44 protein-coding genes, 2 pseudogenes and 2 riboswitches (1 of these 48 running past the window's edge) are annotated in these 57,671 nt (G+C 70.4%); of the genes and pseudogenes, 24 read left to right on the forward strand and 22 right to left on the reverse strand.

Features of this window, described 5'->3' with window-relative positions; translation table 11 throughout:
* Positions 1 to 83: 83 nt before the first annotated feature.
* Positions 84 to 1,472: a PLP-dependent aminotransferase family protein gene (locus tag ACQEUX_RS10235; RefSeq protein WP_433044700.1), complete on the reverse strand. Its 1,389-nt coding sequence runs from the start codon at positions 1,470 to 1,472 to the stop codon at positions 84 to 86.
* Between ACQEUX_RS10235 and ACQEUX_RS10240 the strand changes: the two genes are divergently transcribed.
* On the forward strand, positions 1,471 to 2,496 hold the full coding sequence (locus ACQEUX_RS10240; protein WP_433044702.1) for a DMT family transporter: 1,026 nt from the start codon (positions 1,471 to 1,473) through the stop codon (positions 2,494 to 2,496). The two genes, ACQEUX_RS10235 and ACQEUX_RS10240, sit on opposite strands and share 2 nt — an antisense overlap.
* A 30-nt stretch (positions 2,497 to 2,526) precedes the next feature.
* Positions 2,527 to 3,201, forward strand: coding sequence for a hypothetical protein (locus ACQEUX_RS10245; RefSeq protein WP_433044705.1), 675 nt, complete (start codon positions 2,527 to 2,529; stop codon positions 3,199 to 3,201).
* On the opposite strand, the gene ACQEUX_RS10250 is transcribed toward ACQEUX_RS10245, so the two are convergent.
* The gene (locus tag ACQEUX_RS10250) at positions 3,198 to 3,584 is read right to left on the reverse strand and encodes a winged helix-turn-helix transcriptional regulator (protein WP_433049737.1); all 387 of its coding nucleotides are present in this window, start codon (positions 3,582 to 3,584) and stop codon (positions 3,198 to 3,200) included. The genes ACQEUX_RS10245 and ACQEUX_RS10250 overlap by 4 nt on opposite strands.
* A 98-nt stretch (positions 3,585 to 3,682) precedes the next feature.
* On the opposite strand from ACQEUX_RS10250, the gene ACQEUX_RS10255 reads away from it, so the two are divergent.
* Positions 3,683 to 4,540 carry an SDR family oxidoreductase gene (locus ACQEUX_RS10255; RefSeq protein ID WP_433044708.1) on the forward strand — a complete coding sequence of 286 codons (858 nt, stop codon included), beginning with the start codon at positions 3,683 to 3,685 and terminating at the stop codon, positions 4,538 to 4,540.
* A 366-nt stretch (positions 4,541 to 4,906) separates the two neighbouring features.
* A complete protein-coding gene (locus ACQEUX_RS10260; RefSeq protein WP_433044712.1) occupies positions 4,907 to 5,371 on the forward strand; it encodes a GNAT family N-acetyltransferase in 465 nt (154 codons plus the stop codon).
* Positions 5,372 to 5,462: 91 nt separating this feature from the next.
* On the opposite strand, the gene ACQEUX_RS10265 is transcribed toward ACQEUX_RS10260, so the two are convergent.
* Positions 5,463 to 5,822, reverse strand: a complete 360-nt coding sequence (locus ACQEUX_RS10265; RefSeq protein ID WP_433044715.1) for a hypothetical protein — start codon at positions 5,820 to 5,822, stop codon at positions 5,463 to 5,465.
* A 404-nt stretch (positions 5,823 to 6,226) separates the two neighbouring features.
* Here ACQEUX_RS10265 and ACQEUX_RS10270 point away from each other — a divergent pair, with 404 nt between their 5' ends.
* The 4 genes from ACQEUX_RS10270 (at position 6,227) to ACQEUX_RS10285 (ending at position 10,476) form a co-directional block, all read left to right on the forward strand.
* Complete coding sequence (locus ACQEUX_RS10270) at positions 6,227 to 7,171, forward strand: ion transporter (protein ID WP_433044718.1); 945 nt, start codon at positions 6,227 to 6,229, stop codon at positions 7,169 to 7,171.
* Between the two features lie 76 nt (positions 7,172 to 7,247).
* Complete coding sequence (locus tag ACQEUX_RS10275) at positions 7,248 to 8,417, forward strand: acyl-CoA dehydrogenase family protein (RefSeq protein ID WP_433044721.1); 1,170 nt, start codon at positions 7,248 to 7,250, stop codon at positions 8,415 to 8,417.
* On the forward strand, positions 8,417 to 9,262 hold the full coding sequence (locus tag ACQEUX_RS10280; protein ID WP_433044724.1) for a phosphate/phosphite/phosphonate ABC transporter substrate-binding protein: 846 nt from the start codon (positions 8,417 to 8,419) through the stop codon (positions 9,260 to 9,262). The genes ACQEUX_RS10275 and ACQEUX_RS10280 overlap by 1 nt, the downstream gene beginning before the upstream one ends.
* The gene (locus tag ACQEUX_RS10285; RefSeq protein ID WP_433044726.1) at positions 9,259 to 10,476 is read left to right on the forward strand and encodes a ferritin-like domain-containing protein; all 1,218 of its coding nucleotides are present in this window, start codon (positions 9,259 to 9,261) and stop codon (positions 10,474 to 10,476) included. The genes ACQEUX_RS10280 and ACQEUX_RS10285 overlap by 4 nt, the downstream gene beginning before the upstream one ends.
* A 57-nt stretch (positions 10,477 to 10,533) precedes the next feature.
* On the opposite strand, the gene ACQEUX_RS10290 is transcribed toward ACQEUX_RS10285, so the two are convergent.
* The 4 genes from ACQEUX_RS10290 to ACQEUX_RS10305 form a co-directional block, all read right to left on the reverse strand.
* On the reverse strand, positions 10,534 to 11,613 hold the full coding sequence (locus tag ACQEUX_RS10290; protein WP_433044729.1) for a glycoside hydrolase family 19 protein: 1,080 nt from the start codon (positions 11,611 to 11,613) through the stop codon (positions 10,534 to 10,536).
* 87 nt (positions 11,614 to 11,700) lie between these two features.
* Complete coding sequence (locus ACQEUX_RS10295; protein ID WP_433049740.1) at positions 11,701 to 12,696, reverse strand: ribonucleotide-diphosphate reductase subunit beta; 996 nt, start codon at positions 12,694 to 12,696, stop codon at positions 11,701 to 11,703.
* Between the two features lie 53 nt (positions 12,697 to 12,749).
* Entirely contained in the window at positions 12,750 to 15,068 is a 2,319-nt protein-coding gene (locus ACQEUX_RS10300; protein ID WP_433049743.1) for a ribonucleoside-diphosphate reductase subunit alpha, read from the reverse strand.
* 198 nt (positions 15,069 to 15,266) lie between these two features.
* Positions 15,267 to 15,483, reverse strand: a riboswitch (cobalamin riboswitch).
* Between the two features lie 96 nt (positions 15,484 to 15,579).
* Positions 15,580 to 16,806, reverse strand: a complete 1,227-nt coding sequence (locus tag ACQEUX_RS10305) for an MFS transporter (RefSeq protein WP_433044732.1) — start codon at positions 16,804 to 16,806, stop codon at positions 15,580 to 15,582.
* A 41-nt stretch (positions 16,807 to 16,847) separates the two neighbouring features.
* Here ACQEUX_RS10305 and ACQEUX_RS10310 point away from each other — a divergent pair, with 41 nt between their 5' ends.
* A complete protein-coding gene (locus tag ACQEUX_RS10310; protein ID WP_433044735.1) occupies positions 16,848 to 17,942 on the forward strand; it encodes an ROK family protein in 1,095 nt (364 codons plus the stop codon).
* Positions 17,943 to 18,043: 101 nt separating this feature from the next.
* Here the strand turns inward: ACQEUX_RS10310 and ACQEUX_RS10315 are convergent, their stop codons facing one another.
* Positions 18,044 to 21,340, reverse strand: coding sequence for a glycosyl hydrolase family 95 catalytic domain-containing protein (locus ACQEUX_RS10315; protein WP_433044738.1), 3,297 nt, complete (start codon positions 21,338 to 21,340; stop codon positions 18,044 to 18,046).
* A 610-nt stretch (positions 21,341 to 21,950) separates the two neighbouring features.
* Between ACQEUX_RS10315 and ACQEUX_RS10320 the strand changes: the two genes are divergently transcribed.
* Both ACQEUX_RS10320 and ACQEUX_RS10325 read left to right on the forward strand, forming a co-directional pair.
* Positions 21,951 to 23,345 carry an enolase C-terminal domain-like protein gene (locus ACQEUX_RS10320; protein WP_433044742.1) on the forward strand — a complete coding sequence of 465 codons (1,395 nt, stop codon included), beginning with the start codon at positions 21,951 to 21,953 and terminating at the stop codon, positions 23,343 to 23,345.
* Positions 23,346 to 23,353: 8 nt separating this feature from the next.
* Positions 23,354 to 24,076 (forward strand): FadR/GntR family transcriptional regulator, encoded by a 723-nt coding sequence (locus tag ACQEUX_RS10325; protein ID WP_433044745.1) that lies wholly within the window; start codon positions 23,354 to 23,356, stop codon positions 24,074 to 24,076.
* Positions 24,077 to 24,086: 10 nt separating this feature from the next.
* Here the strand turns inward: ACQEUX_RS10325 and ACQEUX_RS10330 are convergent, their stop codons facing one another.
* The 7 genes from ACQEUX_RS10330 to ACQEUX_RS10360 all read right to left on the reverse strand — a co-directional run bounded on the left by ACQEUX_RS10330 (position 24,087) and on the right by ACQEUX_RS10360 (position 31,356).
* Positions 24,087 to 25,088 carry an aldo/keto reductase gene (locus tag ACQEUX_RS10330; RefSeq protein ID WP_433044747.1) on the reverse strand — a complete coding sequence of 334 codons (1,002 nt, stop codon included), beginning with the start codon at positions 25,086 to 25,088 and terminating at the stop codon, positions 24,087 to 24,089.
* Positions 25,085 to 25,846, reverse strand: coding sequence for an SDR family oxidoreductase (locus ACQEUX_RS10335; RefSeq protein WP_433044750.1), 762 nt, complete (start codon positions 25,844 to 25,846; stop codon positions 25,085 to 25,087). Before ACQEUX_RS10335 ends, ACQEUX_RS10330 begins: the two co-directional genes overlap by 4 nt.
* Positions 25,843 to 26,871 (reverse strand): zinc-dependent alcohol dehydrogenase, encoded by a 1,029-nt coding sequence (locus ACQEUX_RS10340; protein ID WP_433044755.1) that lies wholly within the window; start codon positions 26,869 to 26,871, stop codon positions 25,843 to 25,845. Before ACQEUX_RS10340 ends, ACQEUX_RS10335 begins: the two co-directional genes overlap by 4 nt.
* On the reverse strand, positions 26,868 to 27,686 hold the full coding sequence (locus tag ACQEUX_RS10345; protein WP_433044758.1) for an ATP-binding cassette domain-containing protein: 819 nt from the start codon (positions 27,684 to 27,686) through the stop codon (positions 26,868 to 26,870). The genes ACQEUX_RS10340 and ACQEUX_RS10345 overlap by 4 nt, the downstream gene beginning before the upstream one ends.
* Positions 27,686 to 28,735, reverse strand: coding sequence for an ABC transporter substrate-binding protein (locus ACQEUX_RS10350; protein WP_433044761.1), 1,050 nt, complete (start codon positions 28,733 to 28,735; stop codon positions 27,686 to 27,688). Before ACQEUX_RS10350 ends, ACQEUX_RS10345 begins: the two co-directional genes overlap by 1 nt.
* A gap of 40 nt (positions 28,736 to 28,775) precedes the next feature.
* Positions 28,776 to 29,783: an ABC transporter permease gene (locus ACQEUX_RS10355; RefSeq protein WP_433044764.1), complete on the reverse strand. Its 1,008-nt coding sequence runs from the start codon at positions 29,781 to 29,783 to the stop codon at positions 28,776 to 28,778.
* 694 nt (positions 29,784 to 30,477) lie between these two features.
* Positions 30,478 to 31,356, reverse strand: a complete 879-nt coding sequence (locus tag ACQEUX_RS10360) for an amidohydrolase family protein (RefSeq protein WP_433044767.1) — start codon at positions 31,354 to 31,356, stop codon at positions 30,478 to 30,480.
* Positions 31,357 to 31,704: 348 nt separating this feature from the next.
* Positions 31,705 to 31,849, forward strand: a riboswitch (cobalamin riboswitch).
* A gap of 35 nt (positions 31,850 to 31,884) precedes the next feature.
* Here ACQEUX_RS10360 and ACQEUX_RS10365 point away from each other — a divergent pair.
* Genes ACQEUX_RS10365 through ACQEUX_RS10375 form a run of 3 tightly spaced genes read left to right on the forward strand, consistent with a single transcriptional unit; the run spans position 31,885 to position 33,442 of the window.
* Positions 31,885 to 32,088, forward strand: a complete 204-nt coding sequence (locus tag ACQEUX_RS10365; protein ID WP_433044776.1) for a CbtB domain-containing protein — start codon at positions 31,885 to 31,887, stop codon at positions 32,086 to 32,088.
* Complete coding sequence (locus tag ACQEUX_RS10370; protein WP_433044779.1) at positions 32,079 to 32,849, forward strand: CbtA family protein; 771 nt, start codon at positions 32,079 to 32,081, stop codon at positions 32,847 to 32,849. Before ACQEUX_RS10365 ends, ACQEUX_RS10370 begins: the two co-directional genes overlap by 10 nt.
* A complete protein-coding gene (locus ACQEUX_RS10375) occupies positions 32,846 to 33,442 on the forward strand; it encodes a histidine phosphatase family protein (protein WP_433044782.1) in 597 nt (198 codons plus the stop codon). The genes ACQEUX_RS10370 and ACQEUX_RS10375 overlap by 4 nt, the downstream gene beginning before the upstream one ends.
* 105 nt (positions 33,443 to 33,547) lie before the next feature.
* Here the strand turns inward: ACQEUX_RS10375 and ACQEUX_RS10380 are convergent, their stop codons facing one another.
* Positions 33,548 to 39,163, reverse strand: a complete 5,616-nt coding sequence (locus tag ACQEUX_RS10380) for a GH92 family glycosyl hydrolase (protein ID WP_433044785.1) — start codon at positions 39,161 to 39,163, stop codon at positions 33,548 to 33,550.
* Positions 39,164 to 39,760: 597 nt separating this feature from the next.
* Here ACQEUX_RS10380 and ACQEUX_RS10385 point away from each other — a divergent pair.
* From ACQEUX_RS10385 to ACQEUX_RS10395, 3 genes are all read left to right on the forward strand, one after another.
* On the forward strand, positions 39,761 to 40,786 hold the full coding sequence (locus ACQEUX_RS10385; RefSeq protein ID WP_433044788.1) for a polysaccharide deacetylase family protein: 1,026 nt from the start codon (positions 39,761 to 39,763) through the stop codon (positions 40,784 to 40,786).
* A gap of 110 nt (positions 40,787 to 40,896) precedes the next feature.
* Positions 40,897 to 41,835 (forward strand): acetamidase/formamidase family protein, encoded by a 939-nt coding sequence (locus ACQEUX_RS10390; RefSeq protein WP_433044791.1) that lies wholly within the window; start codon positions 40,897 to 40,899, stop codon positions 41,833 to 41,835.
* A gap of 94 nt (positions 41,836 to 41,929) precedes the next feature.
* Complete coding sequence (locus tag ACQEUX_RS10395; protein ID WP_433044794.1) at positions 41,930 to 42,265, forward strand: hypothetical protein; 336 nt, start codon at positions 41,930 to 41,932, stop codon at positions 42,263 to 42,265.
* Between the two features lie 15 nt (positions 42,266 to 42,280).
* On the opposite strand, the gene ACQEUX_RS10400 is transcribed toward ACQEUX_RS10395, so the two are convergent.
* On the reverse strand, positions 42,281 to 43,414 hold the full coding sequence (locus ACQEUX_RS10400; protein ID WP_433044797.1) for a tyrosine/phenylalanine carboxypeptidase domain-containing protein: 1,134 nt from the start codon (positions 43,412 to 43,414) through the stop codon (positions 42,281 to 42,283).
* A gap of 162 nt (positions 43,415 to 43,576) precedes the next feature.
* Here ACQEUX_RS10400 and ACQEUX_RS10405 point away from each other — a divergent pair, with 162 nt between their 5' ends.
* The 3 genes from ACQEUX_RS10405 to ACQEUX_RS10415 all read left to right on the forward strand — a co-directional run bounded on the left by ACQEUX_RS10405 (position 43,577) and on the right by ACQEUX_RS10415 (position 47,238).
* Positions 43,577 to 45,256, forward strand: coding sequence for a hypothetical protein (locus ACQEUX_RS10405; RefSeq protein ID WP_433044800.1), 1,680 nt, complete (start codon positions 43,577 to 43,579; stop codon positions 45,254 to 45,256).
* Positions 45,257 to 45,355: 99 nt separating this feature from the next.
* Complete coding sequence (locus ACQEUX_RS10410) at positions 45,356 to 46,774, forward strand: WGR domain-containing protein (protein ID WP_433044803.1); 1,419 nt, start codon at positions 45,356 to 45,358, stop codon at positions 46,772 to 46,774.
* Between the two features lie 131 nt (positions 46,775 to 46,905).
* Positions 46,906 to 47,238, forward strand: a complete 333-nt coding sequence (locus tag ACQEUX_RS10415; RefSeq protein ID WP_433044806.1) for a putative quinol monooxygenase — start codon at positions 46,906 to 46,908, stop codon at positions 47,236 to 47,238.
* Positions 47,239 to 47,290: 52 nt separating this feature from the next.
* On the opposite strand, the gene pdxY is transcribed toward ACQEUX_RS10415, so the two are convergent.
* Positions 47,291 to 48,142: a pyridoxal kinase PdxY gene (gene pdxY / locus ACQEUX_RS10420; protein WP_433044809.1), complete on the reverse strand. Its 852-nt coding sequence runs from the start codon at positions 48,140 to 48,142 to the stop codon at positions 47,291 to 47,293.
* Positions 48,143 to 48,285: 143 nt separating this feature from the next.
* Positions 48,286 to 49,080, reverse strand: a complete 795-nt coding sequence (locus tag ACQEUX_RS10425) for a S1 family peptidase (protein ID WP_433044812.1) — start codon at positions 49,078 to 49,080, stop codon at positions 48,286 to 48,288.
* Between the two features lie 573 nt (positions 49,081 to 49,653).
* Between ACQEUX_RS10425 and ACQEUX_RS10430 the strand changes: the two are divergent.
* Positions 49,654 to 50,454, forward strand: a pseudogene (locus tag ACQEUX_RS10430) (IS5 family transposase).
* A gap of 382 nt (positions 50,455 to 50,836) precedes the next feature.
* On the opposite strand, the gene ACQEUX_RS10435 reads toward ACQEUX_RS10430, so the two are convergent.
* Both ACQEUX_RS10435 and ACQEUX_RS10440 read right to left on the reverse strand, forming a co-directional pair.
* On the reverse strand, positions 50,837 to 51,394 hold the full coding sequence (locus ACQEUX_RS10435; protein ID WP_433044815.1) for a dihydrofolate reductase family protein: 558 nt from the start codon (positions 51,392 to 51,394) through the stop codon (positions 50,837 to 50,839).
* Between the two features lie 176 nt (positions 51,395 to 51,570).
* A pseudogene (locus ACQEUX_RS10440) lies at positions 51,571 to 51,864 on the reverse strand (transposase); the annotation flags it as partial.
* 484 nt (positions 51,865 to 52,348) lie between these two features.
* On the opposite strand from ACQEUX_RS10440, the gene ACQEUX_RS10445 reads away from it, so the two are divergent.
* The 3 genes from ACQEUX_RS10445 (at position 52,349) to ACQEUX_RS10455 (ending at position 54,814) form a co-directional block, all read left to right on the forward strand.
* The gene (locus tag ACQEUX_RS10445) at positions 52,349 to 52,816 is read left to right on the forward strand and encodes a MarR family transcriptional regulator (RefSeq protein ID WP_433044818.1); all 468 of its coding nucleotides are present in this window, start codon (positions 52,349 to 52,351) and stop codon (positions 52,814 to 52,816) included.
* A 193-nt stretch (positions 52,817 to 53,009) separates the two neighbouring features.
* Entirely contained in the window at positions 53,010 to 53,990 is a 981-nt protein-coding gene (locus tag ACQEUX_RS10450; RefSeq protein WP_433044821.1) for an ATP-binding cassette domain-containing protein, read from the forward strand.
* Positions 53,987 to 54,814, forward strand: a complete 828-nt coding sequence (locus tag ACQEUX_RS10455) for an ABC transporter permease (RefSeq protein WP_433044824.1) — start codon at positions 53,987 to 53,989, stop codon at positions 54,812 to 54,814. The genes ACQEUX_RS10450 and ACQEUX_RS10455 overlap by 4 nt, the downstream gene beginning before the upstream one ends.
* A 1-nt stretch (position 54,815) precedes the next feature.
* On the opposite strand, the gene ACQEUX_RS10460 is transcribed toward ACQEUX_RS10455, so the two are convergent.
* Positions 54,816 to 57,671 carry the 3' portion of a BTAD domain-containing putative transcriptional regulator gene (locus ACQEUX_RS10460; protein ID WP_433044827.1) on the reverse strand. Its footprint extends 321 nt past the window's final position, so 2,856 of the gene's 3,177 nt are visible here — the last part of the coding sequence; its start codon lies beyond the right edge, outside the window; it ends in the stop codon at positions 54,816 to 54,818.

Genomic DNA, 57,671 nt, shown 5'->3' on the forward strand with positions numbered 1-57,671 from the left:
GGCTCGGTGCGCGCCGCATCTGGCCGAGGTGGCCACGATCTGCGCCCAGGGCACGGGCTGACACCGGCTGAACCGGTGTCCGATCAACGCAGAGCTCGGGCGAGGCGGCGGACGGCCTCGTCCATGAGCTCGGGTGCGGCTGCGGCGTAGGTGAGACGCAGGTGCGGTGCCGGGGGTTCGGCGGCGTACCAGGGGCGGCCCGGAAAGACGACGACGCCTTCGACGGCAGCGGCGGCGGCCAACGCCACGTCGTCGATGCCGTCGGGCAGGCCGACCCAGAGGTGCAGGCCACCACGCGGGACAGACTGCGGGGAAAGGCCGGGTAAGTGCCGCCGCAGGGCGCTCAGCAGCGCCTCCCGGCGGCTCCGGAGCGCGGTGGTCAGGGCCCGGCGGTGCCGTGACCACGCCGGGGAGGTGACGAACTCCAGCGCCGCCTGTTGCAGTGGGCCGGCGACGAAGAAGTCGTCGAGCAGCCGGGCCGCCCGCAGCCGGGCACCGGCCGGACCACGGGCCCCGATCGCGGCGACGCGCAGCCCGGGCGCGGCCGACTTGGTCAACGAGCGCAGGTAGATGACGTGCCCGTCGGGGTCGTCGGCGGCCAGCGGCGGTGGGGTCGGACCGTCGATGGTGAGGTCGCGGGCGTAGTCGTCCTCGATCAGGAACGCCCCGGCGTCGCGTACCGCGTCGGCGACCTGTGCCCGGCGGTGAGCCGCCAGCGTCGCGCCGTGCGGATTGGCGTACAGCGGCTGGCAGTAGAAGAGCCGGGCACCGGTGCGGGCGAACGCTGCGGCGAGGTGGTCGGGGCGTACCCCGTCGGCGTCCGCCGGCACGGGCACCACCCGGAGCCCGGCCGCCCGGGCCGCGGCCAGCGCGCCCAGGTAGGTCGGCGACTCGACGAGCAGGGCGTCGCCGGGGGCGGCGAGCGCCCGCAACGCCGACGACAGGGCGGACTGCCCGCCGGGGCAGATCACCATGTCCTCGGCCCGCAGACCGGGCCCGGCCTCGCGGGCGAACCAGGCGCGCAGGTCCTCGCGCCCCTCGACCGGCCCGCGCTGCCAGGTAGCGGGCTGGCGGGCGGCGCGGGCGAGGGCGGCGCCGAGCGCGGCGGCAGGCTGCAGATCCGCGTCCAGGTAACCACCGGACAGCGGGATCGCGCCCGCGCGCGGCAGCGCCAGCAGCGCCTGCATCTCGTCCTCACCAGATGGGCGAGCGCCGAGCGCGACGGTCTGCCAGGACAGGTCGGGCACGTGCCGCTCGTCCGGCTGTGCGGCCACGAAGGTGCCTCTGCCGGGTCGCGCCTCGATCAACCCCTGGGCCACCAAGCGCCGGATCGCCTCGGTGACGGTGACCGGTGAGGCCTGGTGCCGGGCGGTCAGCTCACGGACCGATGGCAGTCGGGCGCCGGGACCGGCGGCGGCCACCAGCCCGCGTAGATCTTGGATAACACGCTCGGCTGCGTTACCGTTTTCCATGAAGGACAAGAGTAGCGCTACCACGATCGGCACGGTAACAACGTCCCGGGTTGGCGGCCTCGCCCTCGGCGCGCTGGGTGTGCTCGGCTTCAGCCTCTCGCTGCCCGCCACCCGTCTCTCCGTGCAGCAGCTCGACCCGTGGTTCGTCGCGTTCGGTCGGGCCGTCGGCGCGGGGCTGCTGGCCTGGGCGTACCTGCGTCTCACCGACGCACCGCGACCCTCCCCGGGTCAGTGGCGTCGGATGGCGATCGTCGCCCTCGGCGTCGTTGTCGGCTTTCCGTTGTTCACCTCGTTGGCGCTCCTCACGCAGACCTCCGCGCACGGCGCGGTCGTGATCGCCGCGCTGCCCGCGATGACGGCCGTGTTCGCGGTGCTGCGTGCCGGTGAACGCCCGCCGCCGCTGTTCTGGGCAGCGAGCGCCGGCGGGCTGCTGGCGGTGCTCACGTTCCTCGGCGCCAGTGGCGCGGTACGCGGGGGCGTCACCCTGCCCGACCTTTTCCTGCTCGCGGCGGTCGTGCTCTGCGGCCTGGGCTACGCCGAGGGCGGCGCGCTCGCCCGCGAGTTGGGCGGTGCCCGGACGATCTGCTGGGCGTTGCTGCTCTCGCTGCCCGCCACCGTGCCCGTCACAGTCATCGCCGCCGTGGCCGATCGGCCGCACGCCGACGCTCTCGCCTGGTCGGCGTTCGGCTATCTCACCGTGGTCTCGATGTTCCTGGGCTTCTTCGCCTGGTACGCGGGCCTGGCCCGGGGCGGCATCGCGCAGGTCGGCCAGGTCCAGCTCGCGCAGCCGGTGCTCACCCTGGGGTGGTCGGCGCTGCTGCTCGGCGAGCGCGTGACCCCCAGCTCGATCATGGCGGCGCTGGTGGTGCTGGGGTGCGTCGTGTTGATCCAGCGCACCGCGGCGAAGGGCAGGTCTGGCCAGACGCTTGTGGTGCTCGATGGCCGCTTCGGGCCGGTAGCCGGTGTCGACGGCCGAGCGCAGTCGCCACATGCTGAGCAACGATCACCAGTCAGCGCGCCGTGAGAGGCGCTGGACCCCTGCTACGGTCTGCGCATGGTTGCCGTGTGGCGAATCGTGGACTACCGCCGCGCCGAGACGCCCGTGACCGAGCCGATCACCAAGTTCGGCGGTCAGCCCACCTGGCTCGGGCCACCGCAGTGGCCAGTCAGCGCGGCCTGGGGCACGCCGATGCGCTTCCTGTGCCAGATAGTGCTCGAACCCGAACTCGTCGGCGACGACCCGGGACGGCTCGCCTACGTCTTCGTCACTCACGGGGACCACGGACGCGATGCCGACGAGTTCGACCCGGACGTCATCCTCGCCGACGGGGGCGAGAACGCCGTGGTCGTCCAGCCCGGTACCTTCGCCGGGCCAACCGTCCCGCTGACCAGCGGCCCGACGCTCTACCACGACGATGGATCACCTGCGGAGTACACAGTCGACCTGGTTCGCGACGAGGATCCCGAACCCCTGTTGTCCGACGTTTACCTGGCGCTGTCGTCCGAAGATCGGGACCGCTACGTCCAGGCGATCGACTACGACAAGATCGGCGGTACGGACCTGCCGCTCGACCCGGATGACTGGCCTGTGGGCGGGCCGTGGCGGCCACTTCTGCGTCTCGCGACGAACTGGACGCCGTTCTATCTCAACCTCGGTGCCGCTCCGGTGGCACTCGCGTTTCTGTCCGCCGACGGCCGCGCAGGTTGCCTGCGGGTAGAGGACTCCTAGCCCCGCTCGCGCTCGCGGGCCGTCTGCAACTCGGGCACCGAGTCCTCCAGCAGGTCGGCGAGGCCACGAAGTTTCTCGGCGACCCGTGCGCCGAGGGGGGTCAGCGAGTATTCGACGCGCGGCGGGATCGCGGTGAGCACCTCGCGGGTGAGCATGCCGTCGCGTTCGAGGGTCTGCAGGGTCTGGGAGAGCATCCGCTCACTGACACCGTCGATGCGGCGACGCAGCGCGTTGAACCGGTAGCGCCCCTCGCCGAGCGCCAGTAGAACCAGCGAGGCCCATTTCGAGGTGACGTCCTCGAAGGCGGCACGGGAGGTGCAGCCCCGTGCGAAGACATCGCTGACGAGTTCCTGGGTAGGCCCCGCCGGGTCCTGGGCCGGCATGTCGCTCACCGCACCAGCCTACCCCATGGTTACCCGAAGGCATGTGCTGTAGATTCGTAAGTGCTTGCAAATTCGCCACTGCCCTACCGGAGGTTCCCATGCCCACCTATGCCGTCACCGGCGCCACCGGCCGGCTGGGCCGCCTGGTGATCGAGAACCTGCTCGACACCGGCGTGCCCGCCACCGAGATCGCCGCCATCGTCCGCAGCCCGGAGAAGGCCGTCGACCTCGCCGCGCGCGGAGTCGAGATCCGCAAGGCCAACTACGACGACCCGTCGACGCTGCCCGGCGCCGTGGCGGGCGTACGCCGGCTGCTGCTCATCTCCGGCGACACTCCCGGTCAGCGCGTCGCGCAGCACACCGCGGTGATCGACGCGGCCAAGCTCGCCGGGGTCGAGCGCCTCGTCTACACCAGCATCCTGAAGGCCGACACGACCACGAACCCCCTCGCGCCGGAGCACAAGGCCACCGAGGACGTCCTCGCCGTGTCCGGCCTGGCCTACACCGTGCTGCGCAACAGCTGGTACACCGAGAACTACACCGACCAGCTGCCGCAGTACCTGCAGTCCGGCAAGATCCTCGGTGCCACCGGTGGCAGCAAGGTCTCCGCCGCCACCCGAACCGACTATGCCGCCGCCGCCGCCGTGGCGCTGACCCGCGAGGAGGACGGCAACGCCGTCTACGAGCTGGGCGGCACCGCCTTCAGCTTCGACGAGCTGGCCGACGCCGTCAGCGAGGCCACCGGCACCACCGTCGTCCACCAGGACCTGTCGGCCGACGAGCTGGCCTCGGCCCTCGAGAACGTCGGCCTGGACGCGGGGACCGCCGGGTTCGTCGCCGCGCTCGACCACTCGATCGCCATCGGTGAGCTGGTGACCGACAGTGACGACCTCAGCCGGCTGATTGGTCGGCCGAGCACGCCGCTGCGCGACGCCATCCGGGCCGCGCAGGCCTGACCAACCGCCTCCCGGGCGGGCACGGGCCACACGGTCCCGTCGCCCGCCCGGCGCCCGACCGCTGGACCACGGAAATGGCGGCTCACCCGGAGCGGCGGCGCTCCTTCCGCAGCGGCGACCGGACACGCTGGTGATCCGCGACGCTGGGACGAGCGCTGAGCGCGATATCTTCGACGGCATGGTTGGGCAGATCGACACCCATCGCACCCGGACCACCGGGTTGCCGCCGCGGCGGCAACATGGGCGGTCCGCTTCGGTTGGGCTGACGTGCCGGCCGGAACTCGGCGGCACCGACACGGAGGCCCCTGACTTCCGGCACGCCGTTCGGAACGCACACGCGTTCCCGCATCTGGTGCCGGTGACCCGGTGAAGGTGGATGACGTCGTCGTCCGCGCCGCCGTGCCTGAGGACGACCCCGAGCAGGTCTTCGCACTGCTGTGGCAGCTCGCACCCGACGACTCGCGGCCAGACCCCGCCCGGCTGGCCACCGCCTGGCGCGACCTGCACGCGCAAGCGGGCCGCCGCCTACTGTTGGCGGTCGCCGGGGACACCTTCGTGGGCACTCTGGACGCCCTCGTCGCCCCCAACCTCACCCGCGGCGCGCGCCCGTACATGCTGGTGGAGAACATGGTGGTCGCAGCCGAATGGCGCCGACGTGGCGTCGCCCGGGCGCTCATGGCGGCTGCTCTCGAGGAGGCCGCCACGGCCGACTGCTACAAGATCCAGCTGTTGTCGAACGCGAGGCGCACCGATGCTCACCAGTTCTATGCGGCCGTCGGGTTCTCGCAATCCGCTGTCGGGTACCGCCGGTACCTGACCGCCGTGACATGACTCCGAGGCCACCGTGACATGACTTCGAGGCGTGCCATCCGGGCGGCGCGGGCCGGACCCGCCGCCCGTGGTGTGGATCGCGCCGCGCCGACTACTCCGCCTCGTCCTCCTCCTCGGTGAGCTCGGCCAGCATGTCGGCCGCGTCCCGATTGCCCCCGTCGGCGAGCCGTCGAAGTTCGCCGACGTCGGCGCGCTCTGCCGCCAACTCGACGAGCTGGTCAGCAGCGTCCCGGTCGCCCCGGTCGGCGAGACGCCGCAGCTCGTTCATGTCGCCGAGCTCACTGGCGAGTTCGACCAGCTGGGCCGCCGCGTCGGCATTGCCGTCCTCGGCGAGCTGGCGCAGCTCCGCCAGGTCACCCCGCTCACCGGCGAGTTCGACGAGTTGGTCGATCGCGTCCCGGTCACCGTTCGCGGCCCGTTCCCGCAGGCCGGCAAGATCAGAGTCTGACATCGCACACCTCTCACCAGCTGACTCGCGACCACCTCGCCACCGGTCGACGCGCGCCGGCCGGTCCCGCTCACCACCGAGAACCTAGACCAGCCGGCATCACGCCGGGCGGAAGAACGGCTGACCTGCTGCCGATGACGCTGAACGAGACGGCCCTGATCGTGGCGCAGGGCAGCCTGGCCAGCTAGTGCGCAGGGTGAGCGCCGAGGTCCTGTTGGCCTGCGGCGCCGACGCCCGCCCTACCAGGGAGCGGACGAGCCGCGCCTGAGCGGATCGCGCGGCCGTCCACGGTCATTGATCTTGGCTAGGCTGATGGACATGACCGCACCCCACCCGCACCGCCACGACGACGGCCGAAGGTGGGCCCCCGAGGCGGGCCCGGCACACCCGATCGAGCCGGCCGACTGGTGAGTGGTGCACCCGTTCCCGCCCAGCGGGGCGAGCCGGCCCCACCCGCCGACCGATCCAGTTGGGCCGATCGCTGCGCCCAGCTCGCCCGGTCGCGACCCTTCGAGATCGTCATCGTCGTGGTCATCCTCGCCAACGGGGTCGTCCTCGGCCTGGAGACGTACGACGATCTGATCCCGGCGGGCGCGGCACTGCACTGGCTGGAGTTGTTCTTCCGCGCCGTCTTCGTCGTCGAGATCGGTGTTCGGCTGGCGGCCTACGGCAAGCGTCCACAGGACTTCTTCCGGCACAGCTGGAACGTGTTCGACTTCGTCGTGATCGCGGCGATCTTCATACCGGGCCTGCACGGCGATTCGGCGCTGCTGCGCTTCGTACGGGTCGCCCGCATGGTCCGACTGGTGCGGTTCTCGCCGGGCCTGCGGACCATCGTCTCCGCGCTGTGGCGCAGCCTGCCGGGCGTCGGCGGTTTCCTCGCCCTCGCCGTCGTGACGCTCTACGTGTACGGCATGGCCGGTTGGCTGATCTTCGGGAGCACATACCCGGAGCAGTACGGCGACATCGGCCGGTCCCTGCTGACGTTGTTCGTGCTGCTGTCGCTGGAGACGCTGCCGGACCTCATCGAACAGGGCATGGCGGTCTCGCCGTGGACGCTGCTCTACTACGTCAGCTACGTGGTCATCACCGTCAACCTGCTGCTCAACATCCTCATCGCGGTCATCGTCAACTCGATGGAGGAAGCACGCCGGTTGGAGATGACCGAACGCCTGGCCCCCGGGTACGACGAGGACGGCGACGGCGTGCCGGACGAGGTGGACCGCATCGCGCTGACCCAACGGCTGGACGACCTGCGGGCGGTCATCGCCGAGTTGGAGCGGGAGCTGCGGATCGACCGGGAGGACGGGCACGGCCGGCCCCACCGCGACGGCACCCGCACCAGACGGTGATCCAGTGCTCGCGTTGCGTCATCCAGTTCGGATAGTCTCGGCCGCGGTCCCACCGGTTTGACTGAAGGGCACCCGCATGACGGCCAGTGTCGACAATGCCCAGCCCAGCACCGCTTCAACGGACACACTCGGCACGGTGATCGACGACGTCATCCGCCCGCAGGCCGCGATCGTCGACCGGGAGCGCACCTTCCCCCGCCGGGGTCTCGACGCCCTCGCCGCGGCCGGCCTGCTCGGGTTGGCCTCCTCGACGGAGGTCGGTGGCGGCGGCCAGAGCATGCGGGCGGTCGCCACGGTCATCGAGCGGCTGGCCGCCGAGTGTGGGTCCACGGCGATGGTGGTGCTCATGCACTACGCGGCGACCGCGGTCATCGAGGCGCACGGCCCGCGCGAGGTCCGCGCCGCCATCGCCACCGGCGGTCATCTCACCACCTTGGCCTTCTCCGAGTACGGCTCGCGCAGCCACTTCTGGTCGCCGACCGGCACCGCCACAGTGACCGACGACGGCACCATCCGCCTCGACGCCCGCAAGAGCTGGGTCACCTCGGCCGGCGAGGCCAACAGCTACGTCTGGTCCAGCCTCCCGCTGTCACAGGGCGTCGGTCCGATGACGCTGTGGCTCGTGCCCGCCGACAGTGCCGGCCTGAGCGTGACCGGCGACTTCGATGGGCTGGGCCTGCGCGGCAATGGCTCCCGGCCGATGACCGCCGATGGGCTCCGAGTCCCGTCGGCCGCGATGATGGCGGCCGACGGCGCAGGGCTCGACACCGCGCTCGGTGCGGTCCTCCCCTGGTTCCTGGTGCTCAACGCCGCGTTCTGTCTCGGTCTCGCCGACAGCGCGGTCGCCGAAGCCGGTCGGCATGTCACCGGGACCACGCTCGCGCACACCGGCGCCGCCCTTCGCGACGCGCCCGTCACGCGGCGCGACCTCGCTCGACTGATGATCCGCACCGCCGCCCTGCGCGCCTTCCTGGACGACACCCTCACCGCGCTGGAGAGCGGTCGCGACGACGCGACGCTGCGGGTGCTACAGGTCAAGGCCCTCGCCGGCGAGACCGTCGCCGACGTGACCGATGGCGCGATGCGGCTCTGCGGCGGCAGCGCGTTCCGCAAGGAGCTGGGCCTCGAACGCCGTTTCCGTGACTCGCGCGCAGCCCGGGTGATGGCACCGACCACCGACGCCCTGCACGATTTCGTCGGTCGTGTCGCCACCGGTCTGCCGCTGCTGGACGAGGCCAACCGCTGATGCCGGCGCCAGCCGTCCTGATGGGCGCGGTCGCATACGACCCCAGGGTGGTGACCATCTGGGAGGGGTTCCGCGCCTGGCTGCGCGGACGAGGCCTGGACTTCGACTTCGTCCTTTACTCGCACTACGAGCGACAGGTCGAGGATCTCGTCGCCGGGCGGATCGACGCGGCGTGGAACTCGCCCCTGGCGTGGTTACGGGCCGAGCGACTGGCGGCCGCCACCGGCGCGAGCGTACGCGCGCTCACCATGCGCGACACCGACCAGGACCTCACCTCGATCGTGGTGGTCCGCGCCGACTCGCCGGCACGACAGGTCGCGGACCTCGCCGGGGCGGTGGTCGGCGTCGGCGCGGTGGACAGTCCGCAGGCGACGTTGATTCCGCTGGGTCATCTCGCGACCGCCGGGGTCGAGGTCGACGTACGCCGGTTCGACGTCGGCGTCGGCCTGCACGGCGACCACATCGGCGGCGAGCGCGACGCGGCCCGCGCCCTGGTGGCCGGTGGGGTCGACGCCGCCTGCATGATCGACGCCAACCACCTGGCGTTCGTCCAGGAGGGCACGCTGCCGCCCGAGGGCACCCGGATCGTCGCGCAGACCGGATCGTACGACCACTGCAACATGACGGTTCGCGAGCCGGAGTCCGCCGGTGTCCGACTCTTCGGCACGCTGCTGCTCGGCATGTCGTACGCCGATCCGCAGGTGCGCCCACTGCTCGACCTGGAGGGGCTGACGGCCTGGAAGGACGGCCGCACCACGGGGTACGACCTCCTCGCCACGGCGGTCGACGCCACCGGCTTCTACTCGCCCGACGGGCGGGTGACGGCCACGGACTATCGGCCGTGAGCGCGGCACCGGCCGCCGACGTCGAGGTCCACCTGGGTGATCTGGGCTTCGGCCGGGGAGCGCATTTACTCGTACAACGTGCCCTGGCCGGGCTGTCGCCCGGTGGCCGGTTGGCGGTTTCCGGCCGCGACCCGGCGTTGCCCGTGCACCTGCCCGCCTGGTGTCGCGGCCGGGGTCATCGGGTCGAATGGCCGGAGCAGGGCGACCGGAGCGAGCTGGTGGCGGTGGTCGTCCGGGGCACCGCCGATGACGACCGCTGGTTCGGCGCGGAGCGGGCCGGGCCCGCCCTCCCGTCGGCACTCAGCAGCCGGCCCCCGGCCCGGTGGGGCCTCGGCGCCCGCGGGGCGCTGCTCGAGGCCGGTGGCCCTGAGGCCCGGTTCGACCTGGACGATCGCGACCTGGTGTGGGCCGATGTCGCTCCCCACCTGTACGCGCAGGCGGCCGCACGACAGTGGGATCCGCAGACCGCCGTGCCGTGGGACGAGCCGTTCGCGCTGCCGGCCGATGTCGAGGCCGCGGTGGTGCAGGTGATGACCTACCTGGTCGAGAACGAACAGGCCGCGCTCGTCGTGCCGGCCCGGTTCGTCGGGCGCATCCACCCGCACTTCCGGGAGGTGATGCAGCTTCTCGCTGTGCAGATGGCCGACGAGGCCCGGCACATGGAGGTGTTCAGCCGGCGGGCACTACTGCGGGGTGCCGAGTTGGGCACGTCGTCCGCGGGCGGCCGACAGTCGCTGTTCACACTCGTCGCGGAGTCCGACTTCGCGCTGGCGTCGTTCCTGCTCTCCGTGCTCGGCGAGGGCAGCTTCGTCGATCTGCTCTCGTTCCTGCACCAGAACGCCCCGGACCCGGTGACGCGCCGGATCTGTTGGCTCGCCATGCAGGACGAGCGCCGGCACGTGGTGTTCGGCATGGCGCACCTGGAGCATCAGGCGCAGCTGGACCCACTGCTGCGGGATCGACTGCGGGCCGCCATCCACCGCCGTCACGACGCGCTCGTCGACACCGCGGGCCTCAACGCGGATGTTTTCGACGCGCTGGTGGTGCTCGCGGCAGGTGGTTGGCACCCTGACGAGGTGTCCGCCGGGTTCGACCGGGTGCAGGCTCTGCAACACGCGATGGATCAGGGCCGTCAGCGCCGACTGGTACGGCTGGGTTTCCCGCCCGACGAGGCCGCCGCGCTCTCCGCCCTGCACACCCGCAACTTCATGTGAGCCCTGCGCCGTGGCGCCGGCCGGGCTCCCCCGCTCGGGAGCCCGGCCGCCCGCGGGTCAGCAGTACAGGTTGGCTCCGGCGGCGACGCCGAGAATGCCGACGAACTGCTGGTACCTGGTGACGCGGCTCTGCACCTGCGCCGGGTTGCCATTGTTGCACTCGATCGAGCCGTTGATGCTGCGGATGGTCTCACCGAAGCCGGCGCCGTTGACCATCGCGTTGTGAGCGGTCATGGTGCCCGGCCCGTTCTGGGTCATCCAGTACCAGATGGCGGTCTTCCAGGCGACCGCGGCGTCGTTCTGCACCAGCCACGGGTTGGTCAGCAGTGGCAACTGGAGGGCGATCCCGGCGGCGTTGTAGTTGAAGTTCCAGCTCAGCTGGATCGGTCCCCGACCGTAGTAGGCAGCCTGCCCCGCGGGGCACCCGTAGGGCTGGCCGGGATCGCAGTAGTGCGGGTAGTTCGCGGTGTTCTGCTCCACCACGTGGACGAGCCCACCGGTCTCGTGGTGCACGTTCGCCAGGAAGGCCGCGGCCTCCTGACGCTGGACGGTGGCGCTGCCGGTCCTGGTGAACGCCGAGTAGGCGCTGAGGGCGGCGACGAGCCCGGAGTACGTGTAGAAGGAGTTGCGGCCCGGGAACATCTGGTTGAACTGGGCCTCGGTCACCACGAATCCGCCGGGGTTGGTGGGGGGCGGGGTGGTGGGCGGTTGACCGCCGCAGGTGTACGGCTCCCAGTACCAGGTGCTGATGATGGGGTCGTAGCCCGGGTTGTCGTGCTCGGCGATGTAGTACAGGCCGTTGGTGTACCGCACGATGCTTCCGGTGGCGTACCAGGTGCCGGCGGCCCAGTTCGGATAGGTGCAGCCGCCGGTGGGAGGTGGCGTGGTGCCGCCTCCGCAGGTGCCCAGGTCCTGCCAGACGCCGGTGGTCCCCGGCGGCGCCTCGTTCTGGGTCCACCACTTCGCCTGGTAGTTGCGGCCGTTGTGGGAGACCTGGGCGCCTCCGGTGTAGACGGCCGACGACTGCCAGGACGCCGCGCAGGCGGCGGCCGACGCCGGGGTCGACGGCAGCACCGTCAACAGGCCTCCGGCGACGGTCAGTGCCACGAGCGCGGCCAGGGCGCGCAGTCTCGACATGGGTCACTCCTTCCCGGGAACTCCGAGCGTTACATCGACAGGGGTGACTGTAGCATCATCTGTTCACAATCTTTACTATTAGTTGGATCAGAAGTCGTCGTCGAAGGCGACCGTGCCGGTCACCCCGACCTGGTACGCCGAGACCCGCCGCTCGAAGAAGTTGGACAGCTCCTGCACGTCCTGCAACTCCATGAAGCCGAACGGGTTGCCCGACCCGTAGTGCGGCGCGATGCCGAGCTGGGCGAGGCGGCGGTCGGCGACGTGCTGGAGGTACTCCCGCATGTCGGTCAACGTCAGGCCGGGCACGCCGTGGCCCACCAGGTCCTCGGCGAACTGCACCTCACACTCGACGGCCTCGGTGAGCATCTGCCGAACCTGGTCGGCGAGATCGTCGTCGAACAGGTCCGGCTCCTCAGCCCGGACGGTGTCGACGACGTCGAACGCGAACGCCATGTGCATGGACTCGTCGCGGAACACCCAGTTGGTGCCGGAGGCCAGCCCGTGCAGCAGGCCCCGGGAGCGCAGGAAGTAGACGTACGCGAACGCGCCGTAGAAGAACAGGCCCTCGATGCAGGCGGCGAAGCAGATCAGGTTGAGCAGGAACGCACGCCGGTCCTCCCGGGACCGCAGCTCCCGCAGGTTGTTGAGGGAGTCGATCCAGCGGAAGCAGAACTCGGCCTTGCGACGGATCGAGGGGATGTTCTCGATGGCGGCGAAGGCGGCGAACCGCTCGGTCTCGTCCGGCACGTACGTGTCGAGCAGGTTGAGATAGAACTGGACGTGCACGGCCTCCTCGAACAGCTGCCGGGACAGGTAGAGGCGGCCCTCGGGACTGTTGACGTGCTGGTAGAGATTGAGCACCAGGTTGTTGGCGACGATCGTGTCGCCGGTGGCGAAGAACGCCACCAGGCGGCTGACCAGGTGCCGCTCGGCCGGCGACAACTTGTCGAGGTCGGCGAGGTCGGCGTGCAGGTCGACCTCCTCGACGGTCCAGGTGTTGCGGATGGCGTCGCGGAAGCGGTCGAAGAAGTGCGGGTAGCGCATCGGGCGGAGGGTGAGGTCCATCCCGGGGTCGAGCAGCATGTGCGTGGTCCTCGTGTCGGTGGTGCTCGTGTCGGTGGTGGCGTCGGCGGGGGTCACTGGCAGGCCTCGCACGACTCGGGGTTCTCCAGCGAGCAGGCCAGCGCCTCCGCGTCGACGACGACGGGTGCGACGGCGCTGACGGTGGCCTGCTGGATCCGCGTGGCCGGACGCGAGCGCAGGTAGTAGGTGGTCTTCAGCCCGGCCTTCCAGGCGTACAGGTACATCGAGGAGAGCTTGCCGATGGTCGGCGCGGCCAGGAACAGGTTCAGCGACTGGGACTGGTCGATGAACGGGGCGCGGGCGGCGGCCAGGTCGATCAGCGCGCGCTGCGGCAGCTCCCACGCGGTACGGAACAGCTCCCGGACACCGGACGGCAGCTCCGCGATGTCCTGCACCGACCCCTCCGCCCGCTTGATCGCCGACCGGATCCGGTCGGTCCACAGGCCACGGGCCTTCAGCTCGCGGACCAGCGCGGTGTTGACCTGGAGGAACTCCCCCGACAGGGTCTCGCGCTTGAACAGGTTGGACACCTGCGGCTCGATGCACTCGTAGCACCCCGCGATCGAGGCGATGGTCGCGGTCGGGGCGACCGCCACCAGCAGCGAGTTGCGCAGCCCGTACGCCTCGACCTGCTCGCGCAGCGCGGCCCAGCGCGCGGTCTGCGTTCCCTCGACACCCCACAGGTCGGGCTGGAGCTGGCCCCGTGCGGCCCGGGTCTGCCCGTACGCCGGATGCGCGCCGAAGCGGCGCGCCAGGTCGGCGGAGGTCTCCAGCGCGGTCAGGTACAGCTCCTCGCTGATCCGGGTGGACAGCTCGCGCGCGGCCGGGGAGTCGAACGGCAGCCGCAGCGCGAAGAACACGTCCTGCAGGCCCATCAGCCCGAGCCCGACCGGCCGCCAGCGTGGGTTGCTCGCCGCCGCCTGCGGGGTCGGGTAGTAGTTGATGTCGATGACGCGGTCCAGGAACGTCACGGCGGTACGCACCGTGGCGCGCAGCCGCTGCCAGTCGACGCCGCCGTCGGTGAGGTGGGCGGCGACGTTCACCGACCCGAGGTTGCACACCGCGGTCTCGGCGTCGCTGGACACCTCGACGATCTCGGTGCAGAGGTTGGACAGGTGCACCACGTTGCCCGGTTCGGCGGTCTGGTTGCACAGGCGGTTGGCGGCGTCCTTGAAGGTCATCCACCCGTTGCCGGTCTGGGCGAGGGTGCGCATCATCTTCCCGTACAGCTCCCGCGCCGGGACCTGCCGCACGTGGCGACCCTGCGCCTCGGCCTCCCGGTACGCGGCGTCGAACCGCTCCCCCCACAGGTCGGGCAGCTCCGGCACCTCACTCGGGTCGAACAGCGACCACATCTCGTCGGCCTCGACCCGGCGCATGAACTCGTCCGGGATCCAGTTGGCCAGGTTCAGGTTGTGGGCACGCCGGGCGTCCTCGCCGGTGTTGTCCCGCAGTTGCAGGAACTCCTCGATGTCCGGGTGCCACGGCTCCAGGTACACGCAGGCCGCGCCCTTGCGCCGGCCGCCCTGGTTGACCGCGGCGACGCTGGCGTCCAGCGTGCGCAGCCACGGCACGATCCCGTTGGACTGCCCGTTGGTGCCGCGGATCAGCGCGCCCCGGGATCGGACCCGGGAGTACGCGATGCCGATGCCGCCGGCGAACTTGGACAGGTTGGCGACCTGGGCGTACCGCTGGTAGATCGAGTCCAGCTCGTCGAGCGGGGAGTCGACCAGGTAGCAGGAGGACATCTGGGTGTGCCGGGTGCCGGAGTTGAACAACGTCGGCGAGCTGGGCAGGTAGGCCAGGCTGGACATCAGGCGGTAGAAGTCGACCGCCTCGTCCGGCGTACGGGACAGCCCGCAGGCCACCCGCAGCAGCCAGTACTGCGGGGTCTCCAGGACCAGCCGGCTGGTGGGGTGGCGCAACAGGTACCGGTCGTACACCGTGCGCAGGCCGAAGTACTCGAACCGCCGGTCGCCGTCCGGGTCGATGGCGTCGTCGAGCATCGTGGCGTGCGCGGCGACGAAGGCGGCGGTGTCGTCACCGATCAGACCCTCGGCGTGGCCGACCCGGATCGCCGCGCTGAACGAGGTGACGCCCTGCCGGCGTACCTCCTTCCCGACGTAGCCGGACAGCAGCCGGGCGGCGAGGCGCGAGTACTGCGGTTCCTCGCCGATCATCTCTGCGGCGGTCTGGATGGACAGCCGGTCCAGCTCGGCCGTCGTCGCGCCGTCGTACAGACCGCTGATCGTGCGGGTCGCCACGCGCATCGGATCGACGTCGGCGAGGTCGTCGGCCCACCGCTCGACCGCCCGGACGATCTTGTTCACGTCCACCGGCTCGGTGGCACCGTTGCGCTTGCGGACCTGCATCGGCGTCCGCCGCAGGGCCGTGTCGCCGCTGGCCGGGACAACGTCGGTGACTGTCACCACTCACTCCTCGCGAGTTCGAGACCTGATGGCCCTCGGACGCGAGGAGACGGACACCGGCGGACGCCACACCCCGGGCAGGGCGTGGGTCAGGTGGCGTCAGCCGTCCCACGCGGCCTCGGACCGCCGCCCACCCGGATGCGGGTGTACGGCGCGCTGGCAGGTCTTCGGACTCGCAGGCGCGACCGGGCTCGCCGGTCTCCTACTGGCCGTCGCTTCCCAGGCCGATTGGTGGCCCAGTGCTGATGACGGCGGTCGTTCCCACTCACCGCTGCGGGACAGTCCCGGATTCCCACCGGGTTCCCTCTTGCCTCGACCGCTCGGGCTGAGCGGTCGAACCAGCTGCGCTCGACACCATATATAGGGACACTGCCGTTGTCACACCCCACATGTCGGTCTCCGGCGTGTCGGCGGCGCGCTGGTGACGACCGTCACCCGTCTCCGAGCCGGCGGGTCAGCCCGCGACGGCCACCGGCTGCGGGGCGTGCGAGCGTCGCTCGACCGTGAAGCTGACACCCGCCAGGCCCAGCCCGAGGATCGCGAGGCCCACGCCGACCCAGCCCGGCGCGAGGTAGCCGAAGCCCGCGGCGATGGCGACGCTGCCGAGCGCGGCGCCGAGGCTGTTCGCGATGTTCATGGCCGACTGGTTCATCGCCGCGCCCATCAACTGGGCGCCCGGTGCGACCGTGATCAGGCGCCCCTGCAGGACCGGCCCCAGGTAGAGGCTCGTCGCGCCCACCAGGAACGCGCCCACGAAGAGGCCGACACGGTTCGACGCGACGAGGCTGAACACGGCGATGCTCACGATCATGGCGGCAAAGCCGACGATCATGCTCCGGCGCAGGTCCCGGTCCGCGAGCCAGCCCCCCAGGGCGTTGCCGACGGTCATGCCCAGGCCCACGGCGACCAGCGCCCACGGCACCGTCGCGGCCGAAAGGCCGGCGACGTCGGTGGTGACCGGCGCGATGTACGTGTTGACCGCGAAGAAACCGGCGAAGCCCACCGCCCCCGTGGCCGCGACGAGCCACACCTGGGCGGTCCGCAGCGCCCTCAGCTCGGCGGCCGGCGAGCCGTCGACCGCCGCGACGACCTCCGGCACGACCGCCAGCACCGCCAGCAGGGTCAGCACGAACACCCCGGCGATGATCAGGTAGGCGGTACGCCAACCGGCCGCCTGCCCGAGCCGGGTGATCAGGGGTACGCCCACCACGTTGCTCACGGTCAGGCCGCTGAGCACGACGGCGAACCCCCGGGCCTCGTTACCGGGGCCCAGCAGGGTTGCCGCGAGCAGGCCGGCGGCCCCGAAGTACGCGCCGTGCGGCAGCGCGGCGACGAACCGCGCCACCAGCACCAGGTCGAACGTCGGCGCGGTCGCCGACGCGATGGTGCCGACGACGAAGAGGACGAGCAGCCCGAGTACCAGCTTCTTGCGCGGCAGCCGGGCGGACAGTGCGGCGATCAGGGGCGCGCCCACGACCACGCCGAGCGCGTACGCGGTGATCATCCAGCCCGCGCGGGCCACCGCGTCCGACGACGACTGGGCGTACTGCTGCGGGAGGAGACCGCGTGCGATGTCGGGCAGCAGGCCCATCGCCACGAACTCGGTCAGGCCGACCGCCACACCGCCCAGCGCCAGCGCGAGAACTGCCGCCAGGCGTCGACCTCTGCTCAATCCATGCACCGAGCGAATTTAGCAACAGCGTTGCGTAATAGGGTGGCGAGATGACGCGCACCACAGCGGACGTCACCTTCCTGCGTGGCTACAACCAGGCGCTGGTCATGGCGGTGGGACGCACCGCGCGGACGTTCGAGCGGTCGACCGTGGTCGGCGCCACCGGTCTGACACCACAGGCCGTCTCCAAGGTGATCGCCCGCCTGACCGCCGACGGCCTGATTCGTCCCGCCGGCGTCCGCCGCCCCGGCATCGGCAAGCCCGCGGTCGTCTACGAACTCGTCCCGGACAGCCGGTACGCGATCGGCGCCCACGTCGCCCGCCGTACGCTGCGGCTCGTCCTGGTCGACCTGGCCGGCACCGTGCACCACTCGGCGGTGAGCCCGCTGCCCGGCGACTTCACACCGGAGCAGCTTCTCGACGCCCTGAGGTCCGGCATCGACGCGATACCGGGCATCGATGACCTGCGGGGCCGGCTGACCGGCGTGGGCATCGGCATGATCGGCCCGCTGGACCACGCCCACGGCCTGGTCCGCGACGCCCACGGCCTGCGGCACTGGCACGACGTACCGCTGCGGGAGATCGCCGAGGCGCACCTGGGCCTGCCGGTGCACCTCGACAAGGACGTCACCGCGGGGATCACGGCCGAGGCGTGGCGGCACGGCGGAACGTTCGGCGACGCGGTCCTCATCATGGTCGAGTCCGGCATCGGCGGCGGCTTCTGGCTGCGCGGCACGGCCCACCGGGGCGCGCACACCAACGCCGGCGAGTTCGGCCACACCGTCGTCGAACTCGACGGGCCGCTCTGCGTCTGCGGGCGCCACGGATGTCTGGAGATCGTGCACAACCGTGCCGCCGAGGCCGGCGACATCGAACGGGCGGCCCGCGTCCTGGCGATCGGCGTCGTCAACCTGCTCCAGACGCTCGACCTCGCCCACGTGGTGCTGGCCGGCGCCGACCTCCTGCGACACGCGCAGCCGTATCTCGCGGCGGTCGAGGAGGCCGTCCACAGCGACGTACCCCGCGCGGACTGGCTCAGCACGGACGTGCGGCTGTCCAGCCTGGGCGCGGACGTGATCGCCGCGGGTGCCGCCATGCAGGTGCTCGACAAGCACTTCGGCCTTCCGGATCTCGCTCCGCTCTAGCGGCGACGACCCGCGGGACGAAGCCGGCACCCTGGCCTTCGGCGAAGGCGGGGTGCCGGCCAGCCCGTACGGGCGAGGAAGACCGGATCGATCGGTGGAGGCTATCCGCCGATCGCCACGGCGAAGATGTGCATGGTCGGCACGCCCGATGCCGGCGCGGCGCTGATGTTCGGCAGCTCGATCCGGGAGACCGGCTTGTCCTGCAACGGCACACCGACGAAGTAGATCGTCGCGGGCGTGTTCGCCCGCTGGTTGCCGGGCCGGTTCTGGTACGCCGCCACGATCGCCGCGTCCCCACCCGGCCGGGGCGCCCCGTACCAGTCCGGGGTGCCCAGCGTGAACGCCTGCCGCGTCCCGTCGGCGTAGACGACCGTGGCCGGCCCGGACACCGCACCGTAGGTGCCCGTGGCGAGGAACCCGAGCGTCCGTCCGGTGCCGGTGACCTTGAGGGCCTGGCCCTTGGCGATCGCGTTGTCGGCGCTGCCCACCGCGACCTGGGGCCAGCGGAAGTCCACGCCGCCATGCGAGACGGTGCCACCCGGGGTGACCCCGGCCTGTGCCAGCGCCTGCGCGGAGATGCTGGCGCCCCCGCCGTCGATGTTGCCGACGTCGGTGTTGGCGTCGTCGGTGACGCCGACGTTGTCGAAGCTCTCCTCCAGCGTGGTCTCCCGGCCGTCCCACACCCGGACCCGGGCGGACCCGGACGCCGTCCAGTCTCGGCCGCTCACCACGGCGGTCACCGTCACGACGCCGGCTACGGCGTCCTCGGGTGCCCGGACGGTGAACTCGACGGTCCGCTGTGCGTCGGGCTGCACGGGCTTCAGCGCGACCTGCGCCGGCGTGGCCGTCCAGCCGGCGGGCAGGGCGAGGGAAACCGTCCCCCGCGTCAACGGCATGTCGATCGCTCGGACCGTCACCGTGACCGCAGCCGACTGGCCGGAGGCCACCTCGTCCGGCGCGTCGATGAGGACCTTCTGCAGGGCGGTCACCCGGTACCGGTGGCCGGCCTGCCCGAGCAGCTCGACGACATCGGACTCGATCTTCCGCGTGGGGATCCGACCGCCCCGGGTGAGGTCGGTGATCCGGAACCGTCCCGCGAGCATCCGGCCGCGCAGACGTACCGTGCCCTTGCGGTCGGGGGTGATCTGGTATTCGTCCGCCTGCTCGTCGCTCCACACCGCGCCCACCGTGTAGCCGCCGCGACCCCGCAGGCCCTCGACCCGGCCGGTCGGCCAGGAGGCGGGCAACGCCGGCAGCAGGTGCAGCTCACCGTTGTGGCTCTGCAACAACATCTCCGCGATGCCGGACGTGGCACCGAAGTTGCCGTCGATCTGGAACGGCGGGTGCAGGTCGAACATGTTCGGTGCGAGCCGCGCCGGGGTCACCAGGTCGCCGACCAGGTCGTGCGCGCGGTCGCCCTCCTCCAACCGTGCCCAGAAGTTGATTTTCCAGGCCAACGACCAGCCCGTCCCGTCGTCGCCGCGCAGCTCCAGCGTCCGCCGGGCCGCCTGGTACAGCTCGGGGGTGTCGCGCTTGGTGATCTGATTGCTGGGGTGCAGGCCGTAGAGGTGCGAGACGTGCCGGTGACTCCGCTCGGTCTCCACCCAGTCGTAGAGCCACTCCATGATGTTGCCGCGCGAGCCGATCTTCATGGGTGCGAGCCGCTCACGCGCCGCGCGGACCTCGGCCCGGAACGCCGCGTCCACGCCGAGCGCCCCGGCCGCGCGGTCGCAGCCGTCGAACAGGTCCCGCAGGATCTGGTTGTCCATGGTGGGGCCGGCGGCGACGCTGGCGTCCGGGTGGTGGGACAACTCGGGCGAGTTCGACGGGTTGGTCACCAGGTAGCCGAGGTTCGGCTCCTCCACCAGTGTGTCCAGGAAGAACTGGGCGGCGCTCTTCATCGCCGGATAGTTCGCGCGCAGGAAGTGGATGTCGCCGGTGAACAGGTAGTGGTCCCAGATCATCGTGGCCAGCCATGCCCCGCCGGTCTGCCACATGCCCCAGAACGCCCCGTCCACCACCGAGGTGGCGCGCCACGCGTCGGTGTTGTGATGGGTGACCCAGCCACCCGCGCCGTACTGCACCTGGGCGGTACGTGCTCCGGTCACGACGAGGTCGCTGATCATGTCGAAGACCGGCCCGTAGCACTCGGACAGGTTGGTCGAGTCCGCCGGCCAGTAGTTCATCGGCAGGTTGGCGTTGATCGTGTACTTCGAGTCCCAGGAGGGGTTCAGCTGGTCGTTCCAGATGCCCTGCAGGTTGGCCGGTTGGGTGCCCGGACGTGAGGACGAGATGAGCAGGTACCGGCCGAACTGGAACAGCAGCGCCGCGAACTGCGGGTCCGCGCCGCCCGCGTGCTGCGCGATCCGCACGTCGGTCGGCTGGTCGGCCGCCGCGGTTCGCCCGAGGTCGATCGTCGTACGCCCGAACAGCTTCTGGTAGTCGTCCACGTGCCGGTCCCGCAGGCTGTCGTAGGCGGTGCCCGTGGCCGCGTCGAGGTGTCGCCGGGCAATGCCCTGGTAGTCGCCGCTGACGTCCTGGTAGGTGACGTAGCTGGAGCCGATGGAGATGAGCACGGTCACGCTGTCGGCCCCGGACACCTGCAAGGTGCCACCGGAGCTGGTGACGCTGCCGCCGGTCGCGACGGCTCGGGCCAGGGCCAGGAAGCGCACCGAGCCGGTGACCCCCTCCTGGTTGCCGGAGATGCCGTCCAGTGCCACGGTCGCACCGTCGGGGCTGGCGACCGTCGTCCGCTGGGGACTGTCGAAGGCCGCGGAGAAGGTGATCGAACCGGGCCGGTCGGCGGTCAGCCGGACAGCGATCACCTGGTCCGGTGCGCTCGCCAGCACCTCGCGTCGGTACCGCACCCCGTTCGCGAGGTACGTCACCGAGGTGGTGGCCGTGGTGAGGTCCAGCGACCGGTGGTACTCCGACACCGTGCCGGTGTCCGGGACGGTGAGCCGGAGGTTGCCGACGGGCTGGTAGGCCAGCTCGCCAGCCGGCCTGCCGAGCATCGTCTGGTTGATCAGATTCTGGGCCTGGATCCACTGGTTCTCGAAGACCAGTCGCTGGATCTCGGGCAGCGCCTCCGCACCCCGCGGGTTGTTGGGGTCGTACGGGCCGCCGGCCCAGACGGTGTCCTCGTTGAGCTGCAGTCGCTCCTGGCTGACGTTGCCGAACACCATGGCACCGAGGCGGCCGTTGCCGATCGGCAGGGCGCGGAGCCAGTCCGTGCCGGCGGCCTCGTCGTACCAGAGGGCCATGTCGTTGGCGGCCTTCACCTCGTCCGGAGGCGTCGATGCGGCTCGCGCCGCGGCCGTCCACGGCATCGGCAGCAACAACGAGCCTGCTCCGACTGATCCGATCTTGAGCATCTGCCGTCGCGTCGGGTGTGGCATTCGTTTCCTCCAAGCGGGAGGTCGTCCGTGCGGGCGGCCGAATGTCCACCGGCGCGACGACGAACTCGGCACCGGCGAAGAGGAGTGTGAGGCGGCGCGGCCAGCAGTACGACGAGGCTCTGAGTAGGTGTCGGCAATCTACAAAGATTTGATGTATCGAGTCAATGGATGTAACGAACACCGTTCATACTTCGCCGTCAATGCGGCCCCTCGAGGTGAACATCCAATCTTCAGAGCCGTCATCCGGCTTGCCGGACCGGCGCCGCGCAGGATCGGCCGCCACCTCAGCAGCCCCTGAAACACCCGAGTGCCACACCGGTGGCGCGACCAGCCTGATTCCACAAGGGACAGCTCGGGCCCGCTACCAGGCGAATGTGACCGCCCACAGTGACCAGGCCTGAGGACGGCCATGCCTGCGGGTGTCGCATCCGCTGCGGCGGATGCCCGACAACCGGCGTATCGAACGGAAGGACGGCAGCGCCCGCAGATCAGCACAGGACGGGAAACATTGGATGTCTGTGCGCGAAGCGTGATCGACGTCGTTGACGCGCCGGATCGGGCCTCCGTATACTCCCAGTGATCATCTGATCTTTAGCCGGGCGAGGAGCGCATGCCGCAGATCACTGCCGTCACCGTCGAGGACGTCCGCTTCCCCACCTCCCTGACCGCCGACGGGTCCGACGCCATGAACAAGGACGGCGACTACTCGGCGGCCTACGTCGTTCTGCACACCGACGGCGTCGACACCGCAGGTGCGCCGCTCGCGGGTCACGGCCTGACCTTCACCATCGGTCGAGGCAACGACATCGTCGTCGCGGCGGCGGTCCACCAGGCGCAGCGCCTCGTGGGTCTGGACGTGGCGACGATGGCGGCGGACATGGGGGCGGTCTACCGCCTCCTCACGTCCGACTCCCAGCTGCGGTGGCTGGGGCCCGAGAAGGGCGTCGTCCACCTGTCGCTGGCGGCCGTGCTGAACGCGTCGTGGGACCTGGTCGCCCGGCTCGCCGACAAGCCGCTGTGGCGGCTGCTCGTCGACATGTCCCCCGAGCAACTCGTCGACATCGCGGACCTGCGCTACCTGTCCGACGCACTGACCCGGGACGAGGCGCTGGCCATCCTGCGTGCCAAGGAGAGCACGAAGGCCGACCGCCTCGCCGAGCTCGACCGGACCGGCTACCCCGCCTACACCACCTCGGCCGGCTGGCTCGGCTACGGCGACGACAAGCTACGCCGCCTGTGCCAGGAAGCGGTGGACAGCGGCTACGGCTACGTCAAGCTCAAGGTGGGCGCCAACCTCGACGACGACATCCGCCGATGCACGATCGCCCGGGAGATCCTCGGTCCACACCGCAACCTGATGATCGACGCCAACCAGGTGTGGGACGTCGGCCAGGCCATCGAGTGGGTCACCGCTCTGGCCCGGTTCAAGCCACTGTGGATCGAGGAGCCGACCAGCCCGGACGACATCCTGGGCCACGCGGCCGTCCGCCGCGCTGTCGCTCCCATCGGGGTCGCCACCGGCGAACACTGCCACAACCGGGTGATGTTCAAGCAGCTGTTCCAGGCCGGGGCCATCGACTTCTGCCAGTTGGACACCGGCCGGCTGGCCAGCATCAACGAGATCGTCGCCGTGCTGCTCCTCGCCGCGAAGTTCGGCGTCCCGGTGTGCCCACACGCCGGTGGCGTCGGGCTGTGCGAGATGGTCCAACACGTGTCGGTGCTCGACTACGTCGCGATCTCCGGGGATCTCACCGACCGGGTCACCGAGTTCGTCGACCACCTGCACGAACACTTCACCGATCCGTGTGTCGTCCGGGACACCGGGTCGGGCAGCGGTTACGTTCTGCCCAGCCGGCCCGGCTACTCCACCCAGATGCGCCCCGAGTCGGTCGGGCAGTACCGGTTCCCCGACGGCGACTACTGGGCGGCGGCGGGCCCGACTACGGTGTCATCTCCGGAGCCGTACGTGATCGCGGGTGGGACCGCCACCCCCGCCGGCCGTTAGGGGGTGTCGTGTCTCGCACCGACGAAGTGGTGAACGGCATCAAGCGAATGATCCTCGAAGGGACGTTCAAGCCCGGGGATCGGCTGCCCATCGAGAAGGACCTGGCCGAGTCGCTCGGCGTCTCGCGGGGGTCGCTGCGCGAGGGGATGTCGGCCCTGTCGATCCTCGGCATCGTCAACATCCGCCAGGGTGACGGCACCTACGTCACGAACCTCGACGCGCCGCAACTGCTGGCACCGATGGGCTTCGTGGTGGACTTCCAGGGCCAGGGGGACCCACGGCACATCCACACCGTCCGACGGCTGCTGGAGTGCGAGGCCGCCCGGTTGGCCGCGACCAGGATCACCGACGAGGCCCTCGCCCAGGCGGGGGAACTCCTCGACGAGGCGGCCCGGATCGTCGGCCAGTCACCGCAGGACCACGAGCGGATCATCGAGATCGACATCGCCTTTCACCGGATCATCGCTGTGCACGCCGAGAATCCGGTGCTCGTCGGCCTGATCGAGGCGTTCGCCGGGCGCACCGTACGCGGCCGGCTCTGGCGGAGCCTGCACGAGGAGGGCGCGGACCGTCGTACCCACGACGAGCACGTGGCGATCCTCAAGGCCCTCGTCGCACGCGACCCGGAGCGGGCCCGCACCCGGATGGCCAACCACCTGATCGGGGTGGAGGAGTCGTTGCACGGGTTACCCGACGACGGCGACGCGAGCACCGAGACCCCCCGGTCGTGAGCGCCCACCCTCACGACTGCACGTCGAGCAGCCCCGCCTCGTACAGCGCCGCCCAGAGCTGATCCGGGACGTCGGCGTCCGCCCGGCGCAGGGTCTCGGCCACCTGGGCCTCGTCGCGCATGCCGACCACCGTCGAGACCACGGCCGGATGCCGGCGGACGAACGCCAACGCCGCCTGGGGCAGCGTGACGCCGTACGCCTGACACACCCGCGCTATCCGCCGGGCCTGATCGATCACCTCCGTCGGTGCCTGCTGATAGTCGTAGACGGCATCGGTCGGCGGCGTGTCCCGGGCCAGCAGCCCGGAGTTGTAGACCCCGGCGACCACCACACCGACGCGGTGGGCCTGGGCGGCGGGCAGCAGGTCGGTCAACGCGCCCTGCTCCAGCAGGGTGTACCGGCCGGCGCACATCACCAGGTCCACGTCGGTCTCCGCCACGAAACGGGCCAGCATCGCGGACTGGTTCATTCCCACCCCGACGGCGCCGATCACGCCCTGCTCACGCAGCTCCACCAACGCGGGCACCGCCTCGTGCGCGGCCTGCTCCCAATGCTCGTCCGGATCATGCAGGTACACCACGTCGACCCGGTCGAGGCCGGTGCGTCGAAGGCTCGCCTCCACCGAACGGCGTACGCCGTCGCGGCTGAAGTCCCAGACCCGCCGGTGATCGGCCGGAACGTCGAACCCCTCCGGATCACGCAGGTGCGCGGTCTCCGGCGACGGCACCAGCAACCGACCGACCTTCGTCGACACCACGTACTCGGCACGTGGACGCGAGCGCAGAGCGGCACCGAGACGCCGCTCGGACAGACCGAGCCCGTAGTGCGGCGCGGTGTCGAAGTATCGAATGCCGCCTGCCCACGCGGTGTCCACCGCGGCGGCGAAATCCTCATCCGACGTCGCCCGATAGAGGTTGCCGCCCTGCGAGGCACCGAAGCCGAGTGGGCTGAGGCGCGGCGGCGACCCGACGGCGTCCAGGGCTGCCCCGCGATGATCGGGTCGGCCCGTCACCGGCCGAGCCAGCCGCCGTCGACGGTCAGGACGGTGCCGTGAACGTAGTCCGAGGCCGGGGCGGCCAGAAACACGACGGCACCCGCGAGGTCGTCGGCGCTTCCCCACCGACCGGCCGGGATCCGACCGAGGATCGCCTCGTTGCGGTGGGGGTCGTCCCGCAACGCCTGCGTGTTGTCGGTGGCGATGTAGCCGGGCGCGATCGCGTTGACGTTCACCCCGCGCCCCGCCCACTCGTTCGCCAGGGCCCGGGTCAACCCGGCCAGGCCCGACTTGGCCGCGGCGTAGCCGGGGACGGTGACACCGCCCTGGAAGCTGAGCAACGAGGCGGTAAAAATGATCTTCCCCTGGCCCCGGTCGACCATCTGCCGACCGATCTCCCGGCTCAACACGAACTGGCTGGACAGGTTCACCTCCAGCACCCGGTCCCACATCTCGTCGGGGTGCTCCACCGCCGGTGCGCGGGCGATCGTGCCTCCGTTGTTGACCAGGATGTCCACCGGACCCGACGCGGTGGCCTCCTCGGCCAGGCGGTACACCGCCGCCCGGTCACCGAGGTCCGTCCGGATACCGACGAACCGCCGACCGGCCGCGCGTACCCGCCGCTCGACCTCGCTGTCGTGCGGTTCGAGCTGGGCGGAGACACCGATGATGTCCGCGCCGGCCCGCGCCAGGGCGTCGGCCATCGCCAGGCCGATCCCTCGTCGGGCGCCCGTCACCATCGCCGTCCGTCCCGAAAGGTCGAACCTGTCGCTCACCGGGCACCTTCCCGCCAGTGCAGCAGCACCTTCATCACGCCGCCACCACCCTCCAGGGCGGTGAACGCGTCGACGACACCCGCCACGGGTATCACCCGAGAGATCAACTCCTCGGCCGGGATGACGCTCGCGGCGACGAGCCGGATCGCCTCGACCATGTCCGCACGCTGGTACAGCCGTGCGCCCAGCAACTCCAACTCGCGCCAGAAGAACCGGTGCAGGTTGACCGGACGTGGCTGCGGGTGGATGGCCACCATCACCAGCCTGCCGCGGGTGGTGAGCACGTCGACGGCCGTGGCGACGCCGGGGACGGAGCCGGACACCTCGAAGGCCACGTCGGCGCCCGCGCCGTCGGTCCGTTCGTTCACCAGCGCCACCACATCGGTCGTCCCCGGGTCATGGGCCTCGATCCCGATGCTCTCTGCCACCGACCGACGGAAGGCGTCCGGCTCGACCAGCACCACCCGGGCACCGGCCTCCCTGGCCACCACGGCGATCAGTACGCCCACCGGCCCTCCGCCCACCACCACGACCTGCTCGCCGGCGGCCACCCTTCCCCGCCGCACGTCGTGCACGGCGACCGCCACCGGCTCGACGAGGGCGGCCCGGTCCAGCGGCAGGTCGTCGGGGAGCGCGAGCACCAGATCCGCCGGGACCGTCCACGACGACTGCATGGCGCCGGGTGAGTCGATGCCGAGGAACTCCATGGCATGGCAGATGTGCGAGTTGCCGCGACGGCACGCGGCACACCGCCCGCACGCGCGGGTCGGCATGACCGTGACCGGTTGACCCACCGACCAGCCGCGCACTCCCGCACCCACCGCGGCGATCCGGCCCGACATCTCGTGGCCGAGGACTGCCGACGCCCCCACCCGGGCGTCCATGTCGCCGTGGAAGATGTGCAGATCGGTACCGCAGATCCCGGTGTACGACACCGCGATCCGTACCTGCCCGGGGCCTGGCGGCTCCGGGGCGCGGTCCACGATCGCGAGATCGCGCGCGCCCCGGTAGACGACAGCCGTCACCGCTCGTCCCGTTCCGCGCCGGTGCTTCCGGTCATCGCCGCGACCAGGTCGTCGGTGGTGACCTCGTGCGCGCGAAGTTGGGCCGCCCGCCGACCGAGGCGCAGCACCTCGACCCGGTCGGCGATCTCGAGCACCTGCGGCATGTTGTGGCTCACCAGCACCACCGACATGCCGGCGTCGCGGGCGCGCCGGACGACGTCGAGCACCCGCCCGGTCTGGACGACGCCGAGCGCCGCGGTGGGCTCGTCGAGGATGACCACGTTCGTCGCCCAGATGATGGCGCGGGCCACCGCGACGCACTGCCGTTGCCCACCCGACAACATCGCGATCGGGGTGGTGACCCGGGGAATCCGCACACCCAGTTCGTCGAGGGCCGCGGCGGCACCCTGCCGCATGGCACGCTTGTCGAGCAGCCCCAGCCGGCCGAGCGGCCCCGAGCGCAGGATCTCCCGCCCGAGGTACAGGTTGGCGGCCACGCTGAGGTCGTCGGCGACGGCAAGATCCTGGTAGACGGTCTCCACCCCCGCGCGCCGGGCGTCGACCGGGGTCGAGAACTGCACGGGACGTCCACCCACCCGGATCTCGCCCTCGTCCGGCGGGTGCACACCGGACAGCGTCTTGATCAGGGTGCTCTTTCCGGCGCCGTTGTCGCCGATCAACGCGACGACCTCACCACGGTGGACCGTGAAGTCGGCACCGCGTAGGGCCTCGACGTGCCCGAACCGCTTGACGATGCCGCGGGCTTCGAGGACCGGCGGTTCCTCGGTGGTCGGCCGCTGATCGTCGTCGACGGTGGCGGTCGGGATGGCGGCCATCACTGCACCGGGGGGTTGGCGCAGCTGGGCTCGAGCACCGCCTTGATCTCCGCCGAGTCGATGTTCTCCTTGGTGACGAACGTGACGCCGGTGTCGGCCGACGCCAGCGGCGCCTTGTCCCGGAGGTGCTTGACCATCTTGTCGACGCCGAAGTAGCCCATCTTGAACGGGTTCTGCACGACCAGCGCCGAGATCTGGCCGTTGCGCAGCCCGGCGACCTCGTCCGGGGCGGCGTCCCAACCGATGATGACCACCTTGCCCGACTTGCCCGCCGCCTGGATGGCCTGCGCGGCGCCGAGCACACTCGGCTCGTTGGCCGCGAAGATGCCCGCGAGGTTGGGGTTGGCGGTGAGGATGTTCTCCGTGACGCGCCGCGCCTCGTTGACGTCACTGCGGCTGGGCTGCTGGCCGACCAGCTTCAGGTTGGGGAACTGGGTGAGGCCGGCCTTGAAGCCGTCGACCCGCTCGGTGTTGGTCTGCGATCCGGGTTGGAACTCGACCAGGGCCACCTCGTGGTTGCCGGGGCCCAGTTCGGTGGCGAGCAGCTTCGCCGCCTCGGTGGCCGACGCACGGTTGTCGGTGGCGAAGAGGGGCACGCCCGACGGTTGCGGGCTGGTGCCGGAGTCGATCATCGCGACCGGGATGTCGGCGGCGAGCGCCTGGTCGGTGGCCGGTGCCAACGCGCTGGAGTCGGTCGCCGCGTAGACGATGCCGTCGACCTTCTTGGTGACGAAGTTCTGGATCAGGTTGACCTGGCCCTCAACGTCGGTCTCGGTGGTCACCCCGTCCCACTGCACGGTGACGTTTCCCGCGCGCTGCGCGGCGCACTCCGCACCCGCCTTCACCGTGTTCCAGTAGTCGGCCCCGACGGCCTTCGGTACGACGGCGAGCTTCAACGGACCACTCGCATCCTTGGTCGCGCCATCGCCTCCGTCGCGGACCTCGACTCCGCCGCAGGCGCTGAGAAGAGCGGTCGCCGCAGCTGCGGCCAGAATGGCCTGTGCGCGCAGGAGGCGGCCCCGCGCCCGCCGGCTGGTGGTGTGTGCCATGGTGTGTGTCCTTCCTCGTTCGGACTCTCGGAATGGCATGTCAACCCCGTGATTCCAGCCGCCGGCGGCGGTACTGGTCGAAGTAGACGGCGGCCCAGATGATCAGGCCGACGATCACCTGCTGGTAGTGGATGCTGATGTCGAGCAGGACGGCGCCGTTGCGCACCAGGGCGATGAGGAAGGCGCCGATGATCGTCCCGACGATCCGGCCCTGCCCACCGAACAGGCTCGCTCCGCCGATGACGGCGGCGGCGATGACGTCGAGCTCCAGTGAGATCCCGTAGTTCGGCTGGCCGGAGTTGACCCGGGAGGCGGCGATCATGCCGCCGAGCCCGACCAGCACACCTGCCAGCACGTACACCCCGGTCAGGTGACGCCCCACCCGGATGCCGGAGCGGCGGGCGGCCTCCAGATTGGAGCCCATCGCGTAGGTGTACTGACCGAAGCGGGTCTGGGAGAGCAGGAAAGCGACCCCGACGGCGACGAGAACGGTGATCACGACGGCGAACGGAATGCCGAGGATCTCCCCGTTGCCGAGCAGTTGGAAGGATCGGGGCAGGCCGTAGACACCGACCGCTCCGGTGATGATGAAGACGAGACCGCGGCCGACGGACATCGTTCCCAGCGTCGCGATGAACGGCGGAATCCTGGCCACGGTCACCAGCAGCCCGTTCAACAGGCCGGCCAGCGCGCCGACACCGATCGCGACCACCGTCGCCGCCCAGAGTGGAAAGCCGAGGTCACGGACGACCATCGCTCCCAGAACGCCGGCGAGCGCGGCCACCGACCCCACGGACAGGTCGATGCCCTTCGTGATGATGACCATCGTCTGCGCCGTGGCGATGATGGCGATCACCGCTGTCTGCGCCCCGATGTTGAAGAGGTTGTCCGCCGTCAGGAAATAGGGACTCGCAAAGGTCAACGCGATGAACAGGACGACCAGCGCGGTGGCGGCGGTGAACTCCGAGACGGCGTGGGAGATGCGTTCCCGGAACCAGTCGCTGAGTTCGCCGCGCTGCGTGCCGGCGGGTGCCTCGACGGTACTCATCGTCGGACCTGACCTCCCCAAGCGTGGCGCCGGCACACGACGGAGGACCCGCCGGCGAGCCAGACACCTGTGAGCAACCGAGCCTCCTCGGATGGGAGAGGCATGAGTGCGAGCCCGCCCCGCCCGTGGAGATAGGTCGGATGTTTCCCTCGATCAGGCGTTACCATGCCACGCGTCCACGCGTGTTGCCAAGGTCTTGCGGCCATGTTTTGTCATCGTTACCGGGACCATCGGACGCATACGTCTGACCAAACCGGCACAACTGCGGCCGAGCGGCACGGGCCAGGCCCTCGGGGTGCCGTCAGCAGGCGGCTGACCAGCATTCGTCCACAGGGGATCGACGAACGCGGCTGGGGCGACGGCGCACCGCCCATGCCAGCACCGCGGTCCCACCAGGCGCTGTCAACGGTTACGCCGACCACCAGTTGCACCCCGCACCTCCGGGTGAGCCCTGCGGACCAGACCAGCGGACCATCGCCAGCATGTTATCGATAACATGCTATGTCTCCGGATGGAACCGTGGGCACCCCCGTCCCGCCGAGGCCGCGAGCGCGCCCGTCTCCGGTCAGGGACCCGGCCACGCGAGCCAGTCACTCGGCGGGTCGGTGACCGCTCGGCGATTCAGGCCGCGAGCCGGGCGGTGAGTCCGCGCGGCGAGGGCTTCCGGGCCGACAGGCCGCGAGCCCTCGCCGGGTCACGACGCGGCCAGCCGGTACGCCCGGCGGGCCGTCTGTCGCCAGATCGCCGCACGCTCGTCGTCACAAAGCGGGTCCAACAGGTCGGTGAGGGCCTCGACCCAGCGGGCGTACGACGTGGCGAGCAGGCACACCGGCCAGTCCGAGCCGAACATCAGCCGGTCCGGGCCGAACACCTCGAGCGCGTGCTCGACGGCGGGCCGCAGGTCCGCAGTCGTCCAGGACGGGCCATCCACCTCGGTCACCAGGCCGGAGAGCTTCGCCGTCGTGTTGGGCTCGGCGGCGAGCGCCCGCAGATCGCGGGGCCAGTCGCCGAGGCCGACGTGCCCGAGCGAGGGCTTGCCGAGATGGTCCAGGACGAACCGCATCTGCGGCAGGTCGCGGACGAGCCGGGTCGTCGCCGGCAGCTGGTGGTGGCGCACCAGCAGGTCGAAGGCGAGACCAGCGGCGCCCACCGTGGCGATGCCTCGCCGAACGTCCGGGCGGTCGAGGTACGCCGGGTCGGGTTCGGACTGGACGAGGTGGCGGATCCCGACCAGGCGTTCTCCGCCCCGTGCCGCCCGGAGTCGGTCGAGGCGATCGCCGACGTCGGCGGCGGTGAGGTCGACCCACCCGACGACGCCGGCGATGAGGGGGTCGTCGGCGGCGATGCCCAGCAGCTCAGGCGTCTCCGTCCGGGCGGCGACGGACTGAACGACGACGGTCTGGGTGACTCCGGCGGCCCGGGCCACCGGGGCGAGATCGACCGGGGTGAAGTCGTCGTCGATCGCGGCCATGGTGTGCGGGTCGATCCAGGGCTGCGGATGCCGTGCCCGGACCCAGAGGTGATGATGCGCGTCGACGATGCCTGGTCGCTGCGCGGCCACGTCGGTCGTCATCGGACACGCCCTGGCGCGTTCACGTACCCCCACACCCCGCTCAGTCATCGGTCGAACGTCCGGGTCGGCCCGGCGTCTCGGACCCGATCCAGCAGTTTGACCATGTTAGCGGTAACAGGCTGCCCGCGGGTCGCACGACGTGTGGACGTGCGGTGCGGACCGCCCCCGGAGGTCGGAGCAGCCGGCTGCGTGGGAGCGGGGCTCCGGTCGGCCCCCGACGTCGGCGTCGGACGCGCCAGCCGGCAACGATGCGAGTTTTGGTATGACGAATCCGCCGGTGGCGACCAGCGTCACCGAAGCGTCGACGAGCTGACGTGTCTGGGCTCCCGGCCCGGGTTGACCGTCTGCGGCGGCACCGATACCGTCGACCCACTATCTGCGGCGACGCGAGGGAAGCCGGTGTGAATCCGGCGCGGTCGCGCCACTGTGAGCGGTTGCCAGCTTTCGCTGGGATCCGCGAGCCAGGACGCTCGGTCGTCCGCAGCCTTGCGATGGGGACGCGTCATCCCCGGAGAGGTTCGTGTATTCATGTCTAGTTCCACGTCCAGCCAGCCGTTGGTCCACCCCGCTGGCACCGCTCGTCTCCTGTGGACGGCCCTGGCGACCGTCGTCGTGCTCACCCTGCTGGCCTACCTCGTCGCCTTCGACCAGGGGGCGGTCTCGCGCAGCGGGACGTACCTGCACGAGCTGATGCACGACGGCCGGCACCTGCTGGGTGTTCCGTGCCACTGAACGCCACCACCGCTCCCCCGTTCCTCACCGTCCTCGTCCGCGGGCTGCTCGCCGGCCTGATCGCCGGCCTGCTGGCGGGGGCGTTCGCCTACGTCGCCGGTGAACCACACGTCGAGGCGGCCATCGCCATCGAGGAGGCCGCGGCGCACGCCGAGCCCGCAGCCGGTGGGCACCAGCACGAGGACGGCCCGGTCACCCGCAGTGGGCAACGCGGCGGCCTGTTCCTGGCCACCGGCCTGTTCGGCGCCGCGATGGGTGGTCTGCTGGCCACGGCGTACGTCCTGCTGTCGCGCCGTCGGCGGACCTACGACGACGGACGTTCGGGCCTGCTGCTGGCCGGCGCGGCGCTGCTCGGCGCGGTGATCGTGCCGTTCCTCAAGTACCCGGCGAACCCGCCGGCGGTCGGCGACCCGGCCACCATCAACCAGCGGACCGGCACCTACCTGCTGATGGTGGTGCTCGGTCTGGTGGCCGTCTGGGCCGGCTCGCTGGGCTACCGGTCGGTCGGTGCCCAGGCACCGTGGTGGCTGCGCGTCACCGCGGCCGTCGGCGGATTCCTGCTCGTCACGACGGTGTCGTACGTGGTGTTGCCGTCCTTCCAGGAGGTCCCGGACGACTTCCCCGCGACCCTTCTGTGGAACTTCCGGCTGGCCTCCCTCGGCACCCAGGTGGTGCTCTGGACCGGGATCGGCCTGCTGTTCGCGGCCCTGATGCACCACGACCGGCGCCGCCGGGTCGCCGCCGCCCTTCCCAGCACGTGACCGCCACCAGCCTCCGGCTGGTCGCCCACGGTCACACCGCCGCCCTGCGCCGGGCCCGGTTCGGCGGGCTTGCCGACAGCTTGGACGAGGGCGGCCTGCGTGCCGCCCTCGCGCAGGCCCGCGCCGGGTCGGACCGGCGCGGGCACCTGGGCGTCCACGACGCCTGTCTGTCCAGTCCAGCGGCAGCGGCCAGGCAGACCGCCGAGGCCTTCGGCCTGACGCCCACCATCGAAGCGGCGTTGGCCGACTGCGACTACGACTCCTGGACCGGACGGTCATTCGAGGAGATCGCCGCCCAGCAGCCGCAGGCGCTGCACGAGTGGCTGTCCGCACCGAACTCCGTGCCGCACGGCGGCGAATCCGTCACGGCGGTGCGGGACCGGGTCGGTCGCTGGCTGGACGGGCAGCGCGGACGCGGCCAGCGGATCATCGCGATCACCCACCCGCTGGTGATCCGGGTCGCGGTGGTCCACGCCCTCGACCTGCCGATGGCGGCGTACCGGCAGGTGGACGTGGAGCCGTTGGCGATCGTCCGGCTCACCAGCCAGGGCGCGCGGTGGCAGCTACGACTGAGCGCGCCACGGGCGGGTTGAGAGCACGACCCGTTCGGACCACGAGTCTGCTGTCACCCCCGCAACGCAGTCGTGGGCGGGCCGTGATCACGGCCCGCCCACGATCTCTCTGCTACGCCCCGGCTTTTAGCCGGTGACGGTGAACGGCCGGGACACCTTCGTCTCTGACGTGGCACCGGTCAGCGTGACGCTGGTCGCGCCCGCCTTCGCCGCACCCGGGACACTGACCGTCGCACCGGAGATGACACCGTCGCCATTCGCGCGCACGGTGCTGACCGCGAGGCCGTCCCCGAAGGTGATCGTGACCACCTCGTTCGGCACGAACCCGGAACCGTCGAGGGTGATCGACGTACCGCGCGGGCCCGACGTGGTCAGCACCGCCACTCGCGGCTGGTAGGTCGGCGCCTCCGCCTGCCCGGTCACCTGGACGGTGGCCGTGGCCGGCGTACGAGAGGACGCGCCCGTCGCGGTGACGGCGTACCGGCCGGGCTGCGCGTCACCGGAGGTCGGGACCGAGGCTCGTACCGTTCCGGTCGCGGAGGCCGCGACCTTCGTGGTCCGGCCCGGGTCGGTGCCGACGCTGACGGTCACCTGCTCGCCGGCGGCGAACCCGCTGCCGTCGACGGTGATCGCGCCGCCAGTGGTGACGGTGCCGGCCGCCGACAGCGCGATCGCCGGCTGTGATCCGCCACGTGCCACGGTCACCGTGAAGGCCTCGGTGCTGCTCGACAGCTTGTCCCACGCGGTGACGTGCACCGTGTAGGTGCCCTCCCTCGTGTAGGTGTGCTGCCCGCTCATGGCGCCGGACGAACCGATCGTGACGTCCTCCGGAGCCGTACCGTCACCCCACTGGACGCGGGCGCGGTAGCCCGTCGTGCCGGGGTCGCCGGCGGTCACCGAGCCGAGGTTCGCCGCGAGGGCCTGCCCGGCGGTCGCCGTCTGGTCCTTCGGGGCGACGGTCGCGAGCGCGGGGGCCGGCGTGCCGTCGTTGGCGACGGCGAACACGTGGATCCGGCCCACCGAGCGGGGGTCACCGGTCTGCGTCGGCAGGGTCACCGACACCAGCGTCTTACCCGCCGGGATCTGGTACGGCGCGGTGGCGAACAGGAACGGCTGGGCGCCGTCCCGGCTCGTGCCCTGCAACCGGTACGCCGTCCTGGTGACGACGACGTTGCCGAAGGACGGTGTGCCGTTGGCGTTGCCGCCCAGCGTCCAGTCACTCATCTGGATCGGGATGCTGGCCGTGCTGCCGTCGCTGAACGTCGCCGTGCCGGTGGTGCTCTGGTTGCCCTGCGTTCCGGCGCCGATGAACGAGATGCTCTTGGCGTCGTCCGGAAGGTCGAGAACGACCGTCGCACCGTTACCGGTGGCGTTGTCCGGCTGCCCGGCCGGGATCACCGGAAGCGTGAACTGCAGCGCCGTTCCCGGAACCTGCTGCCGCTGACCCTGGATCGCGCCGCCCGCCGCCAGGGCGGCCCGCGAGTACGCCCACGACTTGGCGTCGCAGTCGGCCGCGAGGACCCCTTCGTCACCGACGCAGACGGTGTCGAACGCGGTGGTGAGCCCGGAACTCGGGGCGTACGCCACCTCGACGCCGACCGTCGCGGAGCTCTGGCTTTCGCCGTCGGTCACCGTGACGTTCGCCTGGTGGTAGCCCGGCGTGGCGTAGGTGTGCGATCCGCCGATGCGGTAGACGGCCCGCGAGCTCAGCGTCACGGTGCCCTCGGTGACCGGCGTGCCGTCACCCCAGTCGATCGTGGCCTGGTAACCGGTGGCGGTGCCGCCGGTGACGGTGGCCAGCGGCACCGAGACGGGTACGCCGGACGTCGCGTGCACGCTGCCCGCGGCGGTCACCGTGATGTCGCCGCCTCCCAGCTCGATGTCACCCCCGGCGAGCAACTCGATCTCGGCGAGGTTGGTCTGCGCGGCGCCGACGGTCCTGGTCACCGCGAGGCGGAACTGCGCGAACCGTCCCGGCTTGTCGATCGTGAACGGGCGGGTCTGGTTGCGCCACGGGAACACCTGGCCCGTGCGGGAGTCCACGGTGGTCCAGGTGATGCCGTCGTTGGAGCCCTGCAGCCGCCAGTCCGCCGGATCACCCGCACCCGCGCCGGACGTGACGGTGTAGGACGTCGGCTTCTGCTTCCCACCACGGAAGGCCCAGTTGATCTGCGGGGTCGCCGAGGTGAAGGTCAGCTGCGTGGTCGACGAGTCGTCGAAGAGCTTCGACGCGTCCTGACCGCCGGTCGCGGTCGCGGTGCCGAGACCGGGGCCGGTGGTGTCCTGCAACGGCTTCGGCGCCTCGTCACCCTTGGTCAGCGACGGCGGAGCGTCGTTCTTGCCGCTGCCCCAGGAGGACGGGTTGGGGCCCATCTGGAAGTCGATGGTGCCGCCCTTGGCGAGCGCGGTCACATCCAGGGACAGACTGCGCTGCTTCTTGCCGTTGACCTTCACGTCCTGCACGTAGACGTTCCGGTTGCTGTTGCTCGGCGCGTTGACGACGATGTCGCCGCTGCTGCGGTGCACGGTCATCCTGGTGAACTGCGGCGAGCCGATGGTCCACTCGGACGACCCGGCCTGCAGCGGGTAGATGCCCAGCGAGCTGAGGATGTACCACGACGACATCTCGCCGTTGTCCTCGTCGCCCAGGTAGCCCTGGCCGATCTCGCTGCCGACGTAGAGACGCCGCAGGATCTCCCGTACCGCCGCCTGGGTCTTCGCCGGTGCGCCGGCGAAGTTGTACATGTACGGGATGTGGTGCGACGGCTGGTTGCTCATGCCGAGCTGACCCATCCGTACCGCGCGCGCCTCGATCATCTCGTGGATGACGCCGCCGTACCCACCGGGACGGTCGGCGTTCTCCGGGGTGGAGAAGAACGTGTCGAGCTTGTCCCGCAGCGCCTTCTGCCCGCCGTGCAGGTTGGCAAGGCCCTGGCCGTCCTGCTGCGCGGTGAACGCGAAGTTCCACCCGTTGGTCTCGGTGTAGACGCCACCCCAGTCCAGCGGGTCACCGGCGAGGAAGTTGCCGGAGGCGTCGCGGCCCTGGAAGAGCTTCGTCTTCGGGTCGAAGAGGTGGACGTAGTTGCGGGCGCGCTCCAGGAAGTACCGCGACTCCTCCTTGAGCCGGGCACGCTCCGACTTCGGCGTGGCCGGGTCCTTGGCGAGAGCCGCACCCATGTTGCCGATGCCGTAGTCGTTGATGAAGCCCTCCAGCGCCCACGACACCGACTCCCCGGTAGAGGTCGGGGTGTAGCCGAGGAACAGCGAGGTTTCGATGCCCTTGCGTCCGACGGCGCTACGCCCGGACGCGACGGTCGCGTCCTTCACGGCCGCGTCGTACGCCGCGAGCGGGTCGGGCAGCTTGACCCCGGTGAGGTACGCCTGGGCCAGGGCCACGTTCGCGCTGGTGCCGGTCATCAGGTCGGCGTAGCCGGGGGACGACCAGCGGGCGATCCAGCCGCCGTCGCGGTAGTGCTGGACGAACCCGTCGGAGATCTTGGCGGCGATGTCCGGGTACAGCAGCGCGTAGGCGGGCCACACGGTGCGGTAGGTGTCCCAGAAGCCGTTGTTGACGTAGATCTGCCCGTCGACGATCTTCGCGCCGGTCCGGGTCGGGGTGGACGCGCCGGTCGGCGCCGAGACCGGGCTCGCGTACTGCCAGCGCGGTGCGGCGGCGGTGCCGGTGTTCTCCGACTGCGAGTTCGGGTAGAGGTTCAGCCGGTACAGGTTCGAGTACATCGACACCAGCTGTGCCTCGGTGGCGCCGCGCACCTCGACCCGGCCGAGCCGGTCCTTCCACGCGGCCGTCGCGGCGGCGTGGATCTGGTCGAAGCTCTTGCCGGTGACCTCCAGATCGAGGTTCCGGCGCGCCTGGTCGACGGAGAGGAACGACGTCGCGAGGCGCATCGTCACCTCCCGGCTCGCGGAGACGTCGAAGGTGGCGGACGTCGCGGCGGACGCCGTCGGGGCCCGGTCGAAGGCGCCGGACACGAACATTCGGCTACGACCGGCCGACAGGCCGCTGCCGTTGTCGACCCAGCCGGTGAAGGTGCCGTCCGCGCCGATGGTGAACGTGCCGTTGTGGAAGACGAGGCTTCCGGTCGCCTGCCCGGACGGGAAGGTGAACCGCATGATTCCGGCGTGGTCGGTGGGCGACATCTCCGCGACCAGGCCGTTCTGCAGCGTGACCCGGTAGAGATCCGGCTGTGCCGTCTCGTCGTCATGGCTGAAGGCGAGCGCACGGCTGGCGGGCTGACCGGTGAGGGACCCACCGCCGACCACCGGCATGACCGACATCTGGTTGCGGTCACCCATCCACGGGCTGGGCTCGTGGGAGATCGCGAGGCCCTGCAGCATGGGCAGGTTGGCCGCGTTGTTGATCCGGTGGTACTCGTACTCCCACGAGTCGGAGGCCGCGTCGGTCACCGGGGTGAAGAAGTTGAAGCCGTTCGGCACCGCGGTGATCGGCAGGTTGTTGCCGCGCGAGAAACCGCCCGTCGAGTTGGTGCCGCGCCGGGTGTCGACGTAGTTGGTCAACGTCGAGCCGTCGATCGAGGCCGGGGAGGCCGTTAGCTCGATGTCGTCGAGCCAACCCTGGAACCGGGTCTCCTCGGTGGCCTGCGGGTTGTCGTAGGAGAGCAGGACGCGGTCGATGGTCTTGCCGCGCGCCACCGCGCCGAGGTCGGCCTGCACCAGGTTCCACTGGTCGGCGTAGAGCACCTTCGACGCGCCCTGGCCCGTACCGGTGAGCGGGTAGCCGTGCTGGTCGACGGGTGATCGCCCACTCAGGTAACTGCCGTCGGTGAAGTGCAGGTCGACGGCGGCGTAGGTGGACGGGTATCGGGCGTCCCCGCCGGTGTACTCCGGGAAGATCTTGTACGACAGTCGGGTCTTCGGCCCGACCGGGACGTTGACGTCGAAGAGCTTGTTGGTCGCGTACGAGCGGCCGTTGCCCTCGGCGCCGCCTGAGTACCGCAGCGCGGCCAGTCCGGTGAACCCGGCGTCCGGCTTCGTGGTGTAGCCGCCGTTCGGACCGGCGGTGGCTTCGCTGACCATGGGCGTGGCCGGCGGACGGACGTTCGAGCCGTCGCTGATGTTCCAGTCGGCGAGCTGCAGGAGCGAGTCACCGGAGTTCGCGGTGACGTTCAGCCGGTAGTAGCCGTAGGCGCTCGTGTTGGTGAAGCTGTACTTGTTGGTGGCGAACCGGCCGCTGAACTTCTCGCCGGTGCGCTTGTCCAGGTCGGTCCACGTGCTGCCGTCGTTCGACCCCTGCACCACGAAGTCCTTGGGGTCCCGGCTCGCTGCGTCGTTGGCCGAGGTCAGCGAGTAGCGCGCGACCGTCACGGGCTTCGCGAACTGGTAGGTCACCCAGCCGGTCGACTGGAACACGAGCCACTTGGTCGACGGGTCGTCGTCCTTGAGGTTCGCGGCGATCTCCCGCGGCTGGTACTCGTCGCTCGCAGTCACCGCGCTGACCTGCGCGAGCAGGCTGCCGGGCAGGGTGGTGACCTTTCCGCTCAGGTTCGCCTGGACCGGCTGTCCGTTCGAGCCGACCTCGACGGTGCTCGTGGCAGGCTGCGGGTCGGCGGATTCGAACGAGGAGCTGAAGTCGCCGGGCTGCGCCGCGGCGGAGGCCGCGTTGGCCAGGGGCGCGGCGACGAGCAGCCCCAGCGGCAGCAGGACCGCTGTTGTCACGGCGACCAGGCGGGGGCTGAGGGAACGTACAGGGGGGGTGTGCGACATAAGGGACAGGGCCTTTCGACTCGAACCAGGTCGAGTACGTCGAACGTCTGGACAGAGTGGACCGCTGAACCCGCTGGTCTCGGCCATACGCTCTCCTTCGGAGTTGGCCTGACATCGTTGTCATGGGACTCGGACCGATGGAGGCAGGAGCAGTGGACTGCCGCTGATAGTTCCGGGCGGACCACAACCATGTCAACGGGTTGATCGAAGCGAAACACGAGCCGGCGCCGACCGCCCCGCCGGTCAGCACCCGGGGCACCGGACACCGGGCACTGACGCTCACCCTCGGCAGTTACGAGGGGTTACCGGATCATGCCGCGTACCGGATGCCTCACGGCATGATCGAGCGGCCCGCCCCCGGCGGCGCCCATGCCTTCGAGCGCAAGGTCAGGGCCCCGCGGAGCACTTCATTTCGTTCCGGGGGTCTTCCGGAAATTGTTGACGCTTCGGAAATCTCGCTGCAATACTCCGATCCATCGAGGTCAATGCAATCGACGTCGTGACGGTCTCGGGTTGACCTCCCCACTCACCCACGCCTGTTCGGACGGTGCTGCCCACGTATCGGGGCGCGTCCGGGTCTACGAGAAGAGGCACCAGATGAGCAAGGTCTCCCCCGGCACGGCCCTACGGTCGAGGCGGTTGCGCGCCGCCCTCGCCGTCCTCTCCACCACCGTTGGGATGTGCGGCGTCGTCCTCGCCGCCACCTCGACCCCGTCGACCGCCGCCACCTGCAACGGCTACGTCGGGCTCACCTTCGACGACGGCCCGACCGGCAGCACCAGCGCGCTGCTGAACGTGCTGCGCGCCAACGGCGCGCGGGCCACCATGTTCAACGTCGGGCAGAACGTCCAGAACAACCGGTCGGCGGCACAGGTACAGGTCGCCGCCGGCATGTGGGTGGGCAACCACAGCTGGAACCACGCCCACATGACCTCGATGACCCAGGCTCAGATGCAGTCCGACCTCTCCCAGACCAGCTCGGCGATCCAGTCGGCCACCGGCATCCGGCCGCAACTGTTCCGCCCGCCGTACGGGGAGACCAACTCCACCCTCCAGTCCGTCGCCTCATCTCTCGGTATGCGCCAGGTGATCTGGGACGTGGACTCACAGGACTGGAACGGCGCCAGCGCCAGCCAGATCGTGGCCAACGCGAGCCGCCTCCAAGCCGGCCAGGTCATCCTCATGCACGACGGGATCCAGAACACCCGCGACGCGATCCCCCAGATCATCGCCAACCTCACCAGCCGCAACCTGTGCCCCGGCATGATCTCGCCGTCCACCGGCCGCGCGGTCGCGCCCGACGGCACGAGCCCGCCGCCCGGTGGTGGCACCCCGCTCCCCACCGGCGGCATCTGCACCGCGACGGCGACCACCACCAACGTCTGGAGCGACCGGTACAACACGTCGGTGACGGTCAGCGGCGCCAGCACGTGGACCGTGGTCGTGGCCATCACGGCACCGCAGCGGGTCTCCACCATCTGGAACGGCAGCGCCACCTGGGACAGCAGCGGCACCGTCATGACCATGCGGTCCAACGGCAGCGGCAACACCTTCGGCTTCACCACGATGACGAACGGCAACAGCAGCGCCCGTCCACAGATCCGCTCCTGCACCACAGGCTGACAGGTCTGACCGATTCGGTGCCGACGGGTGCCCGGCATCCCGGTTCGCCGGGCGCCCGCTCGCACACCCGGGTTCCTGTCGTACACCTCGGCTGCCACTAGCCTGCGGTGATGCGACACACCCTCACACCAGGGGATGACACCCTGCACGGCCACTTCTCCCCCGACTTCCCACCGGTGCTCACCATCGACCCCGGCGACACCGTCACCTACCGCACCCTGGACTGCTGGTGGTCGGCGGGCCCGTATCCGGGCGGACACAACCGGGACCGGCCCCGGGCTCCGCAGCACCAACCCGACCACGGGCACGCCCTGATCGGCCCGGTCGCGGTCCGCGGTGCTCGCGCCGGCCAAACCCTCGTGGTACGCATCGACGCGGTCGTCCCGGCCACCTGGGGAACCACCGTGGCCGGCGGCTGGCCGAGCGGGTTCAACCAGCGCTACGGCGTGGCGGAGCAGCCGGTGGTGCACGCCTGGACCCTGGACCCGGTGACGATGACCGGCCGCAACCAGCACGGCCACACGGTCGCGCTGCGGCCCTTCATGGGAGTTCTCGGCATGCCGCCGGCCGCACCCGGGCTGCACTCGACGATCCCGCCGCGCCCCTGGGGCGGCAATCTGGACTGCCGGGACCTCACCGCCGGCAGCACCCTGATGCTGCCGATCCCGGTGGACACCGCACTGTTCTCCGTGGGAGACGGGCACGCCGCACAGGGCGACGGCGAGATCGGCGGCACCGCGATCGAGTGCCCGATGGACGAGGTGACGCTGACCTTCGACGTCCGCGACGACTTCCCGGTCACCGGCCCGGTCGCCCGCACCCCGGACGAGTGGCTGACCCTTGGTGTCGGCGCGTCCCTCGACGACGCCACGTTCATGGCCCTGGACTCGATGCTGACCCTGATGCAGCGGATACACGGCCTCAGCCGTCCGGACGCGGTGGCGCTGGCCAGCGTCGCGGTCGACGTACGGGTGACGCAGATCGTCAACCAGACCGTCGGCGCACACGCGGTGCTCCGCGACGGCGCGCTGGGCTGGCCACAGCGGTGAGCCGACTGTCGGTCTTCTTCCAGTCCGCAATCACTCTCGCGTTACGCGATCTAATCTGACTCCTCGGCTTCACCTATCCAGCCCGGGGGACAGAGTGCCGGTAAAGATCGAGTCACGAGAAGACGCCGGCGCCGGGCTGGAGCGCGTGGGTTACCTGCAGCAGCAGGTGGACGCCGGACAGCTCGACCCGGCCGCAGCCGGACCAGAAATCGTCGAGACCCTGAACGCCATCATCAGCTTCTTCGTCCTCATCGGAGCGACAGGGAACCTCTACTCGGCGATTGTCGAACCGCTGATGCAGTGGAACGTCTACTCTGTGTCACTGAAGTTCCTCGAAGGGCCCGAAACGTCCGAGACGAGAAGCGCCCGGCAGCTGTTCGAGCTGATATCCGCGTTCTGTCACAGGTGGGAGATTCTCAAGACGGAATAGCGGTCGCCCCGCACCTCACCGCTCGGCGACAACCGCCCGGGTCAGATCGACCACCTCGTCGACCCGATAATGCGGCAACAGCGCCGACTGCTCGTCGAGGAGCGTCCGCAGCAGAGGCACCTCCGACAGGGGCCATTTGCAGCCCATCAACAGATCATGGTCACCTGGATGGCGATCCAGGTGGTTCGTGACGTCGATGAACCCGCCCAGGTAGATGTGATCCTTGATGTACCCGCCGGGCGCGGACGTGTCGAGAAGCCCTCGCTTCACCCGGACCGCGAGATCGAACGCCTCGGTGGCGGTCGTGTGTGGCAGGACCGCGTCGAACACGGCGCGAAAACCAGCCCGCAGCGCCGTGTCGCAGGCGATGACGCGTAGCGCGTACCGTCGCATGACATCGGGATCGACCATGTCCGCCTGCTGCTCGTGCCAGACCGCCAGCCCCTCCTCGGTCCCCAGGTAGCCGGGGATCCCGTGCGCCAGGAGGTGCAGTGGCTGTCGCAGCCCGTTGGCCGTACGCAGCACGTGCGTGCCGATCTCGTGCACGATCAGCCGTCGCACGGTCGCGCCGGTGAAGGTGGCGCCCCGCTTGACGCGTACCTCACGCCGCCGGCCGACCACACTCATCCGCGCTGCCATGTGTTCGCTGTGCCCGATCGTCCAGTCGTCCAGGCCCAGCTCAGCCAGGACCCGGCCCATTGCCACAACCACCCGGTCGGAGCTCCACGTCGCCTCGACACCGGCTGTCGGCGGCTGCTCGCCCAGGCGCCGGTACGCACCCACCACCGCAGCGGCGGCGACATCGCCGAACTGGCTCTGCGAATAGCTCGTCATCGCCTCCGGGTCGCGGGACCGCAGTGCCGCGAGACCTGCCCGCGCGTACCTCAACTCACGGTCAAGGGCCTCCCGCCACGGCCCGGCGCCCGTCGGCACGTCCCGCACCGCATCGAGGGCGACCGCGTGCTCGCCGGGTATCGGCGGATACTCGAAACGCGGGTCCACGGCACGACCCGCGTCGTGCGCGTCGAGGAAATCCGTCCGCACCTGCGTCAGGTTGGTGGGGGTGATGTAGTGGGCGTAGGAAATGTTGTGGACGGCGCCCAGAACCACCCGGGTGGCGCGGTTGACGGCATCCAGGTCGACGCCCATTCTGTGACCCCTTCGCGGATGACGGCTGCATGAGATGCTCTCACAGAACCGTCGGCTCGACACTCACCGCCGACGTTCGGCGCCGCCAATGGGACAATCGGCCACCGGCGCGGCATCGATGGCTCATTGTCCCCTGATACCGCCCTCGCGAGAATCCATGGAATGGATCTGCTACAGCCACGTTCCACAAGCGACGGCCCCGACGCAGACCTCCGCCCGGTCGAGCGACTGATACGCGACGTCTGCACCAGCCGCACCCCGGCCGACGCCACGCCGATTTCCGACAAGACGGTGCGGGCCGACTTCCTGGAGCGACTCGTCACCGGCCGAATCGAGGGTCTGGCCGGCGACATCCGCACGATTCACATCATCGGAGCGACCATCGAGGGTGAACTCGTTCTGGCCGGCCTCGACATCGGCTACCCACTGACTTTCGAGTCGTGCGTCTTCCTCCGGGCTCCTCGACTCGACGACGCCAATCTGCTGAGCCTGTCACTGACGAAGGGCACGGCGATCCCCGGGCTCCTCGCCACCGGATTACGGGTGCGGGGCTCCGTGAGCATGGTTCAGGTCACCAGCACCGACACCATCGACCTGCGCTACGCGCAGATCGACGGTGTGCTCCACTTCCGGCAGTCCACGCTGCTCGGCTCCACGGTCGCGGTCCTCGCCAGCCAGATGACCGTCCGGAGCAACGTCTCCTTCTCGAAGTCGGTCGTCACCGGCCAGATACGGATGATCGGCGCCCAGATCGGCGGAGCGGCGATCTTCCGCGGTGCCGATCTGCGCAGCCCGGATGACGTGTGCCTCCAGGCTGAGCGCACGGAGATCGACGAGGGGATCTGGTTCGACGCGGACGCCAACCGGCGCGCGGCCACGGTCGAGGGCAGGATCGTTCTCGACAACGCGAAGGTTGGTGGCTCGGTCCTGTTGAGCGGCGTCGCCCTGACCGACCCCCACCGCGGTTCGCCACGCAAACGCCTGGCGAATCGACCGACGAGTCTGCAGGCGTACGGGCTGAGGGTGACCCGCGACATCCGATGTGACCAGGGGTTCCGGTCGGACGGGGCGATCGGCCTGTGTTTCGCCAGAGTCGAGGGAACGATTTCCTTCGACACGGCGAAGATGACGACCGGCACGGAGGACCCACCCACCGACCCGAGTCTCATTGACCTGTCCGGGGCGTCCGCCGGCACGGTCGAACTTGACTTCGCACAACCCCCGGCGACGCTCGACCTGACCAACGTGTCCGTCCTCGTGGTCGTGGACAACCCCATTACGTGGCCCGGTGCGATCGTGCTCGACGGGTTCTCGTACGACCGGCTGAGCTCACCCCAACCGGTCTCCGTGCACCAGCGGATCACGTGGCTCACCCGGGGTGACACCAACTACCGCCCGCAGCCGTACGAGCAGCTGATCGCCGCGTACCGGCGGGCCGGCCAGGAGCACGAGGCACGCATCGTCGGCTACCGGAAACAACACGCCCGCGCAAAGGAGGTCAGGGGCGTCTCGCGACTGTGGTCGGGCATCCTGTGGGCCACCGTCGGCTACGGATACCGCACCTGGCTCGCCTCGGTCTGGCTGATCGGGCTGACCCTCGTGGGATGGTCCGTCTTCACGCCGATCCGCGAGAGCGCCATCGCCGCCGTGGAGAAGCCGCCGCGATTCCACTCACTCGTCTACTCGGTGGACCTCCTGATCCCGGTGGTCAGCCTCGGGCAGGACACGACCTGGCGCTTCGACAGCGGGGCCCGATGGGTGGCCTGGGGCCTGATCCTCTCGGGATGGGTGTTGACCACCGCCGTCGCGACCGCGATCGCGCGCGTCCTGCGCCAGGGCTGACTGGAGCGCGCCGATTGTGTCGGGGGCCGCCGTTAGCGTGTCGTCACTGCCGCCGCACCGGCCATGTCGGGCCGGTCGCTGACCCCTCGGAGGCCCCTCATGTCCCAGGAGACGACCTACCTCGAACTGTCCGAAGTGGACGGTGCACACAAGTTCTACGAGGTCATCGTCGACAACGCCACGCTGACCGTGCGCTACGGCCGGATCGGCGACCAGGGGCAGGTCAAGGCAAGTGCCTTTCCGGACAACGCCCGGGCCCGGGCCGCCGCGGCGAAGAAGATCGGGGAGAAGGTCCGCAAGGGCTACTCTCCGGCAATCCCCGGCGTCCGTCAGAAACGCACTGTCTCCCGGCGGCAGATCGTCAGCACCCGCTCCACCGCCCGCACCGCACCGGTGCTCTGGCGCTACGACTCCGGCGCCCCCGCCTTCGGCATCTTCGTCGACGGGCAGCACTGCATGGTCGGCAACGAACACGGGGTGATCACGACTCTCGACCACGACGCCCAGGTGCGCGGCCAGGTCCGCCTTCCCGACGGGGTGAAGTGCATCGTCGCCGACGACGCCTGGATCTACGCCGGTTGCGACGACGGCAACGTCTACGACCTCTCCGGCAAGGTGCCCCGGGTGGCCTACGCGATCGCCCCGGAAATCGACATCTACTGGCTGGACATCCACGACGGTGTCCTGGGCGTCTCGGACGCCGACGGCGGGATCACCGCCGTCGACCACGAGGACGAGTTCCTCTGGCGTAGGCCCGGGCGGGGGCGCTCGGCCTGGATGGTGCGGTGCGACCCCGACGCCATCTACCACGGCCATTCGCAGGGGGTGACCGGCTACGAATGGCGTACCGGCCGCGAACTGTGGCACACCATGACCGGCTCGGTGCTCTTCGGCTGGCAGGAGCACGGCAGTGTGTTCGCCGGCACCGGCACCCGCGAAGTCGTGCGACTGTCCAAGACCGGTCGGCTCGAACGCAGCTACCAGTGCGACGCGGCGGTGTTCTCCTGCGCCACCGCCCAGGGCGGCGAGTATGTCTTCGCCGGTGACAGCCAGTCCTCGATCTACTGCTTCGACGCGGCGGGCACCCGGCTGTGGAAGCTCGGCACCGGCTGCGGCTCGGCCTACTCCATGCAGTACCACGACGACCGGCTCTACGTCGTCACCACCGGCGGCCACCTGGCCTGCATCGACGCGAGCGAGCCGGCGATCCGCGCGGCCCAGGTCGGCGACGTCCCCGAGGTGCGCGACGTCAAGGCCCCTCGCCAGGCACCGGGGCCCGTGGAGCCGACGATCGTCGAGGTGACCAACACGTCGGACGGGGGCGTGGTGGTGCAGTGCCTGGACGACCGGGGACGGCTGCGGGTTCAGGTGCTGTCCGACGGCTACCGGCGCGACTGGTCGGTGCAGTTTCCCAAGGGGATCCGCGAGCCGGGCGCCCGCTACCTGGTGACCGAGGTCCGCGAGTCCAGCCGTGGCGGGTTCTACCGGGCGTTCGGCGACATCCGGCGCCTGCGCTGAGTGACGATCACGGCCCGGCCCGGTAACCAGAGCGGCGCTCACGGGCCGGTCTGCACAACCAGATCTCCGGCAAGCGACGGCGTCGACCGCTGACCCACCCGCGCGTCGGCCGATCTGGGTAGCCTGAGGCCATGATCTTCATTACCGCCAAGTTCCGGGTTCTGCCCGAGCACGCCGACCGGTGGCCGCAGATCGCCGGTGAGTTCACCGAGGCGACCCGGGCCGAGCCGGGCTGCCTGTGGTTCGACTGGTCCCGCAGCCTGGACGACCCGACCGAGTACGTGCTGGTCGAGGCGTTCCGCGACGACCAGGCCGGTGCGGCCCACGTGCAGTCCGCCCACTTCCGCACGGCCCAGCAGACCCTGCCGGCGCACCTGGCCGAGACGCCGCGCATCGTGAACGCCACCGTGCCGCAGGAGGACTGGTCGCTGCTCGGCGAGATGGCCGTCCCGGAAAGCCGCTGACCGACGCCGGCGCGCGTCGTCGACCCGCCGGCACCTACCTACCGACTCGCCGTCAGCGCAGCCGTCGGGCGGTGAACCGGGCCGGCGGGTCGGCGATCACGTCCTGAGCAGCGATCAACTGGATCTCCCGGGTGCCCGCGGCGAGGGTCGCCTCGAGGACGGCGAAGACGGAGGCGATGGTGCGTTCCAGCGCGGTCGCCGGTGAGCCGGTCGTCCACAGATGCGCGAGGTACAGCGCCGCCGTGACGTCACCCCCGCCGTTCGGGTTGATCGGCAGCAGCGGCGTGGTCACCGCCCAGGCGCCCTCGTCCGAGACGGCCACCACCTCCAGCGAGCCCGGCGGCACGTCGCCGTGGAGCACGCTGGTGACCAGGACGTGGCGTGGGCCGGTCGCGCGCACGGCGTCGACCGCGTCGAGCACCTCGGTCAGCGAGTTCGTCCTACGGCCGGCGAGGAAGTCGAGCTCGAACTGGTTCGGCGTGATGATGTCCGCACGCGGCACGACGGTGTCCCGCAGGTACTCCGGGATGCCCGGACGGACGAACATCCCGCGCCCGATGTCGCCCATCACCGGGTCGCAGCAGTACACCGCGTCCGGGTTGGCCGCCTTGACCTTCTCCACGGCCGCCAGGATCACCGCGCCCATCGCCGGGTCGCCCTGGTAACCGGACAGCACCGCGTCGGCGCTGCCGAGGACCCCGCGGTCCTCGATGCCCTCGATCACCTCGGCCACGTCCGCCGCCGGCAGCATCGGCCCACGCCATGCCCCGTACCCGGTGTGGTTGGAGAAGTGCACGGTCAGGACCGGCCAGACCTCGTGCCCGAGCCGCTGCAGGGGAAAGGCCGCCGCCGAGTTGCCGACGTGACCGTAGGCAACCGACGACTGGATGGACAGGATCTTCACCGGCTCATCATGGCCGTTGCGGCAGGCGCCGCACGCGCGGCCCGCCGTTTCTGTCGGGTGGCCCACTCGGCACTCACCCGTCGGTGACGGCACGCGCGGGCGGCCCGGACATCGTCGTCCGGGCCGCCCGTTCGGTCGTACGGTCAGCCGCCGAGGCTCGCCGCCGCCGAGGCGATCGACGAGGCGAAGTAGCTCACCTGGGTGTAGACGCCCGGGAAGTTGGGCCGGGCGCATCCGTTGCCCCAGCTCACGATGCCGACCTGGATCCAGGCGTTGGCGGCGTCGCGGCGGAACATCGGGCCGCCCGAGTCACCCTGGCAGGTGTCCACGCCGCCGCTGGCGTAACCGGCGCAGATCTCCTCAGCGGGGATGAGGTCGCCGCCGTAGTTGGCGTTGCAGGTGGCGTCGCTGACGAACGGGACGGTCGCCTTGAGCAGGTACCGCTGCTGGGGACCCCCCTCACGGGCGGCACCCCAGCCGGCGACGGTGAAGGTGCCGCTGTCGTAGGCGGTCGTGGTGGCGATCGGCAGTGTGCTCAGCCCGGTGACGGGGGTGGCCAGCCGGATCAGCGCCCAGTCCCGGCCGGCGCCGTTGTAGCCGGGAGCCCGGTAGACGTAGTTGGACCGGACGGTGATCCGGCTCGCCGACTGGAGGTCGACCACTCCGAGCGTCGCGGTGATGCTGGTGTTGGTGCCGGTCGAGCCCACGCAGTGCGCCGCGGTGAGCACCAGCCGGGGGCTGTACAGCGCCCCGCCGCAGCCCATCGAGAGTCGCACCATGAACGGGAACTCGCCCTGGGCGGCGCGGGTGCCGCCGACGACGTTCGGCGTCACGGGGTTGTCGGCCGCGGCGGCCGGCGCGGCGAGAGTGAGGCTGGCCGCGGTCACCGCGGCCAACGCGGTGGCCACCAGGCCAGAGAGGGTACGCCAGCGAACCATGCAGTCCTCCGCATCGGGATGGCACGCCTCGTGAGCGCACCTTATTCGAGATAGCGGTCATCATATTGAGATCAATGGATTTTGCACGACATACTCTCTTGGTCGTACCACCGGCGCTATGGATGCCGACCAGTACGACGCCGCCCTGGTCGTGCCCACGCCAGCGACACCATGGAGCACGGTCGACACGCCGACGGTCGAGGGCGACCGGTGGTCACCCGCCCGGCATGCCGGTGCCCTCTCGCCGGGTGAGCCGGAACGGCGTCTGTGCGGCCAGCGGCGCCCGCGACTCCCGCGACCTCAGTGCGGGCGACGAGGCGGCTGCGGCCTCACCTGCCGTCCCGGAGGTCGTTTCCCGACCATGAGGGAAACGCGGCCACCCCATGCGGCCACCGTCCATCGCGGTCGGTTGCCCGACCCGACCAGACCCCCGATTGCCGCCCTATCGCCAACATCGGGACGCCCAGATGTCGGGACACCGTGATGTCGACTAAGAGCTCCTAACGAAATGATGTTGGGCGTAACCCTGGGACGTGAGGGTCGTTCTGTCTGAACGTGAGGAGGGGTGAGCAGTTGCCGTGGATCGTCTCGGACGACCTGTGGGCCGAGATCGAACCGCTGCTGCCACCTCGACCACCGCGCCGCCAACGGTTTCCTGGCCGTAAGCCGCTGGATGATCGCAAGGTGTTGTGCGGGATTCTGTTCGTGCTCTACACCGCGATCCCGTGGGGGTACCTTCCCCAAGAACTCGGGTTCGGGTCGGGGATGACCTGTTGGCGCCGGTTGCGGGACTGGAACGACGCCGGCGTGTGGCAACGCCTGCACGAGGCACTGCTCGGCAAGCTGCGGGCCGCCGGGCAGTTGGACATGTCGCGGGCGGTGATCGACGGCTCTCACGTTCGGGCGCTCAAAGGCGGCCCAAAACCGGTCCGAGCCCGGTCGACCGCCGCAAGCCAGGCTCGAAACACCACGTCATCACCGACGCGGGCGGCATCCCTCTCGCCACGGCGCTGACCGGCGGCAACCGCCACGACGTCACCCAACTCATGCCCCTGGTCGACAAGATCCCACCGATCAAAGGCACCCGCGGCCGACCCAGACAGCGACCAAAGCACATCTACGCCGACCGCGGCTACGACTACGACTGCTACCGCCGCGACCTACGCGACAGGGGCATCACCCCGGTCATCGCCCGACGCGGCACCGACCACGGCTCCGGACTCGGCACCCGACGCTGGGAAGACCATCGCCCTACTGCACTGGTTCCGCCGCCTACGCATCCGCTGGGAGATCCGCGACGACATCCACGAAGCCTTCCTCACCCTCGCCTGCGCCATCATCTGCTGGCGCCGACTCCAACACTCAAAGAGTTAGGAGTTGTAAGGCGTGTTTCCTAATCAGGTGACTTCGGCCGTGGAAACGGGGGCCGAGATAGCCGTCTCTTCTGGGCCCAGGGCGGAGTGCTTCTCCATGATCAACGTGCGGGAGTGTGGGTCCCGTCCTGGAGGCGTCGGCGGGTGAGCGCAAGGATGTCGATCAATTAGCCGGGGTCGCCGATGATGTCGTGGCCGCGGAGAAGGGCATCGACCTCGTAGTAGCCGTTCGGACGATGCTGCGCCGCTGGCGACATCCACGGAGCCCTCGACCGTGCTCTTCGAAGACGTCCTCGCCTTCGAGGAGTCGTTTCGGCGCTGCACGGCGAGCGCAAGGAGGACGCCGCGCTGCCGGTGAGCTGGCGGCGATGGACTCCTGTGATTCAGCGCGCGCGGCGGTAGTGCATGGCCACCACGCCGTTGCGGAGCGGCTCCGCCGAGAGCAGCTCGAGCTGGCGCGTGCCGGGCAGCCCGCCCTGGTAGAGCGTCGGGCCGTGGCCGGCGATCCTGGGATGGACGAGCAGCTTGTACTCGTCGATCAGGTCCAGCCGGTCGAGCTCGGTCGCGAGCTTGCCGCTTCCGAGGAGGACTCCAGCCGGGGTCGCGTCCTTTAGCTTCTGCACGCCCTCGCGTAGATCGCCGGCGATGTGGTGGCTGTTGGTCCACGGGAAGTTCTTGCGCGTCGACGACACCACGTACTTGGGTTTGGCCTCCAGCTTGACCGCCCACTCGCGCATGGCCGGCGGAGCCTCGTCGTCGCCGCGGGCGACGGCCGGCCAGTAGCTCTCCAGCATCTCGTAGGTGACGCGACCCCACAGCATTGCCCCACACTCGTCCATGAGACGGGTGAAGAAGGCGTGCGTCTCGTCGTCGGCGATCCCCTCCTGATGGTCGACGCAACCGTCCAGGGTGAGGTTGAGGCTGAAGGTGAGGACTCCCATGGCCGGCGAGTCTAACGTCACTACGGCGTCGCGGCCCAGGCTGGCGTCGCGTCGGCGAGCTCGAGGTACACGCGCCCCGGGTCCCAGATTCGCGCCCAATGAAACCCGCCGGAAGATGCCGGGACCCAGACTCCCGCCCAGTCGGGACCGCTTCTCGCGCTCAGAACCAACCAGGCTCATGGCCACTCGCCGATGACGGCGATGGTGAGGGTTGCTTGGTAGCGGACGCCAACGTGTCGGCCGCCCTTCGGCCCTTTGGCCTTGCGGTGAGCGTCCTGGTCGCTTTTGCTCGGGATGCAGGGCTTGATCTGGCGTCGGCGCAGGTAGGCGCGGTTGGCCTTCGAGGTGTACGCCTTGTCGGCCAGGACACGGTCCGGGCGAGTACGCGGCCGGCCGCCGCCGGGGCGGATCACCCGGATCTGCTCCAACACCGGCACGAACTGAGGGCTGTCGCCGCGTTGCCCGGCGGTGCGCTGCCGGTTTCGCGCCGCGCGCATCAGGAGGCGTTCCCTGCGGTTGAACCCGTTCGTCGGGGTCTATCTCACCGATCCGGCCACGATGTGGCGACGTATTCTCGTCGATCCCGACGGGGTGCAGTACGCCGACGATCTGGGCCTGTGGTTGATCAGCAGGCACACACACGTCCGGCGCGCCCTCGCCGACGCCGCGACGTTCGCCAACGCCCTCACCCTCGCTCCGGTCTACGAGGTGTGTCCGCAGGCAATGAACGTGATCATGCAGATCGACGTGCCTCTCCCACCACAGCACGCCCCCCGACTGAGCGGGACAGCTCCACGGCGGCGTCGACCGCACCGGCCGGGCTCCTCGCGAGGGAGCCCGGCCGGCCTGCGCCGAACCGGGTCGGTAACCGGGAGCAGCGGGGCCGTCCCGTTGACCTCAACACGACTTGAGGTCCTAGGGTCGCGCTCAGGCGAACTCTCCCAGGAGGCACCCGTGGCAACCCAGCGCCTGTCCGACGCCGAACTCGCGACCCAGCCTGCCGCTTTCTGGACCGGCGTGGCCTACGAGGCCCTCATCGCCTTCACGCGTGCTCGACACGCCGAGTTCGGCTTCACCCAGCCCCAGTTCTGGTTGCTCCGCAACCTGTCGAGCAACGACATCTCACCCGATGGTCACGGCATGACCATCCCCGAACTTCAGCTGGCGATGAGCACCTATCTGAGGTCGGAGGACGATCTGGAGGCCGAGGCCGGCGTTCTCCTGCAGCGGGGTTGGCTCACCCGGGACGACCAGGAGCGGCTGTGGATCACCGAGGCGGGCGAGGAGGCTCGTGTCGACCTCAAGCAACACGCTCCGGCGATCCGCGCCCGCATCCACCGGGGCATCGACGATGCCGACTACGTGACGACCCTGAAGGCGCTCCGGCAGATGATCCGGAACACGGACGGTCCGGCGGTCTGACCTGGTCCGGTGTGCGCACGGCTTGATCGACTCGGTTCTGCTGATGTCGGGGTGTCGCGGGCGTGTGGATACCGCGTCTTTCGGGGAAGTCGAGTCGATCACCGCGCTAGGGCCTGACCCGCCTGCTGCCGGTGTCAGCCGGTGTCGGTGGCATGTCGGCACGGTGTCAGGCGACCCGCGCAGGCTGTGGGACATGACAGCTGACCTGGTGATCGAGGCCGAGGGCCTCGTCAAGAACTTCGGGAAGACGAGGGCGCTACAGGGCGTCGACCTCGCCGTGCCCCGGGGGACGGTGCTCGGGGTGCTCGGCCCCAATGGTGCCGGCAAGACCACCGCCGTACGCATCCTCTCCACGCTCCTGACCCCGGACGGCGGTGCCGCCCGGATCAGCGGCTTCGACGTGGTACGCGACGCCGAGCGCGTTCGGCAGAGCATCGGCCTCACCGGCCAGTACGCCTCGGTCGACGAGGACCTGACCGGCCGGCAGAACCTGGAGCTGTTCGGCACCCTGCTGGAGTTGGGGCGCACCGGCGCCCGGCGGCGCGCCGCCGAACTGCTCGACTGGTTCGACCTGAGCGACGCCGCGAACCGGCAGGCCAAGACCTACTCCGGCGGCATGCGACGACGGTTGGACCTGGCCGCCAGCCTCGTCGGCTCCCCCGATGTGATCTTCCTCGACGAACCGACGACCGGGCTCGACCCGGCCAAGCGCGAGGACATGTGGGACGTGGTCCGCTCACTGGTCAGCAACGGCTCGACGGTGCTGCTGACCACGCAGTACCTGGAGGAGGCCGACGCGCTCGCCGACGCGATCACGGTGATCGACCACGGCCGGGTCATCGCGCACGACACACCGGAGGGGCTCAAGCGGGTGGTCGGCGGGCAGACCCTCGAGGTCCGGCCGTCCGACCCGGCGCAGCTGCCCCGAACCGCGGCGATCCTGACCCAGGTCGGCTCCGGCGCGCAGGCCGACGAGATCCGCAAGGGCGTACTCGCGGTCCCGGTCACCGACGACGCGGCCCTGACCGAGAGCGTCGCGCGGTTCGCCACCGCCGGTATCGCGGTCACCGAACTCTCCCTGCACCTGCCAAGCCTCGACGAGGTGTTCTTCACCCTCACCGGGCGTACGGCATCCGACGACGACACCACCCGCCCCACGGAGGTCGCGGCATGAGCACTCTGATCGACGTCTCACCCACGAGGAGCCGCGGACTCTCGACGACCGCCCCGAACCCCCGACCGTTCCGGCTGGTCCGACACTCGTTGGCGCTCGCCAAGCGCAGCCTCATCAAGACCTGGCGTACGCCCGAGGCGCTCATCGACGTCACGCTGCAACCGGTGCTGTTCCTCGTCATCTTCGTGTACATCTTCGGCGGCGCGGTCGCCGGATCGACCCACGACTACCTGCAGTTCCTGCTGCCCGGCATCCTGGCGCAGACCATCGCCACCGGTGCCATAGCGATCGGCGTCAACCTCAACACCGACATCGCCAAGGGCATCTTCGACCGGTTCCGGTCGCTGCCGATCCCCCGCTCCGCACCACTGGTCGGCGCGGTCCTCGGCGACGTCGTCCGGTACGTGATCGTCACGGTCTCGACCCTCGCGATCGGCTACCTGATGGGTTTCCGGATCGACACCGACCCGTTCCGGGCGATCGCCGGGTGCCTGCTCGCGGTGCTGTTCGCGCTCTGTCTGAGCTGGCTGCCGGTCTACGTGTCGATGAAGGTACGCACACCGGGTGCCGTGCAGGGTCTGATGTTCGCGCTGATCATGCCGCTGAGCTTCGCGTCGAACGTGTTCGTCGGCGCCGACACCCTGCCGGGCTGGATGCAGGCCTTCGTCGACGTCAACCCGATGACCCACCTGGTGGCGTCGGTACGCGGACTGTTCCTCGGCACCCCGGTCGGCTCACACGTGTGGTGGACACTCGCCTGGTGCGCTGGCTTCGTGGCGGTGTTCATGCCGCTGGCGCTGCGCGCGTACCGCAGGAAGATCTGAGCTAGGCGAGCAGGTCGTCCATCAGCTCGCGGATCCGGGTGACGGCCGCGGCGGGCGGCCGCTCGCGCCACGCGGTCAGCAACGGCTCGCGCTGCTCCTCGTCGCCGAGGATGGCGCTGAGCCGTTCGCTGTTTCCGGTTGGGAAGAACATCTCGATGTGGGTGCCGATCCGCTTCGCGAGTAGGGACAGTTCGCGGGCGGTGCCGACGTCATCCCGGTACGCCGCGAGTTCCGCGCCGCCGGACGCCCACGCTCCGATCACCGGCAGGTCCTTTGAGGTCAGCGCATCGTCGCGGGCGAACGACAGCAGCACGGCCGCCTGGACGGCGGCGTCGTTCCCCGACACCCGCCGGGCCTGGGCCACCCGCAGATAGAGGACCGCCGCCGCGGCCCGCAGCATCACGCGCGGCTGTGGCGGCGGCCCGACCCACCCGGCGAGGATGCGCGTCATCTCGTCGGCGTGGGCGAGCGCCTCGTCGTACCGCTCGCGCTGCCAGGCGAGGTGCGCCAGGCCGAGGAGCGCCTGTGCGGTGTCCATCTGCTCGGCCTGGCCCGGTGTGGCCGTCTCACCCAGTCGCCGTTCCGCCTCCGCGTCGCCGGTGAGGGCGAGCTGCACGTCCAGCCGGACCCGGATCGACCGCGCGTCCTGCGCGGCGCCGACCAGTTCCATGTGCTGAACGCTGCGCTTGAGCCACTCGGCCGACCGGGCCTCCCCGCCCGGGACCAGGAACTGCCCGACGGCGCCCGCGGCCATCGCCATGCCCCAGTGGTCGCCGACGACCTCGAAGCGGTGGTACGCCTGCTCGGCGTCGCTGATCGACGCTTCCGGCAGGCCGCCGTTCTCCCGTACCGCCGCGCGCGCGAACAGCCCGAGCCCCTGCACGTACGGGTCCGGGTGCGCGATCATCTCGGTCGCGCTCTTCATGCTCTGCTCCAGATCGGACGCGTCGAAGCCGGGCAAGGCCGACGCGAGGGCGGTCAGCCGAGGCGACACCTCGGCGGGCCGTTCGGCCTGGAGCGTCCGCAGGGCCCGCCGGGCGAGCACGGCGGGCCGCAGGTCGGCGCTGATGCCGGCGTTCACGCTGATCACCACGCACGTCCAGGCGAGTCGGTCGGCGTTGGGCAGTGGCCGGCCGCTGGCCCCGCCCCGCAGGATCGCCGACCGCAGCCGTCGCTCCGGGTCGTTGACGTTCAGCAGCCCGCGCGCCCACGCGAGGACCTCAAGGTGCAGGCCACGCACCGACCAGAGGTGGAACAGCGCGGTGGCGACGTCGACCGAGGCGGGCTCGTCGTCTTCTCTCAGTGCCCACCGCAGGCCCGCGACCAGGTTGTCCTGCTCGGCGGCGCAGCGGTGGAGCGCCTCGACCTGGCCCGGGCTGACGAAACGGCCGGCGAGCGCGACGGCCTGCTCCCGCGCCCACCCGACCAGGCCGGTCATGGCCGGCCCTCGGGCACCGACCGCGTCGAGCCGGGCTTCGCCGTACTCACGGACCGTTTCGAGCATTCGGTAGCGGGGCGGACCGTCTCCCTCGACCAGGGTCAGCAGGGATTGTTCGACGAGTGTCGCCAGGCCGCGACGCACGTCCGGGGCCCGCGCGACCGCGGCGGCGAGGTCCGCGGTGAACGGCGCGGGAATGACGGCGATCCTCTGGAGCAGCTCGCGGTCGTCCTCGGCGAGCAGTTCCCTGCTCCAGTCGACCAGCGCCCACAGGCTCGCGTGCCGGTCCGGCAGACCGCGCAGCACGTCGTCGAGCAGCGCGAACCGGTCAGTCAGTCCGGCGAGCACGTCGTCGATCGGCATGTGCCGCAGTCGTGCGGCGGCCAGTTCGAGCGCCAACGGCAGGTTGTCGAGGCGGTGGCACAGGGCGAGCACCCGCTCGGTGTCCCAGGTCGGCACCGCGCCGCCGGCCCTCGCCCGGGACTCGATCAGCGCGAGCGCGTCGGTGTCCGGCAACACGGTCAGCCGGTGCACCAGTTCGCCGGCCAGACCCAGCGGGGCACGGCTCGTCGCGAGCACCGTCACCTCCGGTGAGGCCACCGCGACCAGGTCCGCGACGACGGTGGCCACCGCGTCGAGGACGTGCTCGCAGTTGTCCAGCACGACCAGCCCGTCGAGGTCGGGTGCCACGGCGCGTAGCCGTTCTTCGGGGCTGAGCACCCGCCGTTCGAGACCCAGGTTGCCCCCGGTCGCCGAGGTGTCCCCGCCCCCGAGCGCCGCGAGCACCGTGGGCAGCACCTCGTCTGGTGAGCGCAGGCCGGCGAGTTCGATCACGCGTACCGACTGCCCCGCTGCCGCCGCGCGGCGCGCCACCTCCGCGGCGAGCCGGGTCTTGCCCGCGCCGCCGGTCGCCACGATCGTTACCAGGGCCGCCTTGCCGAGCGCCTCGCCCACGGTCTCGACGTCCCGCTCCCGGCCGACGAGGGCGGGCATCGGCCGGCGCCACGCGGCGGGCAGGGCGATCCGCGCCGGCGGCCGGGGCGGCGTCACGACCGAGGTGGTGAGTTCGCCGCGCAACAGCGCCAGGTGAACCTGTGTGATCACGGGCGACGGGTCGGTGCCGTACCGGTCGGCCAGTTCGGCCCGGAGTCTCTCGACCACTTCCAGTGCCTCCGCCTCCCGCCCCTGGGCGGCGAGCACCCGGACGAGCAGGGCGGCGGACGGCTCGTCCGGCGGCGTACGTGCGACGAGCCGGCTCAGGTCGACCTCGTCGAACGGGCCGACGCCCGCGAGCGCCGCCTGCGCGCGCAGCGCGGCGACATCCGCGAACAGGCGCGTGTCCTCGGCGGCGACCAGCTCCGGGACCTCGGGGAACAGGGCACGTGCCTGGTCGGCCCAACTGCGGGCGGCACGGACGTC

The sequence above is a fragment of the Micromonospora sp. CA-259024 genome (genome assembly GCF_050936255.1).
Lineage (GTDB): Bacteria > Actinomycetota > Actinomycetes > Mycobacteriales > Micromonosporaceae > Micromonospora.

Excerpts from the sequence above, each read along its gene's own strand:
- ACQEUX_RS10250 (WP_433049737.1), bottom strand. The coding sequence starts at position 3,584 with ATGCCGGCCCAGGACCCGGCGGGGCCTACCCAGGAACTCGTCAGCGAT.
- ACQEUX_RS10280 (WP_433044724.1), top strand. The coding sequence starts at position 8,417 with ATGCCGGCGCCAGCCGTCCTGATGGGCGCGGTCGCATACGACCCCAGG.
- ACQEUX_RS10255 (WP_433044708.1), top strand. The coding sequence starts at position 3,683 with ATGCCCACCTATGCCGTCACCGGCGCCACCGGCCGGCTGGGCCGCCTG.
- ACQEUX_RS10295 (WP_433049740.1), bottom strand. The coding sequence starts at position 12,696 with ATGCTGCTCGACCCCGGGATGGACCTCACCCTCCGCCCGATGCGCTAC.
- ACQEUX_RS10455 (WP_433044824.1), top strand. The coding sequence starts at position 53,987 with ATGAGCACTCTGATCGACGTCTCACCCACGAGGAGCCGCGGACTCTCG.
- ACQEUX_RS10275 (WP_433044721.1), top strand. The coding sequence starts at position 7,248 with ATGACGGCCAGTGTCGACAATGCCCAGCCCAGCACCGCTTCAACGGAC.
- ACQEUX_RS10425 (WP_433044812.1), bottom strand. The coding sequence starts at position 49,080 with ATGGTTCGCTGGCGTACCCTCTCTGGCCTGGTGGCCACCGCGTTGGCC.
- ACQEUX_RS10380 (WP_433044785.1), bottom strand. The coding sequence starts at position 39,163 with ATGTCGCACACCCCCCCTGTACGTTCCCTCAGCCCCCGCCTGGTCGCC.
- ACQEUX_RS10365 (WP_433044776.1), top strand. The coding sequence starts at position 31,885 with ATGTCTAGTTCCACGTCCAGCCAGCCGTTGGTCCACCCCGCTGGCACC.
- ACQEUX_RS10355 (WP_433044764.1), bottom strand. The coding sequence starts at position 29,783 with ATGAGTACCGTCGAGGCACCCGCCGGCACGCAGCGCGGCGAACTCAGC.
- ACQEUX_RS10385 (WP_433044788.1), top strand. The coding sequence starts at position 39,761 with ATGAGCAAGGTCTCCCCCGGCACGGCCCTACGGTCGAGGCGGTTGCGC.
- ACQEUX_RS10350 (WP_433044761.1), bottom strand. The coding sequence starts at position 28,735 with ATGGCACACACCACCAGCCGGCGGGCGCGGGGCCGCCTCCTGCGCGCA.
- ACQEUX_RS10235 (WP_433044700.1), bottom strand. The coding sequence starts at position 1,472 with ATGGAAAACGGTAACGCAGCCGAGCGTGTTATCCAAGATCTACGCGGG.
- ACQEUX_RS10415 (WP_433044806.1), top strand. The coding sequence starts at position 46,906 with ATGATCTTCATTACCGCCAAGTTCCGGGTTCTGCCCGAGCACGCCGAC.
- ACQEUX_RS10400 (WP_433044797.1), bottom strand. The coding sequence starts at position 43,414 with ATGGGCGTCGACCTGGATGCCGTCAACCGCGCCACCCGGGTGGTTCTG.
- ACQEUX_RS10360 (WP_433044767.1), bottom strand. The coding sequence starts at position 31,356 with ATGACGACCGACGTGGCCGCGCAGCGACCAGGCATCGTCGACGCGCAT.
- ACQEUX_RS10410 (WP_433044803.1), top strand. The coding sequence starts at position 45,356 with ATGTCCCAGGAGACGACCTACCTCGAACTGTCCGAAGTGGACGGTGCA.
- ACQEUX_RS10345 (WP_433044758.1), bottom strand. The coding sequence starts at position 27,686 with ATGGCCGCCATCCCGACCGCCACCGTCGACGACGATCAGCGGCCGACC.
- ACQEUX_RS10435 (WP_433044815.1), bottom strand. The coding sequence starts at position 51,394 with ATGGGAGTCCTCACCTTCAGCCTCAACCTCACCCTGGACGGTTGCGTC.
- ACQEUX_RS10245 (WP_433044705.1), top strand. The coding sequence starts at position 2,527 with ATGGTTGCCGTGTGGCGAATCGTGGACTACCGCCGCGCCGAGACGCCC.
- ACQEUX_RS10315 (WP_433044738.1), bottom strand. The coding sequence starts at position 21,340 with ATGCCACACCCGACGCGACGGCAGATGCTCAAGATCGGATCAGTCGGA.
- ACQEUX_RS10310 (WP_433044735.1), top strand. The coding sequence starts at position 16,848 with ATGACGCGCACCACAGCGGACGTCACCTTCCTGCGTGGCTACAACCAG.
- ACQEUX_RS10450 (WP_433044821.1), top strand. The coding sequence starts at position 53,010 with ATGACAGCTGACCTGGTGATCGAGGCCGAGGGCCTCGTCAAGAACTTC.
- ACQEUX_RS10405 (WP_433044800.1), top strand. The coding sequence starts at position 43,577 with ATGGATCTGCTACAGCCACGTTCCACAAGCGACGGCCCCGACGCAGAC.
- ACQEUX_RS10320 (WP_433044742.1), top strand. The coding sequence starts at position 21,951 with ATGCCGCAGATCACTGCCGTCACCGTCGAGGACGTCCGCTTCCCCACC.
- ACQEUX_RS10265 (WP_433044715.1), bottom strand. The coding sequence starts at position 5,822 with ATGTCAGACTCTGATCTTGCCGGCCTGCGGGAACGGGCCGCGAACGGT.
- ACQEUX_RS10300 (WP_433049743.1), bottom strand. The coding sequence starts at position 15,068 with ATGCAGGTCCGCAAGCGCAACGGTGCCACCGAGCCGGTGGACGTGAAC.
- ACQEUX_RS10390 (WP_433044791.1), top strand. The coding sequence starts at position 40,897 with ATGCGACACACCCTCACACCAGGGGATGACACCCTGCACGGCCACTTC.
- ACQEUX_RS10240 (WP_433044702.1), top strand. The coding sequence starts at position 1,471 with ATGAAGGACAAGAGTAGCGCTACCACGATCGGCACGGTAACAACGTCC.
- ACQEUX_RS10290 (WP_433044729.1), bottom strand. The coding sequence starts at position 11,613 with ATGTCGAGACTGCGCGCCCTGGCCGCGCTCGTGGCACTGACCGTCGCC.